Raw genomic sequence first — 57671 nt, 5'->3', positions numbered from 1 at the left:
TCACCCTCGACCCCGACCTCACCCCGGACTCGCCTCACCAGCAGCGCGCGACCACGCTTCAAGAACACCGCTCTCGGATCGCGCAGGCCGCCAACTCTCGCTCACCGCAGCGCGGCACGCCGCACACCACGTTGCCGTACTCGCCTGGCACAACCACACCAGCGGTCCCGCGTCCGGCGCAGACCACGTCAGCGACCGGACGTGGCAGGTGAGCGCGACGCGCGAGCCCGTCGCCGTCCCGCGCGGCGAGCCCCACACCCGCTGACCTCTGCGGCGCCGACAGGTCGCCCAGCCTGCGGCGCCGCGCCGCACCGCTCCTGTATGACACCGACGGAAAGCCCTCCCCCTGTTGCCCCTGACCGATCACCCGCCCGTCCCGCAGCCGCGCGCCACCTACGGTGCGGTACTGGGCAGTCGGCACGTTGCCCGCCTGCTCGGTGGCACCCTCATCGGGCGCTTGCCCAACGGCATGGTTCCCGTCGGAATCATCATGTGGATTACGGGCGTTGGCGGTTCACTGGCCTTCGCCGGGATGCTCAGCGCCCTGTACGGGCTGGCGTCCGGGCTGAGCCAGCCTGTCAAGGGCAGGCTGATGGACCGCTTCGGCCAGACCCGTGTCTCTGGACCGGCAGTGATCCTCAATTCCGCCAGCCTGCTGGCCCTTCCGGTGATCGGTGCAAGTGGACACCCCGCCGCCGTCACTGCGGTGGTGGGTGTGGCCGGGCTCTTCACCCCGCCGTTGGAAGCCGGAATGCGGGCGCTGTGGCCAGCCGTCCTCCCCGATCCGGGCCAGCGGCGCATCGCTCTCAGCCTCGACACCGGCACGCAGGGGCTGCTCTACATCGTCGGCCCCCTCCTGGTGACCACAATCTCCGCTGCCCGCGGCCCCGGGCTCGCTCTGATCACCACTGCCGTACTCGGCCTGCTGGGCACCGTGATCGTCCTGACCGCGTCGCCGTCCCGGCTCTGGCGCCCTGCGACCGCCCCCGACGGCGAGCCGGACGGACGCCTGCTGTCCCCCGGGCTGCTGATGCTGTACGTGGCCCTCGCCGGCACCGGCTGCGCCATCGGCGCCATGAACGTGTGGTCCGTCTCGATGTCAGCGAGCCACCGCATGGAGCTGCTGTCCGGCGCGATCCCCGCCTCGTTCTCCACCGGTAGCTTCCTCGGGGGCTTGCTCTACGGGCGGCGTGTGTGGCCCGGCTCGAGTGCGGCGCAGCTCCTCGTCGGCGCCGCGTGCTTCCTCACCGGCTGGCTGCCGCTGCTCACCCTGCCCGGCCCGCGCGCTGCCATCGCAGCCGTCGCGGTACCAGGGCTGTTCCTCACGGTGGTCATCAGCTGCGCCTTCCTGACCGTGGACTCGCTCGCCCCGCCGACACGCACCACGGAGGCGTACGCGTGGCTGATCCTCTCCGTCGGCATCGGCCAGGCCACGGGCACCGCGCTCGCCGGAGCGCTCTCAGCCCACCCGCTCGCCGGAGCCGCGCTTCCCGCCGTCGGCGCCGCGGTGTCCCTGGCCGTTCTCGCCGCTGCCCGCCGTCGTCTCACCCCCGCCGGTGCCTCCCACCGCCGGGGTCGGCACCGGCGCCCCCGGGCCCGCGCCGCCCACAACTGACCGAATTCTCAAAAGGAGAAGCACCTCTTCATGGCCGTACGCACCACCTGGACCGTCATCCATACCTGTGGACATTCGGTCGAGCACAACCTTTCCGACCGCCCCGCTGACCGGCGCGCGGGATTCGCCCGCTGGCTCTCCGGCCGCGACTGCACCGACTGCTGGAAGGCCAGCCGGACCGGCGACAACCTCAGCCGCGACGAGTGGCTCGCCGCCCGGCGGGCAGCGGAGCAGGCCGCCGCGAAGGAGTGGGCCGAGCAGTTCGACATGCCGCCGCTCGACGGGCCCGATCGTGCCCTGGACTGGGGCGAACGCAGCCGGCACCAGCTGGTCACCACCGCCTACACCGCTCTGGTCGTCGAAGGGACCTGGGACGACGCCGACTGGGCGGCCCTGGAGGGGAAGATCCGGGCCGTCACTCGGGCCGGCTGGTGGATTGACCAGCGTGATGCCGCCGGTGTGGATGTTCCGGAACTCCTGGATGCTGCTGGTGACGGCGACCGCGGTACCGAGAATCCGTTCCGGTGAGGAACTGCGAGCCAGCTATCACGGCATCCGTGAATTCGTAAATCACGGATTCTCCGGACCATTGAAGTCATCCCCACCGCCGTCTCTGCCGCGTTCACGTGGAAGGAATCCTCCGTGCCCGAAGCCGCTCCTCGCCCCGCTGTTCCGGCCGACACCCTCACCCCTGACCGGGACATCACCCACCGGCACTTCGCCCCGGGCGACCGCGTCGTGGTCCTCAAGGGGATCGCGGGCGACGAGCTCTGGGGGGACTCCATGACCGTCGTCACCCCGTCCTGGCACACCCCCACCGACGAGGACGGCTGGCGGCTACGTGACCCCAACGGCGGGCAGCACACGTTCGTCACGGCGCACCCCCGCTATCTCGTCCATCTCGACCGCCGCTGCGCCGACTGCCTCATCTACCTGCGCGCCCTGGAAAGGCTCATGGTGCGCATGGCCAGCACGGACAGCACCGCCGTCGACTGTGGTTGGTACACGCTGACCGCCCTCGACCAGCTCGTCCACGTCGCGGACGCATCAGGCCGGAAGTAGCCAGCACCATGCCCCTGACCGCACGCATCGTCCCTATGGGACGCGATCCGCACTCCGACAAAATCCTCGCCCGCGGAGGCGACGCCGAAGCCGAGTTCATCCTTCAGCGAAGCGGATTTTTCCCCGGCATCGCCCTGCTCAGCGCTGTCGGCTACGCCGCGCAGCACGATCCCGACTTCGCCCCCGACGTCCATGCCCCCCACCACTGCCGACCCTCGCCCGGCGCACCCGATGACCCCCTGCCGCTGAAACGGAGCACCCACTGATGGCCATCGACGTCAGCGAAGACAGCGCCCCCGCAGGGCGGGTCCTCGGCGAAGACCACGCCGCGGCACGAATCAGCCTCGAACGCAGACGCCGCAGGTGGAGCACGACCAGCCTGTCCGACCGCCTTAACCACAACGGCTACCGGATGAACCAATCGGCGGTGTGGCGGATCGAGAACGGCCACCGACGCATCAACCTCGACGACGCCCTCGGTTTCGCCCAGGTCTTCGAGATCACCCTCACCGGCCTCGTCAGCCCGCCCGAGCTGGCAGCCGAGGCCGCAGAGCTGATCGAGGACGTGGCCCGCGCCGAACGCGCCGTCCAGCAGGCCCAGCGCACACACCAGCAGGCAAGCGATCATCTGGCCGCCTATCGCGCCGAACACCCCGGCACCCACGAGTGGCCCGGCGCCCCGACCAACCGATAGGGCCCGCTGCCCCACCTCCACCGCCTGCCCTGTGTGAACCTCCGTCCCTCCACCCTCCCGAGACCCCCATGCCTTCCAACCCGCCCCGCACCGACCTCGCCGCCTTCGCCCACGCTCTTGCCGCCCGACTTCCCGGCGGCGCCTGGATCACCACCTACGCCCGCCATGGCGACTACCCCGGCCAGATCCGCACGACAGAAGCTCTATGGGATGTCGGAGCCGTCGGATACGCCGCGACGAACTTCGTCCTAGGCCACGAGGCGGTCCTCGCCCGCGCCGACGGAGCCCGCCTGCTGATCTTCGACCGGCCTCTACACTCGCGCCAGTTCATGGTGGGCGCCCTGCAGCCGGACGCCCACCACGACGCCTTCCACCTGGTGGCCGAACCCAACGGCATCACCGTCCCCGCCGACCCCGGACGGGCCACCGCGCAAGTCGTCCGCCGACTGCTGCCCCGCTACGAGGCGGCGCTGCGCCAGGTCCGGCACAACACGACCCACCCCGTGCCCCGTCGGCCCGCACCTCCGGTGATCGCCGGGAACGTCAGCATGGCTTGGTATCCGGACGGTGCTGTCGGCGCCGTCACTGGCATCCGCGATGCCACCGGGCTCCTCTTCAGCCACGGCTTCCAGTACGACCCCTACCACCGCATGTTTCTGCTGCCCGCGTCCTACGGCGACCGGGAGCAGCTCGCCCGTGTCCAGGCCGTCTCACAGGGGCTGGCCCGGATCGGCGTCGGCGTCACGGTGCGCCCCGCCCCGACAGCACCGATGCCGGCATCACTGCCCGCACGCCCACCGGTCCCGGCCGTGGCGTCCCCCAGCCGCTGACCCACCACCCCCAGGAGCACCCCCGTGGGCAATCTCGCAGATGACTCCGGGACCGATGTCGAGATCTACCGTCGGGCCTTCAACCCGGACACGATCCACGTCGTCAGTCGCACCGGAGCCCCCGAAGAACTGCTTGTCCTCCTCGACGGCGCCGGCCTCGAACGCAAGACCGAGGAGACCGCAGGCCCTGTCTACGTCTGGCACGAAACACCCGAAGGCCTGAGCGAAAAGGCCCAGCAGCAGCTCGTCACCCGCTCGATGCTCCCGCTGCTCGTCGCCGGCTTCGGCGTCAACTACGACCAGGACGTGTACGACGTGACCGCATGGGCGCAGGCGATGTCCGAACACCGCGCGCGCCAGGCCCAGGCTGCCGGACCTCCAGCCGTTCCTCCCGCCGGACCTGCCAGCCCCAAAGCCCCCCGATCTCGCTGACCTCCCTCCCCACCCGGCTGTCCCCGGCATTTCCAGCCGGGGGCAGCCCCCGCCACCAACCGGAGCACCACGATCCCGACGCCCCCGCCCAACCCGCCGCCGATCTCCCCCACCCGCCGACCGCGCGTTGCCGTCTTCCTGCTCCGCCGGTACCTGCGCGCCGTGACCACCTCATCCGCCGGGCGTCACAACCCGCTCGCCACTGGACCCTTCAGCGTGCTGGACGAGTCCCGCCGACGCGGCACCGGCCCCACCCGTACCGGAGGAACGTGACCCTCTACGACCCGCCGTCGCCCGTACGCCACATAGCCCAGGAGATCAGTCGGCTGACCGCCCACCTGGCCTCCGCCCCGCCGGCCGAGGCCGCCCAGGTGCTCGCACACGTCCTGGCGCCCGAGGGCATCCTCGACAAACTCACCGGCCTGATGGCCGCTGGCTCCCGGTTCGCCCAGGACCGCGCCACAGCTGGCGTACTTCCCGCGGAAGTATGGCTGGCGCTCGGCCGAGCCTCGAACGAACTCGATGCAGTGCACGCCGATCTCGCCGAGCACACCGAAGACCTGAGCCGCCTCGCCCGTCCGTCGGTCGTCACCGGCATCCCGCCGGTCGCCTCCGCGCTCATTGCCAGGAGGCACCGGTGAAGAAGCAGTGGACGGGCTGGGGGCCGACTGCGGACCAGCCCGAGCAGCACTACCTCGTCGAGCCCCGTCACCTCGCCGGCGGTGGCGACCTCCGGTACGTGGCCGAGTACCTGCGCGCGTCAGGTTGGAAGGACCGCTCTCGCACGGGCGGACCGATCGTCTTCGACAGCCCTGACCGAACCGTACGGATCGGCTTCGACCCGAACGGTATGCCCGGCGGCTGGACCGTCTCCGGCCATGCCGTCGGCCACCAGCCGGCCTGGCACGCCACCCTCACCACCGCGGTACCGGTAGAGGTCGTTGCCGGACTCACCGACACCCTGACCAAGCCGCGGTCCGCCCACGCCCCCAACCCGTGGGCTCCGCTGGAGGAACACGGTTGGGAGACCGAGCGCGGCCAGCACTTCACCGCTGTATCCCCGGACCGGAACGCCTGGCTGCAGTACCACCAGAACGAACCCGGCCAGGCGCATTGGTGGGCCGGTGCCCGCACCGAACACGGCCGGACCTGGGACGCCGTGTTCACTCCCACCACCCCGATGCATCTCATCCAGGGGTTCTCGGCCGCGCTGGCCGACCCCACCCCGGTCATGCGCCCGCGCGGGCACATCCCCGCGACGAAGTGGGTCCGCACCACCTCCGTCTCCGCACGGCCCTCCCAGCTCGGGAACTGGCAGCAGGCACGGATCACCGCCGCCCGCGCCACCACCTGGGCCCGCAACTCCTGGGCAGCAGCCCGCCCGAGCAAGCACGCCCCGGCCGCCAGCCCCTATACGTCCGCCAGCGGCACACAGCAGAAGCGGTAGCACCGGAGCCACGGCTCCTCCCCCCTTCCGTAAGGACTTTCATGCCCGGATCCGACTATGCCGACTTCACGCCCAACGATGTCCAGGAGGCCACCCGCACCCTGGTCCGCCTCACCCGGTACATACGCAGCAACCCGGACGCGAACGACTTGCTGCCCTATCTCGTACCGCTCGTTGACAAGTACGACGGCGCCGTGGTTCGCCTCTCCCAGACGCTGGCCGAAGTCAACGACTACTTCTACGGCAAGCCCGAACTCGCTGGTGGCGACGAGCTTGACTACTTCTGGGGCGTGTACAGCGATGCCTCCGAGTTCCTCCTGAAATACAACGTGCTCGACTGGCAACTGAACGCCGTCCACTCCGAACTCGAACGGCTGGCCGCCGCTCCCAGCCAGCAGGTGGGAAACACTCCGTGACGGTGACCGACCGTCACCTCGCAGCCTTCGCCGCCGACCACGACAAGCTCGGCTCGGCAGTCAGCCCCCGCTACCTGGCCGGGCCCGGCGACCCCCGGCACATCACCCACGCCCTGCGCGCCGCCGGGTGGACGAACACCTCCGACCCTCTCCACCCGGCGATCACGATGGCCAGCCCCGATCTTGGCCACCACCTCGACCTCAACCCAGCCAGGCGCCACTACGGCTGGAAGATCAGCACCGAGTTCGTCCCCGGCTACTGGTCCGCAACGTTCAGCGTCTCCACCCCAGTGGAAATTGTGGCCGGCCTGACCGACGCCCTGATCCGTCCAGTGCCGGACGAAGCCGCGCCCACGGTTGTGGAGATCCTGACCGCGCGCGGCTGGGCGCACACCACCGACGACACCGGCTCCCAGACCCTGGCTTCACCGGACGGCATCGTCCAGGCAGAGCTGCGCGTCTCCACCTTCCTCGGAGTCCGCGGATGGGAGTTCGAGGCCGCGCACCATCACGGCGAGTACGGCCCCGAGAGGCCGCTGTGGCGGGCCTACTTCGACGAGGACACCCCCGCACACCTCCTGGCCTCCGTCACCGACGCCGTCTCCACTCCGACAACCGTTCTGCGTGGCCGATTCAAGATCGACGAGAGTCCCCAGCTTGCGGTCGGCGTCGAGTTCGCGATCGGCACCGAGGTGCTCGCCGCGCACAAGGCGCGCTTGGCCCAGGCCCGTCGATGTCGTGCCCGCCCTGCGCCTCCCGCGATCCGTGCCGCCGCCCCAGCTCCTCCCGGCCGGACATCCGCTCGCCCTTCCCGCTGACGTCGCCGACGCCCTCGACCCCAGAAGGATCTGTCTCCTTGCCCATGCCCCCCGACGAAGCCCACCAGCACGCACTTCGGCGGCTCGGCGTGTTCCTGCGGGAAGCCGAGGACGCCCTCGTCTCCTGGGACGCCTACTCCGACCGGCACACCGACCCGGACGGCTGGCCACACGACGACACCGCCTACGGACTTCGGCAGCGCCGTCGCGATGCGGACACCTGGCGGGCGTTCACCACCGTGCGCTCCACCGCGGCGGCCATGCTCGACACCGCCGAAGCGCAGCTGAGCCGCCTGCCCGCCGGCAGCACGTCGCTGCGGCGGGGGTGGCACCTGAAGGTCCTGCGCACCGCGCTGAAGGAGATCAACGCCCTGCAGTCCGAGTGGCTCGGCGTCCGCGACAACCTCCCGACAAGTGCCCGGCCGGGCACCGAGGGGTACGACGAGCCGCTCGCCGAGCGCAACGCAGAGGCCTGGGCCTACCTCGACGCCTGGGCACTCCACGGCCAGTCCGTGATCGACATCGACAGCGCCACCCGAGCCAAGCCGTCCCGGCCCGTCACCTCCTCCATGGCGCCGGCCCTGCCCTCGACGGCGGGCTCCACCGCCTGGGCACGGCGGTGAGCGAGATACACGAGACACATGTCGAGCAGGCCTTCGTCGGGCCTCTCTTTCTCGCAGGCCCCGGCGACCCGGCGTGGGTCACCACGGCGCTCCACCGGGCCAGCAGATGGAGTTACGGCCACGACCCGCTCCTCGCGCGAGTCGTGCTGACCAGCCCCGACCAGCAGGCCCTGCTCCACCTCGAACCCGAGCCCGACCAGCCGTGGTGGGTCATCCGCCACACCCGGACTGCCAGCACACCTGCGTGGCAAGCGAGCTTCGGTGCCCGCACCCCTGCCGAGATCATCGCCGCGTTCACCGACGCCCTCACAGACCCGGCACGTCCCGCCGCCAGCGGCAGCCCATACGAACCGCTGCGCAACGCCGGCTGGCAGCCGGCCCGTGACCACAGCGGACTCACCTCACCTGACGGCATCGCGCACGTCGAACACTTCACCGAGACCGGATCCGACACCTGGTTCATCGACGTGGCCATCAGCGGCGACCCCGAAGGACTGATCTGGCGGGCACAGATAGGGACCGGAACCCCGGCACACCTGATCTCGGCGGTCACTCGTGCCCTCGCCAATCCCTCACCGCTCCGGCGCGACCCACAGCGCCTGCCCCGGCTGGGACAGGACCGCATGCACACCAGCGTCCGGCAGCTGCCCGCCGCGCACGTGGCCTTCGCCCTGGAGCGACGCATCGACGCCCTCGCCTCCCGCAGTCCCGGCCCGTGCCGCCCAACGCCCCCACCCGCACCTGCCGTACAGCCCCGGCCGCCTCGCTCCCGCTGACCTCGCCCTCCCCCCTGGAACCGCCCTCTTGTCCAACTCCTCCAAGTCCTCCAACAGCGACGGATACGACATAGCCTTCAAGGCGCTCCTCGGCGCCATGGCCGTCATCGTTCCCCTGTCCACGCTGGCCTGGCTCGGCGGGAACACGCTCGCCCGGGTCACCGGCACCGGCGCCTGGATCCCCTATCAGCCGGCCAATGCCCTCCTCCATCCCGGCCGCCTGTGGCCGGACAGCGGGGAGACAGCGCTCCTGATCGCCACCCGCATCCTGCCCTCGGCGATCCTCCTCGCGCTCGTCCTCACGGCCTTCGTCTGGTGGAGGCGCCACAACACGGGCGCGGGGAAGCGGAAGCGCGTCGCCGGAATGGCGAAACGTTCCGACATCGAGCCGCTGCTCGCCAAGGCGATTACCGCCAAGGCTCGTGCCCTGCGTCCGAGCCTGAAGGACGCGAAGGTCATCGCCGCGAAGGACACCGGCATCCTGCTCGGCAATCTCCAGGGCAGCCGGCATGAAGTCCGCATGGGCTACGAGGACGTCGCCGTGGCAATTATGGCGCCGCGCTCTGGCAAGACGACAGCCTTGGCGATCCCCGCGATCCTCGCCGCACCCGGCCCCGTCCTGCTCACCTCGAACAAGGCGGCCGGCGACGCGTTCACCGCGACGTACGACGCACGCGGCCAGGTCGGCCGGGTCTGGTCCATGGATCCGCAGCAAATCGCCCACACCGAGCGGGCCATGTGGTGGAACCCGCTCGCAGGCGCCAAATCCCTTGAAGGGGCAGGCAGGTTGGCCGGACACTTCCTCGCCGCCTCCGTGGACGCCTCCCAGCAGGGTGACTTCTGGTCCAAGGCCGGCAGCAACATCCTGTCGCAGCTCTTCCTCGCCGCTGCCCTCGATGAGCGGCCGATTACCGACGTGATGCAGTGGCTCGCCTTCCCCGCCGACCGCACCCCCCTCGACATCCTTCGCGACCATCGCTTTACCGCAGTCGCCTCCCAGCTCAAGGGCACCGTGGAGGGACCGCCCGAGACGCGGGACGGCATCTACGAGACCGCACGCCAGTACGCCGCCGCCCTCTTGAACAGCGAGATCGCCGCCTGGGTCACCCCCCAGAAGGGCATCGCCGAGTTCCGGCCGTCGGACTTCGTCACCGGCACCGACACCCTCTTCCTGCTCTCGAAGGATGGCGGTGGCAGCGCGAGCGCGCTGATCGCGGCGTGCGCGGACTCAGTCATGCGGGCGGCAACCGCCCAGGCAGAGCGGGCCGGTGGACGCTTGGACCCGCCGATGCTGGCGATCCTCGACGAGGCCGCCAACGTGTGCAAGATCAGTGACCTCCCCGACCTGTACTCCCACCTGGGAAGCCGCGGGATCATCCCGATCACCATCCTGCAGTCCTACAGGCAGGGCCAGAAAGTCTGGGGAGACGCGGGCATGGACGCCATGTGGAGCGCGAGCACGGTGAAGGTGATCGGCTCCGGCATCGACGACCCCGACTTCGCCGACAAGCTGTCCCGGCTCATCGGCGACCACGACGTCGAGACGAGGTCCACCTCCGTCTCCGACTCCGGCAAGTCGACCAGCATCAGCATGCGGCAGGAACGGATCCTGCCCGCCGACGCGATCCGCGCCCTCCCCAAGGGCACGGCCTTGTGCTTCGCCACCGGCATGCGCGCCGCCATGCTCGACCTGAGGCCCTGGTACACCGAGTCCGGAGCCGAAGAACTGTCCGCGGCCTCTGCAGCCGCATCCAGGGCGATCACCGCCCGCGCGGTAGCCAAGCACGCGCCGCGTCAGTCCGATTTCGGGCCCGCGGCCTAACCATTCAGCCTTGGCTGCATGGTCGCGCGCCACACCCTTGTCTCGGAGATCGATGACTTTCCCCGCCACCCACGCCCACCCCAGCGCAACCTCCCGGCCGTTGGCCGTGGCCCTCCCGGACGGCGCCAGAGTATCCGCGCACATCGACGGTCCGGACGACGGATCCGCAACCGTGGTCCTCGTCCACGGTCTCTCTGTCACCTCAGCGCTCTGGCGGCGCCATGTGCCGCTGCTGGCCCGGCAGAACCTGCGTGTCGTGCGCTACGACCAGCGTGGTCACGGCCACTCCACCCGCGGCACCGCCCCGCTGACCCTGAACCAGCTCGCCGATGATCTCGCACACCTCCTCGACGCCGCCGCACCACACGGGCCCATCGCGCTGGCCGGGCACTCCATGGGGGCCATGACGCTCATGCGGCTGACTGCACGCCACCCCCACCTCGCACCACGGATCACACGCCTCGTCCTGATCTCCCCGCCACACGCCGGGCTGAGCACCCGTACCGGAACCGGCGCCGGACACGCCCTTCTCACCCGCAGCCGCAACCTCCTCGCGCGTGCATGCGCCAGGACCCCCCGGCTGCTGGACGCGGTCCGGCGACTGCTTCCCGCCACCAGCCGCTGGGCACTTTGCCCGCCGGCACCCGTGGAAGTACCGGCCCAGCCCCTCCCCTGCCGGCATGGGCTTCGCACCCTGCCGACGGCCGATATCGCCGCCCTGTGGCACGACCTCACCGAACAGCACCACGACCTCGACCCCCTGAGGGCGCTGGGACAGCGCGTCCGGATCCTGGCCGGCGACCGGGACGCCCACATCCCCGCAGACCAGGCCCGCCGCCTCGCACAGCGCCTGCCCCAGGCGGAGCTCCAGGTTTTGCCGGAAGCAACCCATGCCCTCCCCCTGCGTCACCCGCTCCTCGTCACCGAGCACATCGCCGCCACCCTGCCGGACCTGCCCCGCATCCCCGAGGCGAAGGCTGCCCGAACCACCGGTCCCCGCACCCGCTGACATCCCCTGGAGCCCAAACTCGCATGCACCGACTCGACTTCGATCCGATCGACCATCTATGGGAGCTGCCCGCCTCCTTTGGTCAGCTCTACGGCGACATCATCGACCTCGACTACACCTTGGGTACCGATGCACAGCTGAAGATCGCCCCCTTGATCCTGAGGACACACAGCCTGACGGCCGGAACGATCAGCCTGCTGAAGGCGCTTGACCAGGACCCGTTCGCGGAGGTTCCCGGCTGGACCACCATCCTGGAGACGACCACGAAGCTCGTGGGCTCAACTGCCAGGGCTAGCACCGAGCTTGCTCTCGCCCTCAGCACCAACCCGTACCGCGACGTCCCGATCCTCCCGTCCCACCAGGACGTCATGCCGACGGAGAGCCGGTACTCCGCGGAGGAGTACGAGATGGCCGGGCACCAGTTGGAGGCAGCAAACCACCTCGAAGACAGTACCGACACCTGCTACGAACTCATCGGCATTGTCACCCGGGCACTGCGGGAACACGCTATCGCGACCGTCGCTGGACGGCCCCTCACCGAACGGCTCGCCAAGGCGTCGGATACCACCGGCCCGGCACCGGCACCGCCAGCACCCCGAAGCACCAGGCGCCGGTGACCGACTTCGCTCTCCTGGACCGCGTCCTCCTCTCTCCCCAAGTCCGTGGACTCGCTGACGGTTCCCCGCCTCCGGCGCCGTCCCCTCCGGCGCCCGCACCACCCTGGAACCCCCTCCTGGAAAACCCTCGCCACCGACTCCTCTCCCCTCTACCGCGCCGGGCCAGCGCCGCTGAACCCGACCACCCCTGACGAAGGAACCGCATGCCCGCCCGTTCTGATCTGCCCCGCCCGGGGATTCCGTACGAGCCCCAGCACCTGGAGTACCTCACTGTCCGCGAGGCGACCGACGCTGTCGTCGCCGACATTCGCGCCCACCAGCCGCTGCCCCTCGACAAGCACGGACACTTCACCGCCACCCGCCACGTCTCCTTGCTCACCAGCCTGCTCAACCAGGTAGCAAACGACGCCCATTACAACCGCTTCGAATGGCCCACCCCCAGGGGTCAGCGCAGCAGCGCCCAGCTCGCCGAGGCAGCCGTGCCCATCGCGCAGGCCTTGACTCACTACGTTCAGGCGCTGGAACCGATTGCCCGCCTCGCCCTTTCCATCCGTCCAGAGGACTCGGCAGCGGACCGCGCCGAAGTCCACCGCCACTTCCTCCCCCTCGACACGCTCCTCGACCACGCCCAGGCTGCGGTCCGCCGCCGGCCGCCCACCCCCGCTCCCGCTCCCGTACCCGCCTCCCCGGCTGCGGGCACGGCGCGGCAGCGGTAGGCGTATGCGACACGAACCCCGAACGAACAGCAGCTCCGCACACAAAGAGCGTCTCGCCCGTCCACGTGAAGAACGCTTCGACCGGTACGACTGGGAGCGAGCCCGCGGCCCGATCACGGCGTTCGGTGAGGACAAGCCGTTGGCCGACTGGGCCACGGATCCACGCTGCGTCGTCAAGCGCGAGGCCCTGCGGACCCGGCTCGCTCTCGGGTGGGATCCCGAGGACGCCATCACACGGAAACGCCACGACAAGCCCACCCTGGAACACACCTACAAGGGACGCACCTTGACCCTGCGGGGCTGGGCCGAGCAGTCGGGAATCAAGTACCACACCCTGTACAACCGCCTCACGAAGTCGCGGATGACCTTCGAGGAGGCACTCCTCAAGGGGTCCGAGGGCGCCGACTTCGTACTGCCGATCACCGCGTTCGGCGAGACGAAGCCTCTGTCGCACTGGGCGGTCGATCCCCGCGCCGGCTGCACCGTCACCACCATGAGGCGCCGTCTTGCCCATGGGTGGGATCCCGAGCAGGCCATAGCCGAAGAACCCCACAACCGCAGCACCCTGGGCACGGGCGTACCGCACCGGGCTCACGGGCTGAGTATGGGACTGGAGGACTGGGCCCGACACACCCAGATCCCCGTCGGCCTCCTGCGCTACACGATGACACGCTACGACCTTCCCCTTCACTCCACCCTCCACGCCCTGGGCTGGACCCCGAACTCCGCAGCCGGCCAAGTACATGACCTGATCGAAATCCCGGCCGCGCAGCTCCGCTCCGGCGACAGCGTCCTGAGCGCCGCAACCCGGACAGGACAAGACCCTCTGCTCACCGTCCGGCGCCCCCTCTCTGAGGCCCGCACCCGGCTGAGCAGCACTGTCCCTGTACCGGCGCCACGTGCGACGACCTCGCCGAGGACCGCCACGCCGCGCCGCTGATCGACGCGCGGCCGTCTCGGCCTTCCTCACCCGCGCCAACAGCCGCGCTGCCTCCCATACCCGCCACCGAGGCGGCCCCCCTTCCCCTCACTGCACGAAAGATCATTCCTTGGAAAACCCCCGCTACCGCCTACTTTCTCTCGGTGCCGGAGTCCAGTCATCGTGCCTTCTCGCGCTTTCCGCCGAGGGCATTCTTCCGAAAATAGATTTCGCGGTCTTCGCCGATACAGGGTGGGAACCTCAGGCTGTTTATGATCACCTCGATCGACTGGAACGGGAGGTAGCCGAACCGGCAGGCATACCCATCCTTCGAGTTTCGTCGGGAAACATTCGCGATGACGCCCTAGACCCGAATCACCGATTCGCGTCCATGCCGCTCTACATCCTCAACAAAGACGGCCGACCTGGAATGACCCGACGGCAATGTACTGGCGAGTACAAGATTAAGCCGATAAAACGACAGGTGCGCGAGCTGCTCGGATACCCCCACCCTAAGCCCGTCCCGAAGGGTCTTTTCGTCGAGCAGTGGGTCGGCATCTCCACCGACGAGTTCCATCGCGCCAAGGACTCCGATGTCCAGTACATGCGCAACAGGCACCCCTTGATAACCGATATGGACTGGTCACGCTCCGACTGCATCCGCTACCTCTCCGAGCTCGGACTAGCAAATACACCCAAGTCAAGCTGCCTGGGTTGTCCGTTTCATGGAAATGCGCAGTGGCGAAGCATCAGGGACGCTTCTCCGGCCGAGTGGGACGACGTGGTGGCATTCGATGCAGCGATACGCAAGGGAAACGCGCGAGCCAACGCATCGGGTAACCCACTGCTGGGACAGGCATTTCTCCACCGTTCGCGTGTCCCCCTCGACGTGGCGCCGATCGACCACGTCACCCGTGCGGAGCGCGCCGCCGCCGAGCTGGACGAGCTGGAACACGGCGTAGTCAACGGCTGCTCGCCGTGGGCCTGCCGCGGCGGGGAAACCGAGCCGGAGCAGGACGACTTCGGGCTGGCCTCTTGACGGGCAGGCTCGTGCTGGACCTCTTCGCCGGCCCTGGAGGCTGGAGTCATGCCTTGACGGTCCTCGGCGTCCGCGACGTCGGTCTGGAGTGGGACGCGTGGGCCTGCCGCACGCGGGCCGCGGCTGGCCAGCTGACCATTCGCACCGACGTGGCGATGTACCCGACCTGGCCGCTGGTGGGCCGTACCGCCGGACTGATTGCGAGTCCGCCATGCCAGGCCTGGTCGATGGCAGGCAAGCGGCTCGGCCTCGTAGACCAACCGCTCGTGCACCAGGCCGTCGCGGACCTCGCCGTCGGCCGTGACACGAGGGCGGAGCTGCTCGCCGCGTGCAAGGACGTCCGCTCGTTGCTCGCGGCCGAGCCGATGCGCTACCTCCACGCGCTCCACGCTGCCGGCGAGCCGGAGTGGATCGTCATGGAGGAGGTCCCGGACGTCCTGCCGCTGTGGCGGCAGTACGCCGTGATCCTCAGGGGCTGGGGCTTCTCCGTCTGGACGGGGGTCCTCAATTGCGCCGACTACGGCGTGCCTCAGACCCGGCGGCGGGCGATCCTGCTCGCCTCCCGCACACGAACCGCCGCACCGCCGCAGCCGACCCACGCCCAGGCCGCAGAGCCTGAGAGCCTGTTCGGACCAGGCCGCGAGCGGTGGGTATCCATGGCCGAGGCCCTCGGCTGGGGTGCCACCGACCGGCCCGTCCCGACCGTCTGCGCCGGTGGCGGTCCGGGGGGCGGCCCCGAACCGTTCCCGTCCGGGGCACGCAAGGCGCTCACCGACGCCCGCGACCGCGGTAGCTGGAAGGCTCCCTCACCTCAGCGGGCTGCCGTCCGGACAACACGCCGGACCGGAGCCCCCATCGACGCAGACCCGGAAACGGGCTGGGCTTGGTCGCTGCGCAGCAACAACCAAACGAACGCCACCACCAGGGGACTGGACGAGCCGGCGGGAACGCTCTTCTTCGGACACCGGGCCAACGAGTGCATGTGGGTCGCCGCTCCCGCGGCCGACAGCAGCGGCCAGGCCCCAGACCCGATTCGGATCACCGCTGCCGAAGCCGGCGCCCTGCAGACCTTCCCCGCCGACTACCCCTGGACCGGAACCAAGGGCTCCCAGTTCTCCCAGATCGGCAACGCCGTCCCACCCCTCTTGGCCGCGCACCTGCTCGCCCCACACCTCGGCAAGACCTTCACCCGCGACGACTTCACCCTGGCAGCCTGATGCCCAACCAACCGGTCCGAGAGCCGGACTTCGACCCGTACGACACCCCGCCGGATCCGCCGATCCACTACGCCGAGCAGGCCCTCCTCGGCTCCCTGCTCCTCGAGCCCCACCGGCGCGAAGCCATCGGCCCTCTCAGCCCGGAACACTTCGCGCGCCCTCTGCACGGTGCAGTGTTCGCGGCCGTAGCCGCGCTCACCCCGCCCGATCCGGCCGTCCACGCCAGGGAGCCGGTGTGGCTGGCATCCGTCCTCGGCCACGCCGGCCCCACGACCCCGGCTCTGACACCGAGCCTTCTCCATACCTTGATCGCGGGCGCCGGGAGGTCCGAGCACGCGGCCGAGTACGCGGGGATGATCCGGGCCGACCACGCCCGTCGTGCCGTCCGCGTTCACGCCGAACTCCTCGTCCAGGCGGCCGGCGATGCCACCCTGCCGGAGCCTGCCGCCGTCGCCCTGGCCCGCGCCGACATCCTCGCCGCCCTGCTTGACGACCTTGGCCGCCGATTCTCGCCACACCCCGGCTCCCTGCCCCGCACCCCTTCCCCGGAACCACCGAGCCGGGACACCGACGAGGAAGCATCCAGCGAGGAACAGGTCCTGCTGTCGACCGCCACCGCGCGTCCCGACTCCCTGCCGATGATGCGCTGGCTACAGGCGGAGGACTTCACCGTGCCCGTGCACGGACAGCTCTTCCGGTGCCTGACCTCGCTGGCCTACCGCAGCGCCCCTGTCGACCAGGTAACGGTGCTCTGGGAAGCCCAGCACCAAGGGATCCTCACCGAAGCCCTCACCGCCCGCGACGTGCTCGACATACTCGCTACCCCCGCCGGATCAGCACACCACTGGGGTGAGCAGGTCCTTCGCCGCTCGCTGCTCCACAGCGCACACACCGCCGGCCTACGGATCCAGGCCTACGCCGAGGACCAGACAAACACGCCCCACCAGCTGATCACCGGCAGCCGCCGCGCCCTCGCCGAGCTCACCGCCGTCCGGGTCCGCTGGCACCGCGCCACCAGTCCCACACCAGCCGCTCCGCCGAGGGCACGTGCCCCGGCGACCACCCGCGCTGGGCCCCGAACGCCCAGCATCCCCTCCGCGACCGCGCGCGCATCCCGCTGACCACCTCCGGGTCCGGCCAGCCACCACTGGCCGGACCCCGCAACCCGAGAGCACCCGATGCACAGACCCGACGCCCTCATCCACCTCGCCCTCCATCCCGACCACGCCTCCGCGGTCACCGCCACCCTCAGCGGGTCGGCAGCACCTTCAGCCCGCGTTGTCCTCCTCAATCACGGATTCCGCGACACAGCTGAGAACACCATGGTGCTCGCCCGCATCGACCACGACGAACCGTTCTACGCCGCGAGGGCCACCGAAGTCCTCGCCCACCACGGCTACAGCCCGCACATCGACCCCGCCCTCCAGGAGGAGATCGATACCGAATGGACTTACGGCAACTACCCGATGCATTGGCTGACCCGGGAGGAGATCCGCGAGGTCAGCGCCGAGGCCCAGCGCATCCACGACGACATCGCCTGTGACCGACTCACCATCCACCTTCACGCCCGTCACGGCTGGACCACCGTCGCCGTCGGCACATATCAAGCCGGCAAGAGCGTCCATCTCCACGGCGAGGACTACCTCCGCCAGGAAACGACGGACTACGAATCCGAGGCGGAAGCGGTAGCGGATTTCCACCGCCAGTACACCGTTGCCGTACGCCCCGGACCCGCCCCCCTCACAGACACGGAGCGCGCGGCCGCGGAGGCCCTCACCGCCTCGCCCCCGGCAGCCGACCAACGGCCCGAGACGACCTCGCCCGCCTCGGAAACCGTTGCCCCAGCGGCAGCCACCCCGCAGGAGCACGAAGCCCTGCTCGAGTCCTTCCTGGCGGCCAACGGCGAATGGGAGAAGTACAGGACCTGGATGGATGGCACCATCGCCAACCACGAGAGCCTGACCCTCCGGGCCGAGTTCGACCACGACGCCCGACACCGCAGCGACATCGCGTGGACGATCGCGGCGTACGAGAGCCCCGTCGGTGAGCGGCTCTGGCATGCAACGGCCAGCCCAACCACGCCCACCCTATTGGTTCGGGCCCTCCTGGAGAGCTTGACCACCAACGACCCTTGGATGCAGCCTGCCACCGAGGGCCTCGAGGAGGCCGGATGGTCACCGACCGCCTCCACCCGGCAGGTCTACTGGCAGGCTCCCGATGGCAGCGCCAGTTTGGAGCACGACCCCTACGCAGCCAACCGCCCACACAGCGGTCTCCCTGCGTGGACGGCCTACGGAGGCACAGACCGAAACAGGCCGGTCTGGGTCATCCAGCTCTCGCCCGCAACTCCCCCCGACGTTCTCGGCGCACTCGCTTTCGAATTGGCTTCCGGTGGCGCTCGGTCCGCCGCCGCGCATCTTCCCGCCCGCCCTCAGGCCTCGTTGGCGACACCTGTAATGCCGACAGCTGCGGCGCACGCAGCCCCTCGGAGACGGTGAGGAGCCGCCACTAGCACGAAGGCAACCAGTGGCTCCTGATAGCGGCCTCGCAACGATAGATTTCGCCGCCGACAGGTTACGTCCACGGACTCCGCGCCGAGATCGCAGCGGGACTGGGTTCCTTGAATCACAGAGCGAGTGGGAGAAGGTGCGCACCTTCTCCGTCAACACCACCATCGCCAACCACCAATCGCTGGCCCTGCAGGTCCAGTTCATGCACCAGACCCCGACCCAAGGGATACAGCAGCAGTGACACGAACTCCTATCCGAGCGATTCGCCCGCAGTAGCGCTGATCCCGCATCGATCTTCCGGCGCGATTGCGGAGACACATCCGCTGGTCGAGGCCGGGGTTCCACTCCCAATCCTCGCCACTCGGGAGTGGGGGCACATCGTGTGAGGCCGGCCAGGCACTGGTCCCTGGCTGCTAGAGGAGTTGCAGTGAACTGTTCACTGCGTTTTGCTAGTGGCATGACGCAGTTCCTCTCTCCCCACGCTCTGGCACGTCAGCGACTGTTCAGGGACATGAGCATGGAGGAGCTGGCTGAGGCCGTCGGTGTCACGCCACGTGCTGTGCGGCACTGGGAGGCGGGAACACGGACAGTCGGTGACCGGACCTTCGGACGACTGCTGAAAGTGCTGCGCTGTGATGCACAGGAACTGACGGCGCGTGAGCGAGGAACCGAGACCCTGGCGGACCTACGCCGTATCGCGGGCGTAAGCACGGAAGAGACCGCCTCTATGCTGCGGCGCAAGCGGGGCGCGCAGGGCCTGCATATCAGCGCGGAGAAAATCCGCGATCTGGAACGCGGCAGACGCGTACGCGGCTGGATGTGGCGGTCTCCCGAAACGCTGGGGCAAGTGGCACGCATGCTGGCCCAGGTCTACAAGGTTCCCGACCGGGTAGTGATGGATGCCTGGCACCGCAGCCGCCCAGAAGACCCTCTCCTGGTGCTCCCTGCCCGGCGTGCCCGTCAACCGTCCGAGGAGTCGATGGCTGCCTGGCACGCCCTCAACGACCGGCAGCGCAACTATCTGGCCTGCATCTTCCAGCAGGACCAGGAGGCCGAGGATGAACAGCGGCAGAACCGCTATGTGGGGGCGGAACGCCGGCCGGCGGCGGAGTGGCGGCGCATGACTCTGGCACTCTACGCACCGGCCGACGTAGTCGGATACACACGCATTCAGGAAGAGCTGCGCAAGGCGGGGGTTCATGACCCAGGGGCCGGGTCTTCGGTGGCAGCCCTTGAGCGGCGCGGTCTGATCGTCGCTCACCGGGACCGGGTCTACATCGACGGACTAGGGGACGTGCCTCGCACCCGGGTGGAGATGACCCGGCGTGGCCGGGCTGTGGCCCGCGCGGCGCTCGGTGTCGCACGCGCAGCGGCGCCGGCCGCGCCACTGCTGTCGTCGTGGCTGTGGAAGATCGTGGTCCGTGTCGCGCGAGCCGGGACACAGGGGGTGGACGGCAGTCTCGCCGGGCGTGGGCCGCATTACCTCGCGGTGGGACAAAGCCCTGACGGGCGCACCCCGAGTCGGGGCTTCATTGTTCTGCGGCACCCCGATGGGGTGACTCACGGGCCGCACCGATGGTTTCTCACCGACTCCGGACGGCGCCACATCACCGATCACCTCGGCACTTACCACGCCCTGTATCCCACGATCGACATCCAGGGAATCGAAGAAATTTTCGCCTGAACTCCTCTTAAAGTTTCCCGGGGTCCATTGTCAGTACCCTGCCGTAGGGTTCCGGGTCGTGATTCAAGCTGACGACACGACAGACATTCAGCAGACTCATGCCCTGCTGGAAATCGTAAAGGCTTTCGCCGTGTGCGAGCACGCGATGGCCAGCTCGGAACTGGAGGGCCCGAAACGCCTGGAACGTGTTATCGAGGCCCACGGCATCCTCATGGCGGCATGCGGCCCCGGGCATCTGATCCGGTTCGAGGAACTACTGGGCAGGCTCACCGGCGAGCGCGCGGGCTCTCTGGAGGAGCTACTGCCGGACTGGATCAACGCCAAGGCTCTAGCCGGCGTACGGCTCATGGACAGTGAGGGCGTCGCCACCGAGGGCGGGTTTGACTTCCGGCACGAAGCCCAGCGCGTCATGCGGGCCGCGCAGAAGGTCGGCAAGTTCACCGGCCAGGTGACGAAACCCCAGCTAGATGACGAGTACAGCCAGGAAGCCGTCTTCAGCGCAATCAAGGGCCCCTTCTACGAGAGGCACCGCACCACGCTGGTGGAGAACCCGACGGTCCACTCCGGCGACCTCCCGGACCTCAAGCTGCCGTCCCGTGCCAACGACTTCTACAAGCCGATCGCCCAGTACGCGCAGTACAACGGCTGGTGGTGGCCCTGCCCTGCCTGCAAGTGGCCGATGAAGGTGGCAGCCACCAGATCCGGCGGACGCACCCGGGGCACGGTGCGGTGCCTGTACCCCTGGCACGAGGAGACGGGCGCGTCATACGAGTTCGTCGTGACCACCCAGAGGAAGACGGCACCTTCCCTGAGCCCGACGTTTGAGTGCCGGGTCCCGTCCGGCCGGTTCGCGGCACTGTGGACCGGGGCACGGCCCCAGACGCCGCAGGCCAAGCCCGCCGAGGAGTGTGCGGCGCTGGTGCGGCCGGTCTGGCGCTACACCGTCGTTCCCGGCCTCCCGGAGCTGAGCCTTCACCGGGCCCTCACGGCAGCCCTGGCGGGAACGGCCTGGACGTCGCATCTGTGGCCCAACGGAGACCAGTGCGATCACTGGATCACCCACCAGGACAGCGAGAAACCTTGGTTCCTCGCGGACTTCAAGGACTACACGTGGAGCAACCACCTGGTCAGCAAGCTCCACCTGGACGGCGGCGACAAGGGCGGCGCGGAGTATCTGGTGGTGCCTGATTACCGCCAAGACCAGGTGGCTCAACTCGACATGGTCTGCCGCATGTACGGGATGAAGGCGGCGATGACCGCGACCGCCTACCTGGAGATGGTCATCATTGGGATCAAGGAGGGCCGGGCGTGAGCGGGGAGATGACGAGGGGAGAAGCCGGCCTGGCGGGGGCGCTCGCACTCGCGGCTCACTATTTTCCCCGCAAGGACGATGAGGGCCGAGTCCTAGCCGGCTTCGAAGAGGCCACGTTCTTCGCACACCGCAAGCCGCGGGCGTGGTCAGAATGGGCGAGGCTGCCGGTGGCCGAGCGGAACGTCATCCGTCAAGTGATGGCCCTGATGTCACCTGAATTGACGGACCCGAGGAAACTGAAGACGGCAGTCCTCGCACTCCTCGGCGCCCACGTCTCCGATCCCGACCTGGCGGACAGGTCGGGTGGTTCGCTGCGGCTGCCGGCCGGAGAGTCGCATCTGGCCGATGCGGTGATCCCCCGGGTGGGAGGGGACTGCCTCGCCTACGCGCAGCGCATCACCGGCCCCTTCTTCACCTTCGGCAAGCGCCCCAGGGCACAGGCGTTCGCGGGCCCGGGAACGCACAAGACGAGGACCGCCTACCTGGGACAGGAGTACGGCACGACGAGCCGGGATATCCACATCCAGGAAACCCCCGGATTCCGTGAAGCACCTGGCCATGAGGACCTTCCCCAGGTCAGGACCCGCCCACAGCGCGACCGGGTGGCACCGACGGTGAAGGAACTCCTGAAGGTCGCCAAGACCCTCAGCGGCCGGGACAAGAGTGTCGCCTACCTGCACAAGACCCTGAAGCGCTTCTTCAAGGGCATGAAGACAACAGGCGGCCGGCTGACGGAGCTTGACCTGACTTCCGGGGACCTTCAGGTCCTCAACGCCCCTACGGGAAGCGGCAAGACAGTCCTGCTTCGGGTCATGGCGTCCTGGGCGGCGCTCAACGACGTCCGGATCGCCCTCGCCGTGACTGACGTCCGCGCAACCTTGGACATGGCCTGGGACATCAACAACGACCTGGCCTACCTGCACGACAACGACCACCTCACCCACCACCTCCCCGAGCCCACCCATTGCACTGCGCTGATGTCGCCGGCGAGCATGCACCGGCGGGCCATGGACTACGCCGCCCTCAGCCCCTCCACCCAGATCGACCAATGGGATCTCCGCGCCAAGACCGACATCGGGCTTCTGTCGGCCGGCTGCGCCCAGCGAGCCTTGATGGACCCGCCCACCCTGTACCCGTACGGCGAGGAGAACTGCACTTCGCTGACCTCTGCCGCCACCGGCTCTACCCGGCATACCTGCTCCTTCGCCCCGGTGTGCGGGAAGTTCCAGCAGTTCTACCAGGCAGCCGACGCGGCCGTGATCGTCACCAACCACGCCAACCTGCTGGAAGGCCGCACCCGTATCGGCGTCGTCCTGGACGGGCAGGAGTTCCGCGGCAAGGCGCGCGGCACCAGGGGCATGAGCGTCCTGGAGATGGCGCTGCGGGCCTGCGATGTGATCCTCATCGATGAGATCGACGCCTTCCAGACGGCCGCCATCAGCCGCTGTACCTCGGAAATCACCCTGGCGTCCCGGAAGCGGACGAGCGCGCTGAGGGAGATCGATCAAGACGCCAAGAACCTCCCCATCGTCCATGAGATGGACCTGGTCTCCCCGGTCAGCCACGCCCGGCTCATGGCCGAGATGCTGCTGTTGTGGCTCTGCTCCGGCAGCGGGTTGAAGCTGAACCCGGGCAACGAGACGGACAGCCCAGATGGGGCCAGCCGCGACAACACCGGCTGGCGCCTGGCCCGCTCCCGGGACCGGGAAATCCTCCAGCTCCTCTTCCCCGACCAGACCGTAGCCGACGACATTGCCCCGGAATTCTTCACGCTCCTCGAAAAGATCATGCCCGCCCACCGGTACGACTCCGACCCGCCCGAGGAGCCCGAACATCCCGAAGGAGCCGACTGGGAAGCCATCGAGACGGCCCTGACAGCCCTCACCGCGCAGCGCGGCCAGGACTACCTCACGGACACCCGCGAGGAGATGCGCAAACTCCTGGCAGGCCTTGTGCCGGATGCGCATAAGCGGTCTGCAGTGGTGAATCTGCTGGTCACCCGTACCGTGCTGCGGGAACTCGACACCGCGCTGGACAGTCTGCGCTAGCAGGCGCAGACCCTGCGTTACCTCGATCTGGGGTCAGTGCGCAAAATCCTCGAGACCATGCGCAACAGCACGGTCGTCACTCTTTATCCGCTGGCGATGCTGGGCCGCTCCATCCACGGCTACCAGGTAAAGGGCATGGATAAAAAGGAGACGGAAGCGGAACTCCTCTCCCGGTCCTTCGGCGGCGACCCGCACACCTTCGTCTCCGAACTCGGCGGCCTGACCTCTCTGCTGACTGCCGGAGTGCAGCGCCCAGTCATGGGCCTGTCCGCCACCGCTTACCTTCCCCAGGCCGTACAGGAGCACATTCACGCCCCTGTGCGTTGGTGGCTGCCTGACACTCGCCCCGAGTCCATCGTCACCGTCCCCACCCCGGTCCGCGGCGATAGCGGCGACGCCATGAGAATCGGAGGGCTTCCGCCAGAGCGGAAACCCAAGGCCCTGCGCGACCTCGGCAAGGGTCTGTACGAGCAGCAGCTCGCCAGGCGTCTGGCCCGCCTCAAACAGCAGGAACCGGACCGGGCCCGCGTCATCCTCGCCGTCAACTCCTATGAGCAGGCCGCCCACCTCGCCTCCGGAGTGGCGCAGGCCGACGGACTCAACCACCGGGTCTGCCTGCTGGTGAAGAGAGCGGAGAAGCAGAACTACGAGGAACACCTGCCCGCCCACGTGGACAGAATGGTCCGCGAAGAGCTGAAGGAGTTCCCCGGCCGTGGGGAGATCCTGATCGCCCCCCTGGCCGTCATCGGCCGGGGCCTGAACATCGTTGTCGGTACCCGCTCGGCAGTCCGCGATATCTACCTGTGCGTCCGCCCCGTCCTCAGCATCGAGGAGACCGACTGGATGCACGCAAGTGTCAACGCCGCCGGCGTCAACACCTTTCCCACAGGTGGAAGCGATGAGCCCCTGACCGTCCTACGGAAGGCCGGCGAAGCCTCCTGGAAGCAGCTCTCCAAAATCCTGCGCTCTCCGGCCCGGTTCTCCAATATGGACCACGACCTCCGCAAGGAACTCGTGGCGGGCATGCTCGTCCTGCTCATCCAGCTCGCCGGCCGAGCCCGCCGGGGTGAGACTGACATGACTCTCCACATCGTGGACTACTCCATCCACGACAAGAAGTTCAGCTCGGACCTGGCCACGATCATCAGGCAGATCCACGACGACTGGGACCCGGAGCAGCGTCAGATCATGAACGAGCTCTACGGTCAAGCGCTTCAGGCATTCCTGACCTACGCGGGCCTCGACCGCGACATGCTCTGAACCACCAATACCCGCCTCCGTCTTCCTGGGACGGAGGCGGGCTCGCTTCCCCCTCCCCGGGGGAGAACCCGAGAGACGAGGTAAGTCCGCCCATGGGGCGAAGCAGCACGCAGCGGGATCTCACCGCGCACACCACATCGATCAGGTGCACGAAGGAACTCCTGGACGGCATGACCGCCCTGGTCTGGGACTTCGGCGACTACAACTCGCTGACGCGCAGAGCCTGGAGGGACCTGGGGAGCACGGCCACGAAGAACAGCAAATGGATCAAGGACGTTCAGGAAGCCGACCCCTTCCTCGTCCCCTACTCCATCGCTGTCACTGTTCTCCAGCAGATCACCGACGGTTACGTCTACCTGGACAAGTACCTGGCGTTCATGGTGACGCTCAACCCCGTGGAGCCCGCGACCCTCAGGGCTGTCTTCACCTACCTGGAAGGCATCGTCCGCAAGGTCCCCCTTGACGAGGTCCCCTTCATGGACCCGCCCGACCTCGCCAACCGGATCGCGGACACCACCCCCCGACGCCTTAGCCTCGCCGACAACATCCTCCACAGGGAAGACGGCAAGCCCGCCAGCCCTGACAGCTGGGCCTACCAGGCAGTGAAGTGGCACATCGCCAAGAAGCTGGCTTCCGCATCGTTCCTGGACCGGGAGATGGAGCCGATCCTTCAGGAGTACGAGGGCAAGAACGGCGAGACCAAGTACAAGACCACCGGCTGGCAGCCCTCCGACAACATCGCAGCGGTGGACTACCGGCCGATCAGCAACGGCGACCTGATCGCCTGGGACAATCCCATCGGCCCGGCCTTCGCCTCTCTCGCCCACCCAGTCAAGCTCAGCGATGCGGCCAAAGCTCGCCCCAAGGACCCCACCCGGGCACAAGTCCAGTACGCGCTGTCCCGCCTGTCGGTCAAAATGGCCACCTACACGGCCGAGCCCAGCCCCGTCCTGAACCTGGACGCCCACATCCGCCGTGTCAACAACACCGTGATCCATGCCAGCACCGTCCTCGTGGACCAGGGGACGGACCGGCCGTTGCTCTCCCTGTCTCTCGACGGGCGGGGTCTGCGTCAGACGAACAGGCACGCGCTGGAGATCCTGGCGAAGATGGACGCCGACAGGTCTTCACTCAACGCCATCGAGGAGCGCGTCGAGTACGAGCGCAAGCAGCTCAACGTCAGGGACGACAAGGGCAAGAAGATCGACATCCTGACGCCGCCGCCCGACTCGATCAGGCCGACCATGCCGAAGACGGACTCCTTCGCTGTCGGCACCGGTGCGGGGATTCACCACCTGGCGCTACTTAGGGAGCATCTCGGGCGGGCTTTCGGCGAGAAGGTCTCCCCATTCGACCTGAAGTCGAATGGAAATGTCTTCGGCAAGAGGGTGCACGAGCCGGCCAGTTCCGCCCAGGGCAAGGAAAAGACACGAAAGAAGGAGGGCGGGGAGTACGTCGATCTTGTAGGCAAACCCTCCCCCGAGAGTATCCGCCGTTCGATCGAGGCGGCCGGGTACAAGATGCTCCGCATCCTGTGCCTGTGGTACCGGGACGAAACCCGGATGCGGATGATCCACGGTCTTGCCCACCCCTACGGCCTCGCCCCGGATGATCTCGACCCGGTAGAGGGGGAAACCCTCCCACTCGCGCCGGGGATCGAGGCCGTCTTCTACAACGCCCAGGACCTTCTGGAGCACGGCCCTGGAACCCAGCGGGCCTCGAACACCGAGAAGATCACCGCCCGGTTCGCGGAACCCGGTGTCCTTCTCGCCGCCTGGTGCGAAACCGAGATCCCCGTGCGAGGCGAAGAGCACGAGGGAATGAAGCCCGCTGAGGCAAAGAAGGCTCTTGAGGAGAGTGACGCCAAGCACCAGGTCGTGCGCGAACTGGCCAAGGCGACGGTGCCGTCCCAGTTCCTCGTCGGCCGCGAGTACGACCCTTTCACCAAGACTTTCAGCATCGTCAAGAGGCCCAAGAAGGCTTTCGAGGACCACCGCGTCTACATGGGCCTGCTGGACCTCTACCGCTCGTGCGGTGTCGTGGACGACCGCTTCGAACGCGCTCTCTACCCCGATGACGACCCTTACCCGCTGCCGCGTATGGCATTCTGCGGCATCCACATCCGCAAGCAGGCCACCGACCACAAGTACAAGGGACAGCCCAAGAGGATCATCTGCGCCAGCGCGATCATCCCCTCTCGCGAACCCGGCGGCCCCTGGCGCATGCTCGGTTGGAGCAACATCCACCCGCAGTGGGAGCACTACGCCCTGGCACAGAGCAACTTCCACGCCGCCAACTACCCCCTTCACACCGAGAACGGGAACAACGACATCCAGCGCTGGGCACAGGCCGGCGAAGACGTCCGCGCCGCTCTCCAGGACCTTCACGACGAACTCGACGGTCTCCCCTACGCACTGATGATCGACGGGCACGCGTGCCGCCGCGTCTGGCCCGGCCTCCACAACAACAAGCAGGGCCTCAGCGAGAGCGCCGACGACCCACGGCTCTGGCTCCCAGGAAGCGGGCTCCCCCCTTCCTGGAACCCCGTCAGCATCCTCCGTATGAACTGCATGCAGGCGGAGATGCCGCGGCTGGTCTCCGTCACCGAGAAGCAGAAGAACGGCAAGAGCGTCACGGTCAAGACCTCCAGCGACCTGTACTACCCGGGCGACCAGCCCGAAGGCCACCCCTGGTTCCTGTTCACCGAACCCCGCAACTACGGCAAGAAACGTCACGGACAATGGAAGACCCGCTGGCGCGCCGACCCGGGCAAGGCTTCGAAGAACGCCGACGAGCGCAAGGAAAACGAGCTGAACTCGCCGTGGTACAGCATGACCACACGTGAGATCACCCCCATGCATACACGCGACGGCTACGACCGCGAAACTCTCGCCGTCGCTGCGGCCCGGCTCAGCCACCAGGCCCTCTCCTGGTCAGACCGAACCCGATACCCCGCCCCGCTCCACGCCGCGCTCCAAATGGACCTCGGCCACCCCCAGTACCGGCGCTCCGCGCCGAAGGACGACGAGAGCATCGAGATCCTGAAGGAAGCCAACGGCGCCGACGTGTAGAGCGCCGAGCATCGACACACAGTGGTCCGTGTCCCACCCCGGGGCACGGACCACTCCCGTACATGGACGCGAAATGCCGGTGGTCACGCCTACGCCGAGGCGGCCGCCCAGCCACGCCGCTCTGTACAACGACAGCGTGGGCCTCGTCGGCCGCCGAAAATCGCAGTGATCACTTCGTCATATCCCCTACCCTGCCGGCACCACCAGCCCCGCAGGACGAGGACTCCCCGATGACGAGCAACCCCGATGTACGCCCGGAGATCATCGACTTCTACACCCGCTCCGACGAGGCCGCACGACTGCACACCACCGCCACGGGTGCCTTGGAACTTGCACGCACCTGCGAGTTACTCCGTCGCCACCTCCCGCCTGCGCCGGCCCGCGTGCTTGACGTCGGTGGCGGCCCCGGAACCCACGCCCGCTGGCTCGCCGCAGACGGATACGCTGTGCACGTCGTGGACCCCGTACCCAAGCACGTCAGTCAGGCCGACGCCCTCGACGGCGTCACAGCCGAGCTCGGCGACGCCCGCCACCTCACCGCCGCAGCCGGCACGTACGACGTAGTGCTGCTCCTCGGTCCCCTCTACCACCTCCATGACAAGGCTGACCGGCTATCCGCACTGACGGAAGCAGCCCGCGTGGCACGGCCGGGCGGTCTCGTCGCCGCGGCCGCGATCTCCCGTTACTCCCCCCTCCTCGACTACATCGCCACCACCGGCATCACCGAGCCCGCTGTCCAGGACGGAGTACGCGACACCCTGGACCAGGGCCGCTATGCCGGACAGCGCGGCTTCACCGTCGCCTACTTCCAGACCTCGGACGAGCTTCGCGGGGAGGTCACCGAAGCAGGCCTCCCCGCCCCGACCGTGTACGGCGTCGAAGGTCCTGGCTGGGTAGCGGTCAAAGCCATCGAGAAATACACCGACACCAACCTCTTGGGCACGGCGATGTACGACGCAGCCCTCGCCGCAGCGCGCCTCGCAGAATCTCACGCTGCGCTCACCGACGCCTCTGCCCATGTTCTTGCCATCACCCGCACCCGACGGGTCTAGGCTGTTTCCTCGTGACCGTCTTAATCGTGGGTGGTTCCGGATTCTTGGGTGCCGAACTGGTTCGGCAATCGGTAGCTGCTGGGCAGACGACGGCCGCGACCTTCGCGACGAGGCCCGGGAGCGCCCGGGCCGTCGCGTGGCACGCACTCGACCTTCGGAATCCCGGAAGCGTGGACGCGGTCGTGGCCGAGGTCAGCCCGCGTATCATCGTCAACGCCTCGAGCGGCAAGGCGGACTGGAAAGTCACCGCCGAGGGTCCCATCCGCTTGGCGATAGCTGCAGCGAATTCCGGCAGCCGTCTGATTCACGTCTCCACTGACGCCGTGTTCTCCGGCACCCGTGCCAACTACGACGAGTGCTGTCTGCCAGATCCCATCACCCCGTACGGGGCCGCGAAGGCCGCTGCTGAGACGGGGGTTCTTCTCGTGCATCCAGAAGCCGTGGTTGCCCGCACCTCGCTGATCATCGGCGACGGGCAGTCCGAACACGAACGTGCTGTCCACGACCTTGCCGCCGGTACCCGAGCCGGCGTCCTTTTCACGGACGACATCCGTTGCCCAGTACACATGGCCGACTTGGCCTCAGCTCTGTTGGAACTCGCCTCGGGAGATGCGACCGGCATCGCCCACCTCGGTGGCAACGAGGCCCTGAGCCGTCACGAACTCGGCATCCTCATCGCCAGGCGCGCCGGACTCGACGACTCCAAACTGCCCACAGGGCTACGGGCTGACAGCAAACTCCCCGGTGCCCTTGATATCCGTCTCGACAGCCGCGCGACACAGCGCACGCTGCGAACCACGCTGCGCGGCGCCTCCCAGTTCCTCGCCCGAGCGACCTAGATAATCCATTCCAAGGGATGCCTACGGAGGGTGGGTGGGCGGCGGCCGAAGCCACCGCGAGACGGCCAGGCGGCGGGTTGCCGGCCCTGGTTTGTTGAGGTGGCAGCGGGCGGTCAGGCGTCAGGGTCGACTTCGGGGTGGGTGAACCGCACGGGCTTGCCCAGCGATCGGGCGTAGGCGATTTCGGCTCGGGTGCTGTCTCCGATGTAGTCGCCGACTACGAGCACCTCGTCAGCGAGCCGAATCTTCGCCCGGTGTAGATGGCCGAGTTGGACCTTCAGCGCCTCGGCCTCGACGGGATCGGACCAGAGTGCGTGCGGCGACTTCATGTCAATGCCCGGTTTGACGACAATCTTTCCGGCTTTGGTCTCCCGCAGATCGGCCTCGTTCATCTCGGTCACGAAGCGGGTGGAGCCGCAGATCACGACGATACGTGGGAGGCTCAACAGCCTTTTCGCGTTGGCGAGCTTCTCCTCGGGAGTGAGCAGTTGCGGGTACGACACTGGATCCTCCTGGTGGTGCGGTCCAAGGGTTGCCTGCGGAGACGAGAACGCACGACGAGGTCCCGCAGACCGGGCACGTCGAGCCGCTTGCCGATGCGCCGATCCGTGGCCCGGTTCGCCCGTCAGGCCAGTTCGTCGACGCGGGCTGCGCACGCGGTCAGGATGACGCGGAGGTCGTCGTAAGCCGGTGCGGCTTCGAGGAAGTCGGCACTATCGATCGCAGTCAGCACCTTGCCTTCCAGGTCGGTGATCGTGCAGGCGGGCAGGAAGGGCATGGCCAGCGGTCGGTAGCCGCTGTCGATAGTGGTACGGAGAGCGCGCTTGAGGGAATCCCAGTTCCGCCGTGCCGTCATCTGCTTGTCGGTCAGCTTGCCCGAATCTTCGGCGGGGTCTGGTGCGCCGTGCAAAGCTTCCATGTCCCGCAGCAGAGTGTCGATGTCTGTGTGGACCTGCGTGCACAACTTCCGGGTGCGGGCGTAGGTCTTGTGTGTGACCACGGTCATGGTGACCAGGAGTGTCAGCACAGCGGAGATCAGCGGCGCGGGGTAGGTCTCGCCGAACCGCGCGGCCAGCAACGCGGCGACAGCACTGATGCCAGCACCGTTCGCGACCGTTCGCGACAAGGCTGCGCGCCGGATACGGCCGTGAAGACGGCGCAGGATCAGGTCTGATGGCTCAATCGGGCGCAGCAGGAGTGTCAGAACGCAGATCACAGCCAGGAACATGGCGGTGATCCAGTAGTCACGCGGCTGTGCCGTGCCCCAGAGGGCCTTGACCGCGGTGCCGGCCGGTTGCGTTGCGATGAGGATCAGGAACATTCCCACTCCGACCACGTTCCAACTTCCGGGCCGCAGCGGGTTCGCCCCCAGGAACCGGCGCAGGGCCTTCGCCCCGTCGCAGGTCATAAGGACAGACCCGACGTAGATGAGGGGCATGCCGAAACTCTGATGCAGCTCAACGAAGAGACGACCGACGACGATGGCCAGAAACCCGAGGACAGCTCCGCTGAGCCTCCAGTGAATGCGGACGGGGTCAAGGACCCGCTGCCGGAGCACCAGGAATGTCATGACCCCACTGTGCGGCGCCCGTCGAGGGCATAGGGCGGCATTTGATACAGATCAGAGGGTTCACGAGGGCGAAGGCATCGGAATCAGGGGCCGTTGACCGGCTGCGGGCGGCGGTGCCGTTCCTACTCATCCACGACGCGCCCTTCTGTTGCCTCTTTCAGCTGCACTCCGGCTGGCTCCCCCAAGGGCCCCGGGGTGCGCCAGGATCGACTCGGCACGGGCCTCTGACCGGCACGCTCAAACCTCGGTGACACAAACTCGCGTCCGTCAAGTTCAATGACATTCGCTCGAGGCTCGATGGCACAGGGCAACTATCGGCGGCCGGGGAGCCAGTGCCACTCGCGACACAGAATAGAACACATGCCCGACTACCCGACCGACCTGCCGCGCCTGGAGACCATCGCGATCTTCCTGCGGGTGCAGCTCAAAGCGGTCGAGCGGCTGATAGCGGCCGAGGAAAAACGCCTCGCCACCGAGACCACGCGCCATCCCCCGACTCTCCAGCCGGACTGGGAGCTGGAGGTCGACCTGGGCAAGCACCCTGCCCGGGTCCACGTCGGCGGTTGCTCCATGGGCGGCAAGGGCGGGCGCATGCGCGCCTTGACCAGGGAGGCCGCTCTCCGTGCGCTCGCAGTTGACCGGGTCCCGGCCTGCCCGTACTGCAGCCCCGACGCAGTGCTCGGCGTGCTGGACTAACCAACCACCCGCAGGCTGGAGGCATGGACCGTGCGCCGATCCTCGTACACCGGATCTCGACGACGGGCGGCCGGCGGGTCGTCATCCGCATACGCGGTGTCGACACCCTCCTCGGCGTTGCCCACAGCGATGCGGATCTGATCGAGTTCCTGCGGCGTATCGAGGTCCCCGACCCGGACGAGCTGGTCCTCGGCGACTCCGAGGCCATTGCCTGGCAGGGAGGAAGGCCGCACGTGTACGAGGAGACGGACGAGCCCTGAGCGCGCGGCAGCCCTCCCGTGGGGAGGGCCGGGAGGGTGCTGGCCCGGGGGGATCCGGAGCGCGACCATACGCACGGCCAGGCAACCGCCGATAGGCATATGACAGGGGATTCCGGATCGGCGTCGCGTTACGGAACAGCCAAGAGTGGGATCAAGGCGGTCCAACTTCATTGCGTTGGCAGCCAGCCCAAGTCCCCTGTCGCTGGACACCGTGCTCGCGATACCGAGCCCCACCCGCTACCAGTCATCCCGTGAATTCGGAAATCACGGATTCGCCGCATCATGGAAGGACACCGCCAGCCCCTGCCCCTCAAGCCGCAAGGACGATGCCTCACACCCAAGCCGAAAACTTCAAAGAGGCGGCCCCAGAACTGCCTGGTGCGGGCTCTGCTTCACGCAGCGTCGTAGCTCATCCGCAGGAGAGGCTCGGCCCGGCGCAGGTCCCGCTCGGTGCGCAGCCGGACTTCAACATCGCCAGTGCCGTGGTGCCCAATCTGGCTGACGTCCCGGGTGAAGCCTGGCACCAGGTCTACGTCCTTCGGGCTGATCCGAAGCGTCACCACGACCTCCTGCTGATGGGCGTGGCTTACGCACGCGAAGTTCCGAAGTCGCCTGTACGCCCTGTACTGCTTGCGGTCGATGCGACTCACGTCGTCACCGAACCCCAGCAGCAGCTCCTCCAGCACGGTCCGCAGGTCCAAGACGCCGGCACTCTCCGTCGGCCTGCCTGCGGGCGTTGCGCCCCGCTGCCCACGGTCCCTTCGGACCGCTCCGTCAGCTACGACGGAGGCCACCGGCTCAAGGGCCAGCAGGTCGTTGCCAAAGTAGCTGTAGCGGACCAGGTCGATGCTGCGGCGGATCTCGCGCACGGCATGGACGTCGTATCGCGTGAAGTCCTCCGCCACGCAGATCAGCCGGGGCGCGCTCCAAAGGACCTGGGCCGCGGCCGCGTCCCCGAGCCGGTCGCGGACCAGGTGCTGGAACTCAGCCTTGTGGTCGACCAGCCACGAGAGGTAGAAGAGCCCCTGTGTGATGACGCCGGCGTCCCGACCCCGCTTGTATTCGACCACAACCGGCGAGCCATTCTCGTCCAGGCCCAGCGAGTCGATACGGCCGCGATGAACCGGCCCAGTGCTGTACTCGGTGGCCAGGAACCTGACCCCCAGCATGGCCTCCATGTTCGCCTCGACCACGTCCTGCAGGTGACGCTCTACCTCTGCCGGCCGCGCAGCGATCTCTACAACGCTCCCCCCGGCCACGTCGAACAACCTCAGCTCCGACACCCCCCGCAACTCGCGTGCTCCGCAAGACTTAACCGCGATAGAGCCCGAATTGTTTCCGGCGGGGCACCCGAGTTGTGGTGGTCCCGTGTGAGTGGCACCCATGCCTCAGCCAGTGCGTCCTTGGCCGCGCCATGGCGCCTCTAGAACAAAGGGCAAGGATCGCGCTGCGAGCCGATTCACCCCCGCGCTCACCATGCATGACGCCGGGGTGAGCAAGCCTCGACGGCGCGAGGCTTCCGGATCCTTCACCAGCCAAGCGCAGGCAGGGCATCCCCTGGGCTCACACGGCTGGCCGTCACCCTCGCAGCGGAGCCAGGCAGAAGGGGTCGAACGGCGGCCCCGAGCCGCCTATCGATACGCGGTCCGAGGCCTGCGAACCGCCTCTTCAAGTCACTGACACACCGTCAGAACGAGCGTCAAATGAGCGTCACGAGCGTCATTTCAGCGTCAAGATATCGCCCGTAACGCCCACAGTGCACATAATGCACATCGGTAAACCTGCAGGTCAGGAGCTCTTCGCGACGGGTTCAAGGATCGCGACGCACTCCACGTGGTGGGTCATCGGGAAGAGGTCGAAGACGCGGAGGGTGCGGACACGGTAACCCGCGTCCTTGAAGTAGCCCAGGTCGCGGGCCAGGGCCGCCGGGTCGCAGGCGACGTAGGCGATGCGGCGGGCCGAGAGGCTTGCGATGTGGCGGACCGTCTGCTTGCCTGCGCCGGCGCGGGGCGGGTCCAGGACCACCAGGTCGCACTCGGTGATGCCGGTGCGCGGGAGGGCGGTGTCGACCTTGCCCTGTTCGATGCGGACCCGGGGGAAGTCCGCCAGGTTGTGGCGGGCGTCCTCCACCGCGCGCTTGCCCGACTCGATGCCGAGGACCGCGCCCGTCTCGCCGAGGCGCTCCGCGAGCGCGCCCGCGAAGATGCCGACGCCGCAGTAGAGGTCGAGGGCCATCTCGCCCTTGCGCGGCATCAGGCCCTGCATGACGGCCTTGATCAGGGTGTCGGCGGCCTGCGGGTGGACCTGCCAGAAGCCGCCCATGCCGACGCGGTACGTACGGCCGTCCGCGCGCTCGCGGACGAAGGGGCGGCCGTGGACGCGGTGCACACCGCCGTCCTTCTCCTCGACGCGGAGGACGGAGACCGGCTTGTCAAGCTCGACGAGCGGGAGGCGGCCGCCGGGGCGGGGGGTGAGGACTACCTGGCGGTCCTGGGAGCCGGTCGCGGCGATGGCCTCGACCGTGGCCATCTGGGGCCAGTCCTGCTTCTCGATGCCCAGCTCCGACACCCCCGGGGCGGCGATCATGCAGTGGTCGACGGGCTCGATGTCGTGCGAGCGGTGCTTGCGCAGGCCCGCCCGGCCCGTCTCGTCGATGGCGTACTGGACGCGGGTGCGCCACTGCGGGACCTGCCCGGCCGGGAGCTTGTCGCCCTCGGCCGGCATGACGGTGCCGTCCCAGCCGGCCTCCTCCGGGGTGAGCCCGGCGAGCCGCTTCAGCTGCTCGGCGACGACCTCGCCCTTGAGCCGGCGCTGGGCGCCCGGCTTGGCGTGCTGCCAGTCGCAGCCGCCGCACTTGCCGGGGCCGGCGTACGGGCAGGGGGCCTCGACGCGGTCCTTGGAGGCGGTCAGGACGGTGATGGCGTCGGCGCGCAGGAAGCGGGAGTCCGACTCGCCTTCGGTGACCCTGGCGATGACCTTTTCGCCCGGCAGGGTGTGGCGGACGAACAGGACGCGGCCGTCCGAGGTGCGGGCGATGCAGTGGCCGCCGTGCGCGACGGGGCCGACCTCGACCTCGTACTCCTCCCCGACCAGTGACTGCTTCTCGTTCTGCTCGGTCATGGTGAGGAGGCTCCAAGGGAAGTGGATCAAAAGGGGACGGCCGGAGGACCGACCCACCAGTTTACGTGGGTCTCCTCCGGCCGTTCACCATCGGCTGCGCGGCTACTTGCCCGCCGGGTCCTTCTGGCGCGGCCTCGGCGTGTCGACGGGGCCTCGGCGCACCGCGCCCGGGGCGTTCCACTCCTGGCGCTTCTTCGCCCGCCGCTTGGCGAGCTCCGAGGACTCCAGCTGGTAGGGCACCGAGGTGACCATCACGCCGGGCGTGAACAGCAGCCGGCCCTTGAGGCGCAGCGCGCTCTGGTTGTGCAGGAGGTGCTCGTACCAGCGTCCGACGACGTACTCGGGGATGTAGACGCTGACCGCGTCGCGCGGGTTCTCGCTGCGCAGCCCCTTCACGTACTCGACCACCGGCCGGGTGATCTCGCGGTAGGGCGAGTCGAGGATCTTCAGCGGGACGTTGATCCCGCGCCGCTCCCACTCGGCCCGCAGCGCCTTGGTCTCGGCCTGGTCGACGCTGATGCTGAGCGCCTCCAGGGTGTCCGAGCGGGTCAGCTTGGCGAAGGCCAGGGCGCGCAGGGTCGGCTTGTGGACCTTGGAGACCAGGACGATCGAGTGGACCCGGGAGGGGCGCACGCTGTCGTCGCTGGGGCCCTCGTCGGCGGCGATCTCGGCGGCGACGCGGTCGTAGTGCTTACGGATCGCGGTCATGGTGCCGTAGAAGATCAGCATGCCCAGCAGGGCGACCCAGGCGCCGTGGGTGAACTTGGTGGCGAGGACGACGACCAGCACCATGCCGGTGAAGAAGGCGCCGAAGGTGTTGATCGCCCGGGAGCGGATCATCCGGCGGCGTGCGGACTGGTCGCGCTCGGTCTTCAGGTGGCGGTTCCAGTGCCGCACCATGCCGATCTGGCTCAGCGTGAAGGAGACGAACACGCCGACGATGTAGAGCTGGATCAGCTTGGTGGAGTCGGCGTCGTAGATCCACACCAGCAGTATGGCCGCGCCGGCGAGCAGCACGATGCCGTTGGAGAAGGCGAGGCGGTCGCCGCGGGTGTGCAGCTGGCGCGGCAGGTAGCGGTCCTGGGCGAGGATCGAGCCGAGCAGCGGGAAGCCGTTGTAGGCGGTGTTCGCGGCCAGGAAGAGGACGAGCGCGGTGGCCGCGGCGAGCAGCACGAACAGGAAGCTGCCGCTGCCGAAGACGGCCTCGGCGACCTGGGAGATCACCGGGTGCTGGACGAAGCCGTCGCCGACCGGTACGCCGTTCTCCAGCAGGTTGGTGGCGGGCGCCTCGGCCATCTTCACGTCGGTGGCCATGGCCAGGCCGATGATGCCGCAGAACATGGTCACGGCGAGGCCGCCCATGAGGGCGAGGGTGGTGGCGGCGTTCTTGCTCTTGGGCTTGCGGAAGGCGGGTACGCCGTTGCTGATCGCCTCGACACCGGTCAGGGCGGCACAGCCGGAGGAGAAGGCGCGCAGCAGCAGGAAGACCAGCGCGAAGCCGGCCAGCCCCTGGTGCTCCGCCTTGATTTCCAGGTTGGCGGTCGGGGCTTCCATCGTGTCGCCCATCACGATGCCGCGCCAGGCACCCCACGCGATCATCACGAACACGGCGCCGACGAACACGTACGTCGGGATGGCGAAGAGCTTCCCGGATTCCTTCACTCCGCGCAGATTCATCAGCGTGAGCAGCAGAATCATGACGATCGCCGAGAGCACCTTGTGCTCGATGACGAAATCGACGGCGGAGCCGAGATTCTCGACGCCGGAGGAAATGGAGACGGCGACGGTGAGGACGTAGTCGACGAGCAGGGCGCTCGCCACGGTGAGGCCGGCCTGGGGTCCGAGGTTGGTGTTGGCCACCTCGTAGTCGCCGCCGCCGCTGGGGTACGCGTGGACGTTCTGCCGGTAGGAGGCGACCACGGTGAACATCAGCACGACGACCGCGACCGCGATCCAGGGGCTGAAGTGGTACGCCGACACACCCGCGATCGACAGGACCAGCAGTACCTCGCCCGGGGCATATGCCACCGAGGAGAGCGGGTCGGATGCGAACACAGGAAGGGCGATCCGCTTGGGGAGGAGCGTTTCCCCGAGGCGGTCGCTGCGCAGCGCCCGGCCGATCAGGATCCGTTTGGGCACGTCGGTCAGTTTGGACACGCAGAGGATCGTAAGCGTTCGAAATGTGGCTGACGAACCCCCTGCCCCCGATCCGCACCAATGCGCCGCCAATGAAGCACCTGTCGGACCCCAAACGGCCACACTGGTGACCACCCGTGTGTAGCTTGGGCCATGGTCTGAGACCCTGATTAGCCAGAGCATGCAATGAGGCTGGAAACCAGCGAGCAGCTGTCAGCCGGAAGGACGGCCGTGCACATCGTCATTATGGGCTGCGGAAGGGTGGGCTCCGCCCTCGCGCAGACCCTGGAACAGCAGGGGCATACGGTCGCCGTGGTCGACCAGGACCCCACCGCATTCCGCCGGCTCGGGGCCTCCTTCGGCGGCCGCCGCGTCACCGGTGTCGGCTTCGACCAGGACACGCTGCGGGAGGCCGGGATCGAGGAGGCGGGCGCTTTCGCCGCCGTCAGCAGTGGTGACAATTCCAACATCATCGCGGCCCGCGTGGCCCGCGAGATGTTCGGCGTGGAGAACGTCGCCGCACGAATCTACGACCCCAAGCGCGCCGAGGTGTACCAGCGCCTCGGGATCCCCACCGTCGCGACAGTGCGGTGGACCGCCGACCAGATGCTGCGCCGGCTGCTCCCCTCGGGCGCGGAGCCGCTGTGGCGTGACCCGAGCGGCGGCGTGCAGCTCGCGGAGGTGCACACCTCCGCGGCCTGGATCGGTCACAAGGTCAGCAAACTGCAGGAGGAGACCGGCGTCCGTGTCGCGTTCCTCACCCGCCTGGGCGAGGCGATGCTGCCGACTTCGCAGACCGTCCTCCAGGAGGGCGACCTCGTCCACGTGATGATGCGCACGGACGAGATCGACAAGGTCGAGGCGGCCTTCGCCGAGGGCCCCGAGGAGGCACACGCATGAGGGTCGCGATCGCCGGAGCCGGGGCCGTGGGCCGCTCCATCGCGGGCGAGCTGCTGGAGAACGGCCACGAGGTGCTCCTCGTGGACAAGGCGCCGACCGCCATCTCGGTGGAGCGGGTGCCGCAGGCGGAGTGGCTGCTGGCCGACGCCTGCGAGATCACCTCGCTCGACGAGGCGGCGCTGCAGCGCTGCAACGTGGTCATCGCCGCGACGGGCGACGACAAGGTGAACCTGGTCGTCTCGCTGCTCGCGAAGACCGAGTACGGGGTGCCGCGCGTGGTGGCCCGCGTGAACAACCCGAAGAACGAGTGGCTCTTCAACGAGTCCTGGGGCGTCGACGTCGCGGTGTCCACGCCGCGCCTGATGTCGGCCCTGGTCGAGGAGGCCGTCAGCGTCGGCGACCTGGTGCGCCTGCTGCGCTTCAGCCACGGCGACGCCAACCTTGTGGAGCTGACCCTGTCGGCCGACTCCTCGGTCGCGGGCACCCAGATCAGCGAGATCTCCTGGCCGGAGGACACCTCCCTGGTCACGATCATCCGCGGCAACCGGGTGCTCACCCCGCACGGCGAGGAGACCCTGGAGCCGGGCGACGAGCTCCTCTTCGTGGCCGCCCAGGCCCGCGAGGAGCAGCTGGAGGACCTCCTCCAGGCACGTCACTAGCGGCGCGGCGCGCGAGAAGGGGCGGGGTGACCTGATGGCCACCCCGCCCCTTCTCGCGTCTCAGACCCGCTTGTGGCGGCCGGACTGCCCCGGCTGCGCCGACTGCCCGGCCTCCGCCGCCTTCGCCGCCTTCGCGGCCTCGTGCGCGGCCTCCTCGGCCTCGTACTCGGCGATCACGTCGATCGGCGGCGGCGCCTTCGCCAGGAAGACCCAGGTGAAGTACACCGCCAGCACCATCGGCGGGAGCTTCAGCGCGATCAGCACCCAGCCGAGCTGCGTCGCGTCACCCCACCAGTACAGCGGGAAGATGATCGCGTACTTGGCGAGGAAGATCAGCCCCCACGCGAGGCTGGCCTTCACGTACGCCTTCTTGCGCCCCGGGTTGCGCGTGCGCCAGGACAGGTTCTCCTTGAACACCGGCCCGAGGATCACGCCCAGCAGCGGGAAGCCCGCCAGCGCCGAGAGCGTGAAGGCCAGGCCCAGACAGACCCCGTAGATCATGCCGGGCAGGTAGAAGCCCTTCGGGTCGCCCGTGAACAGGGCGAAGGCCACGCCCAGGCCCACGCCGAAGACCCCGCTGAAGGCGTGCTTCACGGTGTCCTTGCGCAGCAGCCGCACGATCACCAGCAGTACGGCGACCCCGCCCGCGGCGATGGCGGAGGACTTCACGTCCTTGTTGATCGTGTAGATCATCACGAACAGCAGGCCGGGGAGCATCGTCTCCACGGTGCCCCGGACGCCGCCGAAGGCGTCGAAGAGCGCCGCCTGCGTGACCGCGCTCTGGTCGTCGGCGGTCGCGGCGGACGTGGCGGGCGTAGCGGGGCCTGCGCCCGGGTCCGGCGTGGTCGGCTTGTCGAGTGGCGTCACCGGTCAGTGCTCCTGTCCGAGTGGGCGGAGTTCGTACTTCGGGTTGAAGAGCACCCGGCGGCCGTGGCTCATCGAGATGCGGCCCGAAGCGATCATGCGCCGCCCGGGTTCGATTCCCACGATCGAGCGACGCCCGAGCCAGACCACGTCCAGCGCGGCGGAGCCGTCGAACAGCTCGGCCTCCAGGGCGGGGACCCCCGCCCGCGGCCGGAGGGTGACGGTGCGCAGCGTGCCGGTCACCTTCACTATCTGACGGTCGTGGCAGTCGCAGATCCGCGTGCACCCCGCGGCTTCTGCGTCCTCCTGCAGTTCCGCCGAATGCAGCTCCTCCTGGGAGGTGGACAGCCGCTCTATCATCCGGCGGAACCGGCCCGCCGGCCTGGCCGGTTTCGCGGGCTTCTCGGGACGCGGTTCAGCACTCATACCGGAAGCGTACCGGCGCCCCCGCCGCCTCTCGAAGCCCCCGCTACTTCTCGAAGCGGTACCCCATGCCCGGTTCGGTGATGAAGTGCCGGGGGTGCGAGGGGTCCGCCTCCAGCTTGCGGCGCAGCTGGGCCATGTAGACCCTCAGGTAGTTGGACTCGGTGCCGTAGGAGGGCCCCCAGACCTCCTGGAGCAGCTGCTTCTGGCTGACCAGCTTCCCGCCGTTGCGCACGAGCACCTCCAGCAGGTGCCACTCGGTGGGGGTGAGGCGTACGTCGTGCCCCTCGCGCACCGCCTTCTTGGCCGCGAGGTCCACCGTGAAGCCCTCGGTGGAGACGACCACCTCGTCCTCGCCGTTCCCGGCGGCCGGCTCGGCCCGGCGGACGGCGGCGCGCAGCCGGGCCAGCAGCTCGTCCATGCCGAAGGGCTTGGTGACGTAGTCGTCGGCGCCCGCGTCGAGGGCCTCGACCTTCTCGTCGGAGCTGTGCCGGGCGGAGAGCACCAGGATCGGCACCCGCGTCCAGCCACGCAGGCCCCTGATGACCTCGACGCCGTCCATGTCGGGCAGGCCGAGGTCGAGGACGACCACGTCGGGGTGGCGGGCGGCCGCGAGTTCCAGGGCGCCCGCCCCGTCGGCGGCCGCGTCGACCTCGTACTTGCGCGCCTTGAGGTTGATCACGAGGGCTCGGACGATCTGCGGCTCGTCGTCCACCACGAGCACCCGGGTCATCGGGGACCTGCTTTCTGTCGTTCGGCGGGGAGGTCCCCGGCTTCGTTCGGTTCGGTCGGTTCGGTCGCGGCGGTCGCGGCGGTCCCGGCGGTCGCGGCGGCGTCCGGCGGGCCGCCGGGGGCCGCCGCCTTCAGTGTGAGCACCATGGTCAGCCCGCCCCCGGGAGTGTCCTCGGCGGCGAGCGTGCCGTCCATGGCCTCGGCGAAGCCCCTGGCCACCGCGAGCCCCAGGCCCACGCCGGCGCCGCGCGGGGCGTCGCCGTGCCGCTGGAAGGGGGCGAATATCCGGTCCTTGGCCTCGTCCGGGACCCCGGGCCCGCGGTCGACCACGCGCACCTCGACCCGGTCTCCGAGGAAGCTGGCCGCGACCAGGACCCGCTCTCCGGCGGGGCTGTACTTGACGGCGTTCTCCACCACGTTGGCCACGGACCGCTCCAGCAGCCCCGGGTCCACCGCCACCATCGGCAGGGACTCCGGCACGTCGAGCAGCACGCTGTCCTCCGGTACGCCGCCCAGCGCCATCGGGACCACCTCGTCGAGGTCGATCTCCCGGATCAGCGGGGTCACGGTGCCGGTCTGGAGCCGGGACATGTCCAGCAGGTTGCCGACCAGGTGGTCGAGCCGGTCGGCGCCCTCCTCGATCCCGGCCAGCAGCTCGGCCCGGTCCTCCTCGGACCACTCCACGTCGTCGGAGCGCAGGGAGCTGACGGAGGCCTTGATGGAGGCCAGGGGCGTACGCAGGTCATGGCTGACGGCGGCCAGCAGGGCGGTCCGGATCCGGTTGCCCTCGGCCAGCCGGCGCGCCTCCTCGGCCTCCCCCACGAGCCGCTGCCGGTCCAGCACCACGGCGGCCTGGGCGGCGAAGGCGCCGAGCACGCGGCGGTCCTCGGCGGGCAGCACCCGCCCGGACAGGGCCAGGGCCATGTGGTCGCCGATCGGCATGTCGACGTCGGCGTCCTCGGGCCGGGCGGCCGGGCGGGGCCCGACGCTGCCTGCCGGGGTCCAGGGCTCCACCTCGCCGTCCCGTTCCAGCAGGGCCACCGACTCCATCGCGAAGGTCTCCCGCACCCGCTCCAGCAGCGCGTCCAGGGCGGTCTCGCCGCGCAGCACGCTCCCGGCCAGGGTGGACAGGATCTCGGACTCGGCCCGCAGCCGGGCGGCCTGGTGGGTGCGCCGGGCGGCGAGGTCGACCACCGAGGCCACCGAGACGGCCACCCCGAAGAACACGGCGATGGCCATGATGTTCCTGGGGTCGGAGATGGTGAACCGGTGCACCGGCGGCGCGAAGAAGTAGTTCAGCAGCAGCGACCCGAAGGCCGCCGAGGCCAGTGCCGGCCAGAGCCCGCCCAGCAGGGCGGCCGCGACCGTCAGCGCCAGGAAGAGCAGCATGTCGTTGGCGAGGCCGGGGTCGGCGTCGATGTTGGTCAGCAGTGTGCACAGCAGCGCGGGGAAGACGACGCCGACCACCCAGCCCGCCACGATCCGGGGCCGGCCGAGCCGGGCCGCCGAGCGGGCCACGGGCAGCCCCCGACCCCGGGCCACCTCCTCGTGGGTGACGATGTGCACGTCGAGGTCGGGCCCGGAGTCGCGGGCGACGGTGGCGCCCACCCCGGGCCCCAGCACGTACTGCCAGGCCTTGCGGCGGCTGGAGCCGAGCACGATCTGGGTGGCGTCGACGCCGCGGGCGAAGGCGAGGAGGGACTCGGGGACGTTGTCGCCGATCACATGGTGAAACGTTCCGCCAAGGTCCTCGACCAGGGTCCGCTGCACCGCGAGCTCCTTGGGCGAGGCCGAGGTCAGCCCGTCGCTGCGGGCGATGTAGACGGCGAGGACCTCGCTGCCGGAGCCCTTGGCCGCCATCCGGGCGGCCCTGCGGATGAGGGTGCGGCCCTCGGGGCCGCCGGTGAGGCCCACCACGATCCGCTCACGGGCCTGCCAGGCCGAGCGGATGCCGTGGTCGCCCCGGTACTGCTGGAGGTACTCGTCGGCCCGGTCGGCGACCCACAGCAGCGCGAGCTCGCGCAGCGCGGTCAGGTTGCCCGGCCGGAAGTAGTTGGACAGGGCCGCGTCCACCTTGTCCGGCTGGTAGATGTTGCCGTGCGCCATGCGCCTGCGCAGCGCCTGCGGGGACATGTCGACCAGCTCTATCTGGTCGGCCCGCCGCACCACCTCGTCCGGCACGGTCTCGCGCTGCCGCACCCCGGTGATCTTCTCCACCACGTCCCCGAGGGACTCCAGGTGCTGGATGTTGACGGTGGTCACCACGTCGATCCCGGCGCGCAGCAGCTCCTCCACGTCCTGCCAGCGCTTCGCGTTGCGCGAGCCGGGGACGTTCGTGTGCGCGAGCTCGTCCACCAGGGCCACGGCGGGGCGCCGGGCGAGCAGCGCGTCCACGTCCATCTCGGTGAAGCCGGCCCCGCGGTGGGAGAGCTCCCGCCTGGGCACCTGTTCGAGGCCGTGCAGCATCACCTCGGTGCGCGGCCGCCCGTGGTGCTCGACGAAGCCGACGACGCAGTCGGTGCCCCGTTCCACCCGGCGGTGGCCCTCCGAGAGCATGGCGTACGTCTTGCCCACTCCGGGTGCCGCGCCGAGATGGATCCTTAGCCTTCCGCGTCCCATGCGCTCATTCTCGGGGACGTTCCCGCTGTTCACGCACCGAAAGGGTGTCGTCCGGACATCCTGACGCATTCCTGACGCACGCGCAGGAGTGCCCGGGCGCGCGAAGGCCCGCGGGCCCTCCCCCAGGGGGGACGGGGCCCGCGGGCCGGTGAGAACCCTTCGCGGGGTCCGGGTCAGCGGACCTCGGTGATCTCCGGGCCGCGCTCCAGCTGGCCCATGCCGCCGGAGAAGCGCGAGCCCTCCTGCTCCTCGGCCGTCTGCACGCCGTCCGGCACCATCTGGGCGTCGTTCGGCAGCTTCAGGACGATCGGGTCGCGCGGGGCCATCGGGCCGTCGCCGCGCACGACGACGGTCTCCCGGAAGATCTGCTCCAGCACGCCGGCCGACTCGGGGCGCACCGCGCCCTGGCCGGAGATGACGCCGCGCAGGAACCAGCGCGGGCCGTCGACGCCGACGAAGCGCACCAGCTGGGCGCCGGTCTGGCCGTCGGGCAGCGGGACGGGGACCTGCGCGCGCAGCTCCCAGCCCAGCGGGCCGTCGACCTCGTCGATGATGCCGCCCTGCTGGGTGATGCCCGAGGCGATCTCGTCGCGGACCTCGCCCCAGATGCCCTCCTTCTTGGGGGCGGCGAAGGCCTGCAGCTGCACGGCGCTGTCGTTCAGGACGACCGTGGCGGCCACGATCGCGTCACCCGCGACCTCGACGCGCAGCTCCATGCCCTCGACGCCGGGCACGAGGATGCCGCCCAGGTCGACCCGGCCGTCGGCCGGGTTGCCGAGCACCTCGGAGACGTCCCACGGGCCGTCGGGCCGCGGGGCGGGGGGCAGGTTGAGCCTGCGGGGCGCGGCGGAGTCGTCGCCGGCCTGCTCGTCGGCAGCCACGCCGTTCACGACCTGCTCGGCCGCGCCGCCGTCATGGGCGGAGTCGTTCTTCTTGCGACGTCCGAACACGTCACTGTCCTTCCCGGTCGGATACGACCGAAGCGTAGCCATTCCCACCCTGCTGCTGACCAGCCCCGGATCCGGCCACGGCCGCATGGCCGCCGGTGGAGCCGAACCCCCCGTCGGCCCGGGCCGAGCCGGGAAGCTCCGCCACCTCGTGGAAGCGCACCTTCTCGACCCGCTGGACAACCAGCTGGGCAATGCGGTCGAATCGCTCGAACCGGACGCTCTCGCGCGGGTCGAGATTGACCACGATCACCTTGATCTCCCCACGGTACCCGGCATCCACCGTCCCCGGGGCATTCACGAGCGCGAGCCCGCAGCGGGCCGCCAGGCCCGAGCGCGGGTGCACGAAGGCCGCGTACCCGTCGGGCAGCGCGATGGAGACGCCGGTGGGCAGCACGGCCCGCTCCCCGGGCTCCAGCTCGGCGGCCACCGTGGTCACCAGGTCGCAGCCGGCGTCGCCGGGGTGGCCGTAGGCCGGGATGGGCACCTCGGGGTCGACGCGGCGGATCAGCACGTCGACGGGCGCATGGGTGTTCTGGGACATCAGGGGTTCACCTCGAAGGCGCGTGCGCGCCTGACCTGGTCCGGGTCGGACATCGCCGCCCGGATCTCCTCGGGCCGACCGTTGTCGATGAAGTGGTCGACCTTCACCTCGATGAAGAGCGCGTCCGCGCGGACGGCGACGGGGCCGTCCGGGCCGCCTATCCGGCCCACGGCGGTGGAGTAGATCTTCCGGCCGGCGACGGCGGTGACCTCGGCCTCCAGGTACAGCACGGTGTCCACGGGCACGGGCCGCACGAAGTCGGTCTCCAGCCGGCCGGTCACCGCGATGACGCGCAGCAGCCAGTTCAGGGAGCCCAGCGTCTCGTCGAGCGCGGTGGCCAGGACGCCGCCGTGCGCGAGACCGGGTGCGCCCTGGTGGGCGGGCTTGACGGTGAACTCGGCCGTGACGCGTACGCCCTCGCCCGCGCGAGCCTCCAGATGGAGCCCGTGCGGCTGGCCCCCGCCGCACCCGAAACAGTGTTCGTAGTGCGCGCCGAGGAGCTCCCCGGGCGCGGGGGCATCGGGGTGCCGGACCGGTGCGGAGGCATCTGCCGGGGGCGTCAACGCCGTGTTTCGTCCACTCACAGGCGCTGACCTTACCCGCGCGGCTACCCGCCGGTCGCCCCGTGGGAGGCTAGGTCCCATGCAGCCCTCCCCCGCGCACCACGACGAACGACTCTCCGCGCCCCGCTCCTGGTGGGGCATAGCGGCCCTGACCGGTCTGGCGTGCGCGCTGATGCTGCTGCCGCTCGGCACCCTGCCGCTGCTGGCGGGGCTGGTCGGCGGCGCCGCGCTGACGGGGATGCTGGTGAGTTCGTACGGCTCCGCGCGCGTGCGCGTGGTGAACGGCGCGCTCGCGGCCGGCGACGCCCGGATCCCGGTGGCGGCCCTGGGCGAACCGGAGGTGCTGGAGGCGGAGGAGGCGCGCGCCTGGCGCACGTACAAGGCCGACACCCGCGCCTTCATGCTGATGCGCAGCTACGTCCCGACGGCGGTCCGGATCGAGGTCACCGACCCGGCGGACCCGACCCCGTACGTGTACGTCTCCACGCGCGAGCCGCAGGCCCTAGCGGCGGCCGTCCGCGCGGCGAAGGCCGCCGCTGCGCAGGTCTGATCCGGCGGGGGCTCAGCCCCCGTCCGGGCGGCGCCCCTCAAGCGCGGCCCTGGTGGCCTCGGGAAGGGGCCCGGAGGGGCGCTCCAGGGGCGGCAGGGCGGTGAGGGCGTCCCAGGGCACGGCGCGGCCGCGCAGGTCCCCACGGACCTTCTCGGCGAGTTTCCTGGTGTCGCGGCGGTTCATGACGGCTCCGACGGCGGCGCCGACCATGAACGGCATGAGGTTCGGCAGGTTGCGGAACATCCGCTTCATGATCTGCTGGCGCAGTTCGCGCTTCATCTGCCCGCCGAGCGCCGCGTTCAGCGTGGTCGGTTTGGTCAGGTCGATACCGCGCTCCTGGGTCCAGGAGGTCAGGTAGGCGAGGCTGCGGTCCTTCAGGCCGCCCGGCGGGCGCTGCCCGTAGACCTCGTGCAGCTCGGCGATGAGCTTCAGCTCGATCGCGGCGACCCCGGTGATCTCCGCGGCCAGCTCCGCCGGCATCGCGGGCGGGACCGGCAGCATGGCCGCGGCGCCGATGCCGGCGCCCACGGTCGAGGTGCCGTTGGCGGCCCCGGCTATCAGCTTGTCGGCCAGCTGGTCGGGACCGAGGTCCGGGAACTGCGCCCGCAGGGTCGCGAGGTCCCGCACCGGAACGCGCGGGGCGTTCTCGATGATCAGGTCGGTGATGTACAGGGCGGCGGCCTTCGCGCTTTCGCCGCCCTTGCGCACACCGTTCTTGACGGCTTGCATCCGACGCGTCCCGGGCCTGCCCCGGGACTCCTCGTCCGCCACTGCGGCCGACGGCACCGCCGCGGCGGTGTCGGACGGCACCACAGTCGCCCCGAAGGCCTGGCCGCCGGCGTCCGCGGGGCCCGTTTCCGGGCCCGTGGTCACCGCGCGAACCTGCGCCTCCGGATCGGCAGATTTCCGGAAGCGTCGCTTCCGAAAGGGCGTCGAGCCGGTCACGGCCGTCCTCAGTCGCAGTCGCGGCAGATCGGCTGGCCGTTCTTCTCGCGCGCCAGCTGGCTGCGGTGGTGCACCAGGAAGCAGCTCATGCAGGTGAACTCGTCGGCCTGCTTGGGCAGCACCCGGACGGCCAGCTCCTCGTTGGAGAGGTCGGCACCCGGGAGCTCCAGGCTCTCGGCGCCGTCGAAGTCCTCGATGTCGACGCTGGACGTGACCTTGTCACTGCGCCGTGCCTTGAGCTCTTCGATGCTGTCGTTGTCGACGTCGTCGTCGGTCTTGCGTGGGGTGTCGTAGTCCGTTGCCATTTTTTCGCTCTCCCCCTCTGGGATTTAGCGGTGTCTCAGCGCACGTAACGCGCGAGAGGCCGGACTTGTGCCCGACCTGAGGCGGAGATTTTGCCTCACATCAAGGTCTGTTACTCAATCGACACCCAGCCGCGTACCCGAAGGACTCCGTGGCCGGGATGTCGAGCGGGACCGTACACGGTCGGGGGGCCGTCATGCACGAACGCCACCCCGTGTATTTCCCGCCATCCGGGGGGCCGGAAACCCGGACTTCCCGGGCTTTCCGGCCACCTTGGGGTCACAGAACGCGCATGACCCGACACTCGGCACTGTGATCGATCACACAGGTGGGGCCCTCCGCGGCCGCCGCCGCGTTCCGCTGACGGCGAACAGGACCCGGGCGGATCAAAGGGGCAACGTGACACGCATCACGAGGCCACCGCCCTCGCGGGGCGTCGCGAGGATGCGGCCGCCGTGTGCGCGCGCCACGGAGCGCGCGATCGACAGGCCGAGCCCCACACCCTTGTCGCTGCCCGTTCGCTCGGTACGCAGCCGTCTGAAGGGCTCGAAGAGGCTGTCCACCTCGTACGCGGGAACCACGGGACCCGTGTTCGAGACGACGAGCACCGCCTGGCCGTGCTGCGCCTCCGTCGTGACCTCCACCCAGCCGCCCTCCGGCACGTTGTACCGGACGGCGTTCTGCACCAGGTTGAGGGCGATCCGCTCCAGCAGGACGCCGTTGCCCTGGATCACGGCCAGCGCGCGCTCGCCGCGGATCTCCACGCCCTTGGCGAGGGCCTCGCCGCGAGCCTGGTCGATGGCGCGGGAGGCGACCTCGGCGAGGTCGACCGGTTTGCGCTCGACGATCTGGTTCTCGCTGCGGGCCAGCAGCAGCAGTCCCTCGACCAGCTGCTCGCTGCGCTCGTTGGTGGCCAGCAGCGTCTTGCCCAGCTGCTGGAGCTCCACCGGCGCTCCGGGGTCCGAGAGGTGGACCTCCAACAGCGTCCGGTTGATCGCCAGGGGGGTCCGCAGCTCGTGCGAGGCGTTGGCCACGAAGCGCTGCTGGGCCGTGAAGGCCCGCTCCAGGCGGTCGAGCATCTCGTCGAAGGTGTCGGCGAGCTCCTTCAGCTCGTCGTCCGGCCCGTCCAGCTCGATCCGCCGGGTCAGGTCGGAGCCCACCACCCGGCGGGCGGTACGGGTGATCTTGCCCAGCGGCGAGAGCACCCGGCCGGCCATCGCGTAGCCGAAGGCGAAGGCGATGACGCTGAGGCCCAGCAGGGCCATCAGCGACCGGCTGAGCAGGTCGTCCAGGGCGTGCTTGCGCTGGTCGAGGATGCACTGCGCGATCGCGGCGTTGAACTGGTCGATCGACTGGTCGATGCCCACGCCGGAGCAGGTGGTGCTGGAGACCTCGACCTTCTGGCCGCCGACGATCTTGAAGGGGAGCGCGTTGCCCTCCCTCAGGGCCTGGGCGGCCAGCAGGTAGATGATCGACAGCAGCAGGATCCCCGCGATCAGGAACATGCCGCCGTACAGCAGCGTGAGCCTTATCCGGATGGTCGGCCGCAGCCAAGGGAAGGGACCCTCTGGCTGGCCGCCGGGGTCCCAGGTCGGTTTCGGTGGCGCCGCGGGCGGCGCCGGGGTCGAGGCCACCGGATCAGATCCGGTAGCCGGAGCCGGGCACGGTCACGATGACGGGCGGCTCCCCGAGCTTGCGGCGCAGGGTCATGACGGTCACCCGGACCACGTTGGTGAACGGGTCGGTGTTCTCGTCCCAGGCCTTCTCCAGCAGCTGCTCGGCGGAGACCACGGTCCCCTCGCTGCGCATGAGCACCTCCAGCACCGCGAACTCCTTCGGCGCCAGCTGCACCTCGCGGCCCTCCCGGAACACCTCGCGGCGGTTCGGGTCCAGCTTGATGCCGGCCCGCTCCAGCACGGGCGGGAGCGCGACGGTGGTGCGCCGCCCGAGGGCGCGCACGCGGGCGGTCAGCTCGGTGAAGGCGAAGGGCTTGGGCAGGTAGTCGTCGGCCCCGAGCTCCAGGCCCTCGACGCGGTCGCTGACGTCGCCGGAGGCGGTGAGCATGAGCACGCGCGTGGGCATGCCCAGCTCGATGATCTTCCGGCAGACGTCGTCGCCGTGCACCAGCGGAAGGTCCCGGTCGAGCACGACCACGTCGTAGTCGTTCACCCCGACGCGCTCCAGCGCCGCGGCGCCGTCGTACACGACGTCCACGGCCATGGCCTCCCGGCGCAGGCCCGTGGCCACCGCATCGGCGAGCAGCTGCTCGTCCTCGACGACGAGTACGCGCACGTCGTTTCCTTCCTTCGAGCCCTTCAGGGCACACGTGTATTGCGCCTCCATCCTGCCGGTTTCGGCCGTAAACCGGCTGTAAGGCGCCCCTGGGGGCCTCCGGGGGCGTGCGTACGGCGTGGAAGCGGCGTGTGGACGCGGTGGAAGTGAGGATTCCCTCGCCTTACGAGGTTTCTGGGCCCAGGGTGCCGGGGAGGACGAGGAGCACACCCCAACCACACCCTGAAGCGGCGGACTGCCCCGTGCTCTCCGCCGTCGACCCACGCAGAGGGGGCGCACCCACCATGGACGCATTCACCGCGGGTCTCCTGCAGCGCATCAAGGCCACGCAGTCGGACCTCAGCAAGGCCCGTGAGACGGGCGACGACTACCTCGCGGATGTGGAACAGGCCGAGCTGGAAGACCTCCAGCGGCTCGCCGCGGAACACGGCGTGGCGGTTTCGGCCGCCTGACCCGAAGACATCTCCGAGCTCACAGCGCACCCACCGGGCCCCGGCCGCCGAAAGGCGGCCGGGGCCCGGTGCCGTCCGCCGCCCCGGGGGCGCGCCCGGTCAGTCGTGCCAGGCCCCGGCTTCCTCCAGCAGCTGCTGGAGCGGTGCGAAGACCGCCGGGGTGGCCGCCAGCGCCAGCTCCCCCGAGGCCGGCTCCGAGGGCCGGCCGCCCGTCAGGGCGCCCGCCTCGCGGGCGATCAGCTCGCCCGCCGCCAGGTCCCAGGGGTTCAGCCCGCGCTCCCAGTACCCGTCGAGGCGCCCCGCGGCGACGTCGCACAGGTCGAGCGCCGCCGAGCCGCCGCGCCGGATGTCGCGCACCACGGGGATGATCCGCGCGGCGACCCCGGCCTGGTGGGCCCGCCGCGCCTGGAGGTACCCGAAGCCGGTGGCGATCAGCGCCCGGTCCAGCGGCGCGTCCGGCCGGCAGGCCAGCCGGGAGGTGCCCGACCAGGCCCCGCCGCCCAGCACCGCGTGGTACGTCTCCCCGCGCATCGGCGCCGCCACGACGCCCGCCACGGTCTCGCCGCCGTACTCGGCCGCGATGGACACGCCCCAGCTCGGGAGCCCGTAGAGGTAGTTCACGGTGCCGTCCAGCGGGTCGACGACCCAGCGGACGCCGCTCGTGCCGGGGCTGTCCGCGCCCTCCTCGCCCAGCAGCCCGTCCGCGGGCCGGCGCTCGGCGAGGATGCCGGTGATCAGCTTCTCGGCGGCGATGTCCATCTCGGTCACCACGTCGATCGGGCTGCTCTTGGTCGCGGCCACCGCCAGATCGGCCGGCCGGCCGTCGCGCAGCAGCGCTCCGGCCCGCCGGGCGGCCTCCAGGGCCACGTCCAGCAGCTCGGCCTTCAGGTCTTCCGGGATCACGCTTCCCCCTATGCGTACGGGCTGTCCGTGCCGGCGGCGGCCGGCCGGGGCGCGCGGGCCGGGCAGCAGCCCACCGCGCACAGGTCGTGGCTCTGCCCCAGCGTGCCCACCCAGCACTCCTGCGGCCGCTCCCCGCGCTCGCGGGCGGCGCGCTCCAGCACGAGTTCGCGTACCGCGGCGGCGAAGCGGGGGTCGGCGCCGACGGTCGCGGAGCGCTCGGCGGGCAGGCCCAGCTCGGCCGCCTTCGCCTTCGCCTCGGTGTCGAGGTCGTACAGGACCTCCATGTGGTCGGAGACGAAGCCGATCGGCACCATGACCACGGCGGGCGCGCCGTCGGCGTGCAGGGCCTCCAGGTGGTCGCAGATGTCCGGCTCCAGCCACGGGATGTGCGGGGCGCCGCTGCGGGACTGGTAGACGAGCTGCCAGGGGTGCGCGGTGCCGGTCTCCGCCGCGACGGCGTCGGCGATGACGCGGGCCACGTCGAGGTGCTGCTTGACGTAGGCCCCGCCCCCGCCGCCCTCGGTGTGGTCCTCGACCGGGCCGGAGGTGTCGGCCGCGGAGTCGGGGATGGAGTGGGTGGTGAAGGCCAGCCGGGCCCCGTCCCGGACCCCGGCGGGCAGTGCCGCGAGCGAGGCCAGCACCCCGTCGGTCATGGGCCGCACGAAGCCGGGGTGGTTGAAGTAGTGCCGCAGCTTGTCCACGCGCGGCAGCTCCAGGCCCTCCTCCTCCAGGGTGGCCAGGGCGTCGGCGAGGTTCTCGCGGTACTGGCGGCAGCCCGAGTACGAGGCGTACGCGCTGGTGGCGAGGACCGCGATGCGGCGGCGGCCGTCACGCACCATCTCCCGCATCACGTCGGTCAGGTACGGGGCCCAGTTCCGGTTGCCCCAGTAGACCGGCAGGTCCAGCCCGTGCTCGGCGAAGTCCTTGCGCAGGGCGTCCAGCAGCTCCCGGTTCTGCGCGTTGATCGGGCTGACCCCGCCGAAGCCGAAGTAGTGCTGCCCGACCTCCTTGAGCCGCTCGCGCGGGATGCCCCGGCCGCGCGTGACGTTCTCCAGGAACGGCACGACGTCGTCGGGTCCCTCGGGGCCGCCGAAGGACAGCAGCAGCAGGGCGTCGTAGGGGGCGGCGAGGCCTTCGGCCGCGGGCGCGGAGGGGGCACGGAGCTGGTCTGACATGCCTCGAATCCTGCCACTCGGGGTCCGCCGGGGAGAACCGGCCGGTCCGCATCCCGGACGCGGCGTAGGTAAGGTGACCCTAAGTTGAAGCGTTGATTTTTCCCCATGCGGGCGCCTTGTCGGCAGTCGTAACCTGTATGGGCCTCTGACGTCCCTTACGGAGCGACCTTGCCCAGTCCCTACCGCGCGATCTTCGCGGCCCCCGGCACCAAGGGGTTCAGCGCCGCCGGCCTCATAGGCCGGCTGCCGATATCCATGGTCGGCGTCGGCATCCTCACGATGATCTCGGAGATGACCGGCCGCTACGCGATGGCGAGCGCCCTCACCGGCACCCTGGCCCTCGCCGCCGCGTTCATCGGCCCCCTGGTCTCCCGCCTGGTGGACCAGTACGGGCAGCGGCGGGTCCTGCGCCCCGCGACCCTGATCTCCACCGCGGCCGTCACCGGCCTGGTACTGGCCGCCGCCAACGGCCTTCCCGACTGGACGCTCTTCGTCTTCGCCGCCGTCGCCGGCTGCGTGCCGAGCGTCGGCTCGATGGTCCGCGCCCGCTGGACCGAGCTCTACCGCGACTCCCCGCGCGAGCTGCACACCGCGTACTCCTTCGAGTCCGTGATCGACGAGGTGTGCTTCATCTTCGGCCCGATCCTCGCCATCGGCCTGTCCACCACATGGTTCCCCGAGGCCGGACCGGTGATCGCGGCCGGCTGCCTGCTCGTCGGGGTCTGGCTGCTCACCGCCCAGCGCTCCACCGAGCCCGCCCCGCACCCCCGCAGCCCCGACGCCGACCGCGCCTCGGCCCTGCGATCCCCCGGCCTCCAGGTGCTGACCGCCACCTTCGTGGCGACCGGCGCGATCTTCGGATCCATCGACGTGTCCACTCTGGCCTTCGCCGAGGAGCAGGGCAGCAAGTCGTCCGCCAGCTTCATCCTGGCGATCTGGGCGGCGGGGTCCTGTATCGCCGGAATCGTGTTCGGCCTGCTGCACCTGAAGGGCAAGGCCGAACGCCGCTGGGTACTGGGCATATGTGCGATGGCCGTGAGTATGATCCCCCTCCTACTGGCCGGGAACCTTCCGTTTCTGGCCGTGGCGCTCTTCGTCTCGGGCCTCGCCATCGCTCCCACGATGATCACCACGATGGCCCTGATCGAGGCGCACGTACCACGCGCGAAGCTCACCGAGGGCATGACCTGGATCAGCACCGGCCTGGCGGTCGGGGTCGCGGCCGGCTCCTCGGTGACCGGTCTGGTCATCGACGCGGCCGGGGCCCAGCGCGGGTTCGTGGTCTCGATCTCCTCGGGAGTGGCCGCGGCGGCGGTGGCGTTCGCGGGTTACCGCCGGCTGACGAGGCCGGCGCAAGGGGAGGAGCCTGCCAGCGATGGCGACGTCGGGGACAGCAGCAGCAGCGAAGAACGCACCGGGCACGTGGCGTAACTGGGCGGGCAACGTCCGCGCCACGCCCGCGCGCGTGGTGACTCCGGCCTCGGTCGGGGAGCTCCAGGAGGCGGTCCGCCGGGCCGCCGAGGAAGGGCTGCGGGTGAAGGCGGTCGGCACCGGCCACTCCTTCACCGCGGCGGCCGCGACCGACGGGGTGCTCGTACGGCCGCAGGCGCTCAGCGGGATCCTGTCGGTCGACCGGACGGCCGGCACCGTCACCGTGGCGGCGGGCACCGCCCTCAAGGACCTGAACCGGGACCTGGCCCGGCAGGGCCTCTCGCTCGCCAACATGGGCGACATCATGGAGCAGACGGTCTCCGGCGCCACCGGCACCGGCACGCACGGCACCGGCCGCGACTCGGCCTCCATCTCCGCCCAGATCCGCGCGCTGGAGCTGGTCACGGCGGACGGCCGACTGATGACCTGCTCGGAGAAGGAGAACCCCGAGGTCTTCGCGGCCGCCCGGATCGGCATCGGCGCCCTGGGCGTCGTCACCTCGATCACCTTCGCGGTGGAGCCGCTCTTCCTCCTGACCGCCCGTGAGGAGCCGATGCGCTTCGACCGGGTGACCGCCGAGTTCGACCAGCACGTCGCGGAGAACGAGCACTTCGAGTTCTACTGGTTCCCGCACACCGGCAACTGCAACACCAAGCGCAACAACCGCAGCCAGGGCCCCGCCGCCCCGCCCGGCGCGGTCAGCGCCTGGATCGAGGACGAGCTGCTCTCCAACGGCCTCTTCCAGGCCGTCAACTCCCTGGGCCGCGCCGTCCCGGCGGCCATCCCCTCGATCGCCCGCGTCGCCAGCCGCGCCCTGTCGGCGCGCACCTACACGGACATCCCCTACAAGGTGTTCACCAGTCCGCGCCGGGTGCGGTTCGTGGAGATGGAGTACGCCCTTCCGCGCGAGCGGGCGGTCGGGGCGCTGCGGGAGCTCAAGGCCATGGTCGACCGCTCCGGCCTGCGGATCAGCTTCCCGGTGGAGGTGCGCACGGCTCCGGCGGACGACATCACGCTGTCCACCGCCTCGGGGCGGGAGACGGCGTACGTCGCGGTGCACATGTACCGGGGCACGCCGTACCAGGCCTACTTCACGGCGGCCGAGCGGATCTTCACCGCCCACGGGGGACGGCCGCACTGGGGCAAGGTGCACAGCCGGGACGCGGAGCAGCTCGCCGCGGTCTACCCGCGCTTCGCCGAGTTCACCGCGGTACGGGACCGGCTGGACCCGGACCGGCTGTTCGGCAACGACTACCTGCGTCGGGTCCTCGGGGACTGACCCCCGCTCAAGGGGCGCTGGGCGAGGGCTCGGGGCCGCCTCCCGCGCCGCCGGAGCCCGGGGTCGGGCCGTCGGGGCCGGGGATTTGCCGCGAGGGGGTCGGGGCGGGCGTCGGCCCCCCGGACCCGGAGGGGGTGGGGCCGGGGGACGGGACCTGGCCGCCGGGCGAGCGGGAGGGGCTCGGGGAGGTCCCGGATCCGGGGGTCTTCCCGTCCGTCCCCGGCGTGCCGCCGCGGTCCTGCCCGCCGCCGGGTCCGCCCCGCCGGCCCGTGCCGCCGCCCCCGCCGGCCCCCTCCCGGTCCGGCTTCGGCGGGGCGGGCGTGTGGTCGGGGGCGGTGCGGGAGCCGCCCGACCAGATGGTGCGGCCGTCGCTGCTGACGGAGGTGCCCGCGAAGGCCTCGTACGTCCCGAGGCCGCCGAGGGCGAGGGCGAAGGCGGCCCCGGAGGCCACCGCCGTGCGCTTCCAGCCCCGTACGCGGGTGCCGTGCACGGTGGCCTCCCCGAACTCCCCCGGCGCCGGGGCCGGGACCGCGGTGCCCTGCTCCCCGTCGGGCGGCGGGACCTGACGGGCCCTGGGGCGGGCGCTCTCGCGGAGCTGGTCGCCGGTGCGGCGGAACAGGTGCTGGATGACGGGCCCGCCGGCGGTGGCGACCACGCTGACCACGCCCGCGCCGAGGATGGTCCCGTAGACGCCCATCTTCGAGGCGAGCAGGGCGGCCGCGACGGTGGCGAGGGAGCTGCCCGCGACCTGGGTCACGCTCAGGTCGAGCTTCCTGCGCCCCTGTTCCTCCGGGTTCGCCGTGTCCGCCGCCTTCTGACCCATCGCCATCCCCTGTGTGTCCCGCCTCTCGCGCCTCTCCTCTTCCAGCAGTTACTGACCGCTGAGCGAAATGGAAAGTTCCGTTTCTGCGGATTCTGTGAAGCAGGACACCCCGAAACGGCCGCGTCCGCAGGTGGACCGGGATGCCGACCCGATTCCGGGCAGGCCAACTCCCGCCGCCGGGGACAAGTTCGGCGGCGCGGCGGTCCACCCGGGTGGCCCGAATGGAGTACTGTGGCGAGCCCTGGGACCGTCCTTCCTTCCGGATGTCCGGACCCGGGAGAGGGGGCCGGCTGATGGAGAAGCGGCACTCAAGACCGGTGATGCCGCGGTATCGCACGGGTTCCTGCTGCGCACAGTAACCACTTGGTCACTGTGCGTGCCCAACAGGTAACCGTGCCATAACGTCGATCAAGGGCGCATGCCCGACACGCCGGTTTAACTCGGCAAGGTTGTGGCAGGCTGCACCCGGGCAGGCCACACTCGACTAGCGGAAGCAGCGACGCACGTGACGTCGGCAGGCACCACCCGGGAGGTCCCCATGCCCGAACTGCGTGTCGTGGCCGTCTCGAATGACGGAACACGACTGGTGCTCAAGGCTGCGGACAGCACGGAGTACACGCTTCCGATCGACGAGCGGCTGCGGGCTGCCGTGCGCAATGACCGCGCGCGCCTGAACCAGATCGAGATCGAGGTGGAGAGCCACCTCCGCCCCCGCGACATCCAGGCCCGCATACGGGCCGGTGCCTCCGCTGAGGAGGTCGCCCAGCTCGCCGGCATCCCGGTCGACCGGGTACGCCGCTTCGAGGGCCCGGTGCTGGCCGAGCGCGCCTTCATGGCCGAGCGGGCCCGCAAGACCCCCGTGCGCCGCCCCGGCGAGAACACCGGACCGCAGCTCGGCGAGGCCGTGCAGGAGCGCCTCACGCTGCGCGGGGCCGACAAGGACTCCGTGCTGTGGGACTCCTGGCGCCGCGACGACGGCACCTGGGAGGTGCTGCTGGTCTACCGGGTGGCGGGCGAACCGCACTCGGCGAGCTGGTCGTACGACCCGCCGCGCCGGCTGGTCGTCGCCGTGGACGACGAGGCCCGCTCCCTGATCGGCGAGGCCGACGACCTGCCGTCCACCCCGGAGCCGAGCTTCCCGTTCGTTCCCCGGATCGCCCGGCTGCCCCGGGACCGGCCGCTGGACCGCGCCCTGGACCGGCAGATCGAACGGCCCGACAGCCGGCCCGCCCCGCCGCCCCCGCCGGAGCCGGAGGAGGAGCGGGACACGCTGACCAGCCTGCTGGAGGCGGTCCCGAGCTTCCGGGGCGACCTGGTGGTGCCGGACCGTACGGAGGCTCCCGCCGAGGAGCAGGAGTCCGAGGAGCCCCCGGCCGCGGCGGCGTCGGCGGGTGCCGGCGCGGCGTACGCGGACGTGCTGATGCCGCGAACGGTGGCGGGCCACCGCGAGCGGCTGACCGGGACCACCGACCGGCAGGCCGAGGCCGACGGGGTCCGGCCGGGACGCCGGGCGGCCGTGCCCAGCTGGGACGAGATCGTCTTCGGGACCCGGCGCAAGAAGCAGGAGTAGCGCGCGGGGGGGGGGGGGGGGGGGGGGGGGGGGCGGGGGGGGGGGGGGGGGGGGGGGGGGGCGTGGCCATTGCAGTCGTCACTGCCC

General features: G+C 69.8%; 57 protein-coding genes. 38 read left to right on the top strand and 19 right to left on the bottom strand.

All coding sequences use genetic code 11. The annotated features are described in order from the left end of the window. Window positions 1–349 precede the first annotated feature (349 nt). The 29 genes from AC07A6_RS00720 to AC07A6_RS00580 all read left to right on the top strand — a co-directional run bounded on the left by AC07A6_RS00720 (window position 350) and on the right by AC07A6_RS00580 (window position 29828). Complete coding sequence (locus tag AC07A6_RS00720; protein WP_478775479.1) at window positions 350–1615, top strand: MFS transporter; 1266 nt, start codon at window positions 350–352, stop codon at window positions 1613–1615. Between the two features lie 30 nt (window positions 1616–1645). Then, window positions 1646–2143: a hypothetical protein gene (locus AC07A6_RS00715; RefSeq protein WP_478775478.1), complete on the top strand. Its 498-nt coding sequence runs from the start codon at window positions 1646–1648 to the stop codon at window positions 2141–2143. Window positions 2144–2257: 114 nt separating this feature from the next. Beyond that, window positions 2258–2677 carry a hypothetical protein gene (locus AC07A6_RS00710; protein ID WP_478775477.1) on the top strand — a complete coding sequence of 140 codons (420 nt, stop codon included), beginning with the start codon at window positions 2258–2260 and terminating at the stop codon, window positions 2675–2677. 8 nt (window positions 2678–2685) lie between these two features. Then, window positions 2686–2943 carry a hypothetical protein gene (locus tag AC07A6_RS00705; protein WP_478775476.1) on the top strand — a complete coding sequence of 86 codons (258 nt, stop codon included), beginning with the start codon at window positions 2686–2688 and terminating at the stop codon, window positions 2941–2943. Beyond that, on the top strand, window positions 2943–3371 hold the full coding sequence (locus AC07A6_RS00700; RefSeq protein WP_478775475.1) for a F0F1 ATP synthase subunit epsilon: 429 nt from the start codon (window positions 2943–2945) through the stop codon (window positions 3369–3371). The genes AC07A6_RS00705 and AC07A6_RS00700 overlap by 1 nt, the downstream gene beginning before the upstream one ends. A gap of 68 nt (window positions 3372–3439) precedes the next feature. Next, window positions 3440–4201 carry a hypothetical protein gene (locus tag AC07A6_RS00695; RefSeq protein WP_478775474.1) on the top strand — a complete coding sequence of 254 codons (762 nt, stop codon included), beginning with the start codon at window positions 3440–3442 and terminating at the stop codon, window positions 4199–4201. 24 nt (window positions 4202–4225) lie between these two features. Next, on the top strand, window positions 4226–4633 hold the full coding sequence (locus tag AC07A6_RS00690) for a hypothetical protein (protein WP_478775473.1): 408 nt from the start codon (window positions 4226–4228) through the stop codon (window positions 4631–4633). A 269-nt stretch (window positions 4634–4902) separates the two neighbouring features. Next, entirely contained in the window at window positions 4903–5274 is a 372-nt protein-coding gene (locus tag AC07A6_RS00685) for a hypothetical protein (protein WP_478775472.1), read from the top strand. After that, on the top strand, window positions 5271–6080 hold the full coding sequence (locus tag AC07A6_RS00680) for an SPDY domain-containing protein (protein ID WP_478775471.1): 810 nt from the start codon (window positions 5271–5273) through the stop codon (window positions 6078–6080). Before AC07A6_RS00685 ends, AC07A6_RS00680 begins: the two co-directional genes overlap by 4 nt. Before the next feature lie 41 nt (window positions 6081–6121). Next, window positions 6122–6496, top strand: coding sequence for a hypothetical protein (locus tag AC07A6_RS00675; RefSeq protein ID WP_478775470.1), 375 nt, complete (start codon window positions 6122–6124; stop codon window positions 6494–6496). Window positions 6497–6498: 2 nt separating this feature from the next. Next, window positions 6499–7314, top strand: coding sequence for an SPDY domain-containing protein (locus tag AC07A6_RS00670; RefSeq protein WP_478775469.1), 816 nt, complete (start codon window positions 6499–6501; stop codon window positions 7312–7314). Between the two features lie 44 nt (window positions 7315–7358). Beyond that, on the top strand, window positions 7359–7937 hold the full coding sequence (locus AC07A6_RS00665) for a hypothetical protein (protein ID WP_478775468.1): 579 nt from the start codon (window positions 7359–7361) through the stop codon (window positions 7935–7937). Next, entirely contained in the window at window positions 7934–8713 is a 780-nt protein-coding gene (locus AC07A6_RS00660) for an SPDY domain-containing protein (RefSeq protein WP_478775467.1), read from the top strand. Before AC07A6_RS00665 ends, AC07A6_RS00660 begins: the two co-directional genes overlap by 4 nt. Window positions 8714–8741: 28 nt before the next feature. Next, window positions 8742–10535 carry a type IV secretory system conjugative DNA transfer family protein gene (locus tag AC07A6_RS00655; protein ID WP_478775466.1) on the top strand — a complete coding sequence of 598 codons (1794 nt, stop codon included), beginning with the start codon at window positions 8742–8744 and terminating at the stop codon, window positions 10533–10535. Window positions 10536–10587: 52 nt separating this feature from the next. Further along, window positions 10588–11544: an alpha/beta fold hydrolase gene (locus AC07A6_RS00650; RefSeq protein ID WP_478775465.1), complete on the top strand. Its 957-nt coding sequence runs from the start codon at window positions 10588–10590 to the stop codon at window positions 11542–11544. 23 nt (window positions 11545–11567) lie between these two features. Then, on the top strand, window positions 11568–12161 hold the full coding sequence (locus AC07A6_RS00645) for a hypothetical protein (protein WP_478775464.1): 594 nt from the start codon (window positions 11568–11570) through the stop codon (window positions 12159–12161). Window positions 12162–12364: 203 nt separating this feature from the next. Then, window positions 12365–12877 carry a hypothetical protein gene (locus tag AC07A6_RS00640; protein WP_478775463.1) on the top strand — a complete coding sequence of 171 codons (513 nt, stop codon included), beginning with the start codon at window positions 12365–12367 and terminating at the stop codon, window positions 12875–12877. 4 nt (window positions 12878–12881) lie between these two features. Then, window positions 12882–13817 carry a hypothetical protein gene (locus tag AC07A6_RS00635; protein WP_478775462.1) on the top strand — a complete coding sequence of 312 codons (936 nt, stop codon included), beginning with the start codon at window positions 12882–12884 and terminating at the stop codon, window positions 13815–13817. Window positions 13818–13926: 109 nt separating this feature from the next. Beyond that, window positions 13927–14835: an adenine nucleotide alpha hydrolase family protein gene (locus AC07A6_RS00630; protein ID WP_478775461.1), complete on the top strand. Its 909-nt coding sequence runs from the start codon at window positions 13927–13929 to the stop codon at window positions 14833–14835. Continuing rightward, a complete protein-coding gene (locus AC07A6_RS00625; RefSeq protein WP_478775460.1) occupies window positions 14832–16052 on the top strand; it encodes a DNA cytosine methyltransferase in 1221 nt (406 codons plus the stop codon). The genes AC07A6_RS00630 and AC07A6_RS00625 overlap by 4 nt, the downstream gene beginning before the upstream one ends. After that, on the top strand, window positions 16052–17173 hold the full coding sequence (locus AC07A6_RS00620; RefSeq protein ID WP_478775459.1) for a DnaB-like helicase N-terminal domain-containing protein: 1122 nt from the start codon (window positions 16052–16054) through the stop codon (window positions 17171–17173). Before AC07A6_RS00625 ends, AC07A6_RS00620 begins: the two co-directional genes overlap by 1 nt. A gap of 57 nt (window positions 17174–17230) precedes the next feature. Further along, on the top strand, window positions 17231–18550 hold the full coding sequence (locus AC07A6_RS00615) for an SPDY domain-containing protein (RefSeq protein WP_478775458.1): 1320 nt from the start codon (window positions 17231–17233) through the stop codon (window positions 18548–18550). A 469-nt stretch (window positions 18551–19019) separates the two neighbouring features. Further along, entirely contained in the window at window positions 19020–20246 is a 1227-nt protein-coding gene (locus AC07A6_RS00610) for a helix-turn-helix domain-containing protein (protein WP_478775457.1), read from the top strand. Between the two features lie 130 nt (window positions 20247–20376). Beyond that, the gene (locus tag AC07A6_RS00605; protein WP_478775456.1) at window positions 20377–21558 is read left to right on the top strand and encodes a restriction endonuclease-related protein; all 1182 of its coding nucleotides are present in this window, start codon (window positions 20377–20379) and stop codon (window positions 21556–21558) included. Beyond that, window positions 21555–23606 (top strand): hypothetical protein, encoded by a 2052-nt coding sequence (locus AC07A6_RS00600; protein ID WP_478775455.1) that lies wholly within the window; start codon window positions 21555–21557, stop codon window positions 23604–23606. Before AC07A6_RS00605 ends, AC07A6_RS00600 begins: the two co-directional genes overlap by 4 nt. Before the next feature lie 57 nt (window positions 23607–23663). Continuing rightward, on the top strand, window positions 23664–24866 hold the full coding sequence (locus tag AC07A6_RS00595; protein WP_478775454.1) for a hypothetical protein: 1203 nt from the start codon (window positions 23664–23666) through the stop codon (window positions 24864–24866). 170 nt (window positions 24867–25036) lie between these two features. Beyond that, window positions 25037–27937, top strand: a complete 2901-nt coding sequence (locus tag AC07A6_RS00590; RefSeq protein ID WP_478775453.1) for an RNaseH domain-containing protein — start codon at window positions 25037–25039, stop codon at window positions 27935–27937. A gap of 230 nt (window positions 27938–28167) precedes the next feature. Continuing rightward, the gene (locus AC07A6_RS00585) at window positions 28168–28989 is read left to right on the top strand and encodes a class I SAM-dependent methyltransferase (RefSeq protein WP_478775452.1); all 822 of its coding nucleotides are present in this window, start codon (window positions 28168–28170) and stop codon (window positions 28987–28989) included. Window positions 28990–29000: 11 nt separating this feature from the next. Further along, the gene (locus AC07A6_RS00580; protein WP_478775451.1) at window positions 29001–29828 is read left to right on the top strand and encodes an SDR family oxidoreductase; all 828 of its coding nucleotides are present in this window, start codon (window positions 29001–29003) and stop codon (window positions 29826–29828) included. 113 nt (window positions 29829–29941) lie between these two features. Here the strand turns inward: AC07A6_RS00580 and AC07A6_RS00575 are convergent, their stop codons facing one another. Both AC07A6_RS00575 and AC07A6_RS00570 read right to left on the bottom strand, forming a co-directional pair. Further along, on the bottom strand, window positions 29942–30331 hold the full coding sequence (locus AC07A6_RS00575) for a hypothetical protein (RefSeq protein WP_478775450.1): 390 nt from the start codon (window positions 30329–30331) through the stop codon (window positions 29942–29944). A gap of 122 nt (window positions 30332–30453) precedes the next feature. Further along, window positions 30454–31398: a hypothetical protein gene (locus AC07A6_RS00570; protein ID WP_478775449.1), complete on the bottom strand. Its 945-nt coding sequence runs from the start codon at window positions 31396–31398 to the stop codon at window positions 30454–30456. 360 nt (window positions 31399–31758) lie between these two features. Between AC07A6_RS00570 and AC07A6_RS00565 the strand changes: the two genes are divergently transcribed. Further along, window positions 31759–32094, top strand: a complete 336-nt coding sequence (locus AC07A6_RS00565) for a DUF6233 domain-containing protein (RefSeq protein ID WP_478775448.1) — start codon at window positions 31759–31761, stop codon at window positions 32092–32094. 23 nt (window positions 32095–32117) lie between these two features. Then, window positions 32118–32354 (top strand): hypothetical protein, encoded by a 237-nt coding sequence (locus AC07A6_RS00560; protein WP_478775447.1) that lies wholly within the window; start codon window positions 32118–32120, stop codon window positions 32352–32354. Window positions 32355–32746: 392 nt separating this feature from the next. Here the strand turns inward: AC07A6_RS00560 and AC07A6_RS00555 are convergent, their stop codons facing one another. The 3 genes from AC07A6_RS00555 to AC07A6_RS00545 form a co-directional block, all read right to left on the bottom strand. Further along, entirely contained in the window at window positions 32747–33637 is an 891-nt protein-coding gene (locus AC07A6_RS00555; RefSeq protein ID WP_478775446.1) for a DUF5655 domain-containing protein, read from the bottom strand. Between the two features lie 505 nt (window positions 33638–34142). Next, window positions 34143–35474 carry a class I SAM-dependent RNA methyltransferase gene (locus AC07A6_RS00550; protein ID WP_478775445.1) on the bottom strand — a complete coding sequence of 444 codons (1332 nt, stop codon included), beginning with the start codon at window positions 35472–35474 and terminating at the stop codon, window positions 34143–34145. A 102-nt stretch (window positions 35475–35576) separates the two neighbouring features. Then, window positions 35577–37631 carry an APC family permease gene (locus AC07A6_RS00545; RefSeq protein WP_478775444.1) on the bottom strand — a complete coding sequence of 685 codons (2055 nt, stop codon included), beginning with the start codon at window positions 37629–37631 and terminating at the stop codon, window positions 35577–35579. A 210-nt stretch (window positions 37632–37841) separates the two neighbouring features. Between AC07A6_RS00545 and AC07A6_RS00540 the strand changes: the two genes are divergently transcribed. Both AC07A6_RS00540 and AC07A6_RS00535 read left to right on the top strand, forming a co-directional pair. Then, complete coding sequence (locus AC07A6_RS00540; RefSeq protein WP_358891940.1) at window positions 37842–38510, top strand: potassium channel family protein; 669 nt, start codon at window positions 37842–37844, stop codon at window positions 38508–38510. Continuing rightward, window positions 38507–39169 (top strand): potassium channel family protein, encoded by a 663-nt coding sequence (locus AC07A6_RS00535; protein ID WP_007267059.1) that lies wholly within the window; start codon window positions 38507–38509, stop codon window positions 39167–39169. Before AC07A6_RS00540 ends, AC07A6_RS00535 begins: the two co-directional genes overlap by 4 nt. Window positions 39170–39229: 60 nt before the next feature. Here AC07A6_RS00535 and AC07A6_RS00530 read toward each other — a convergent pair whose 3' ends face one another. From AC07A6_RS00530 to AC07A6_RS00500, 7 genes are all read right to left on the bottom strand, one after another. After that, complete coding sequence (locus tag AC07A6_RS00530) at window positions 39230–40036, bottom strand: DUF3159 domain-containing protein (protein ID WP_478775443.1); 807 nt, start codon at window positions 40034–40036, stop codon at window positions 39230–39232. 3 nt (window positions 40037–40039) lie between these two features. Then, complete coding sequence (locus AC07A6_RS00525) at window positions 40040–40459, bottom strand: OB-fold nucleic acid binding domain-containing protein (RefSeq protein ID WP_125816976.1); 420 nt, start codon at window positions 40457–40459, stop codon at window positions 40040–40042. 43 nt (window positions 40460–40502) lie between these two features. Then, on the bottom strand, window positions 40503–41189 hold the full coding sequence (locus AC07A6_RS00520) for a response regulator (RefSeq protein ID WP_362473809.1): 687 nt from the start codon (window positions 41187–41189) through the stop codon (window positions 40503–40505). Continuing rightward, entirely contained in the window at window positions 41186–43807 is a 2622-nt protein-coding gene (locus tag AC07A6_RS00515; protein ID WP_478775442.1) for a DUF4118 domain-containing protein, read from the bottom strand. The genes AC07A6_RS00520 and AC07A6_RS00515 overlap by 4 nt, the downstream gene beginning before the upstream one ends. Before the next feature lie 173 nt (window positions 43808–43980). Next, complete coding sequence (locus tag AC07A6_RS00510; RefSeq protein WP_007267053.1) at window positions 43981–44757, bottom strand: DUF3710 domain-containing protein; 777 nt, start codon at window positions 44755–44757, stop codon at window positions 43981–43983. Window position 44758: 1 nt separating this feature from the next. After that, window positions 44759–45298: a dUTP diphosphatase gene (gene dut, locus AC07A6_RS00505; RefSeq protein ID WP_125816974.1), complete on the bottom strand. Its 540-nt coding sequence runs from the start codon at window positions 45296–45298 to the stop codon at window positions 44759–44761. Beyond that, window positions 45298–45882 carry a PaaI family thioesterase gene (locus tag AC07A6_RS00500; protein WP_125594768.1) on the bottom strand — a complete coding sequence of 195 codons (585 nt, stop codon included), beginning with the start codon at window positions 45880–45882 and terminating at the stop codon, window positions 45298–45300. The genes dut and AC07A6_RS00500 overlap by 1 nt, the downstream gene beginning before the upstream one ends. A 58-nt stretch (window positions 45883–45940) precedes the next feature. Between AC07A6_RS00500 and AC07A6_RS00495 the strand changes: the two genes are divergently transcribed. Then, window positions 45941–46411 (top strand): DUF3093 domain-containing protein, encoded by a 471-nt coding sequence (locus AC07A6_RS00495; RefSeq protein ID WP_478775441.1) that lies wholly within the window; start codon window positions 45941–45943, stop codon window positions 46409–46411. A 12-nt stretch (window positions 46412–46423) separates the two neighbouring features. Here AC07A6_RS00495 and AC07A6_RS00490 read toward each other — a convergent pair whose 3' ends face one another. From AC07A6_RS00490 to AC07A6_RS00475, 4 genes are all read right to left on the bottom strand, one after another. Next, window positions 46424–47356 (bottom strand): hypothetical protein, encoded by a 933-nt coding sequence (locus AC07A6_RS00490; RefSeq protein ID WP_478775440.1) that lies wholly within the window; start codon window positions 47354–47356, stop codon window positions 46424–46426. 8 nt (window positions 47357–47364) lie between these two features. Further along, window positions 47365–47661, bottom strand: a complete 297-nt coding sequence (locus tag AC07A6_RS00485) for a DUF4193 domain-containing protein (RefSeq protein WP_007267048.1) — start codon at window positions 47659–47661, stop codon at window positions 47365–47367. 384 nt (window positions 47662–48045) lie between these two features. Further along, window positions 48046–49293 carry a sensor histidine kinase gene (locus AC07A6_RS00480; protein ID WP_362473791.1) on the bottom strand — a complete coding sequence of 416 codons (1248 nt, stop codon included), beginning with the start codon at window positions 49291–49293 and terminating at the stop codon, window positions 48046–48048. 4 nt (window positions 49294–49297) lie between these two features. Beyond that, window positions 49298–49951, bottom strand: a complete 654-nt coding sequence (locus tag AC07A6_RS00475) for a response regulator transcription factor (protein WP_007267046.1) — start codon at window positions 49949–49951, stop codon at window positions 49298–49300. Window positions 49952–50235: 284 nt separating this feature from the next. Here AC07A6_RS00475 and AC07A6_RS00470 point away from each other — a divergent pair, with 284 nt between their 5' ends. Continuing rightward, window positions 50236–50403 carry a hypothetical protein gene (locus AC07A6_RS00470; RefSeq protein ID WP_266842923.1) on the top strand — a complete coding sequence of 56 codons (168 nt, stop codon included), beginning with the start codon at window positions 50236–50238 and terminating at the stop codon, window positions 50401–50403. Window positions 50404–50502: 99 nt separating this feature from the next. Here AC07A6_RS00470 and AC07A6_RS00465 read toward each other — a convergent pair whose 3' ends face one another. Both AC07A6_RS00465 and AC07A6_RS00460 read right to left on the bottom strand, forming a co-directional pair. After that, entirely contained in the window at window positions 50503–51306 is an 804-nt protein-coding gene (locus AC07A6_RS00465) for an inositol monophosphatase family protein (protein ID WP_478775439.1), read from the bottom strand. Between the two features lie 8 nt (window positions 51307–51314). After that, window positions 51315–52481 (bottom strand): ferrochelatase, encoded by a 1167-nt coding sequence (locus tag AC07A6_RS00460; protein WP_386272409.1) that lies wholly within the window; start codon window positions 52479–52481, stop codon window positions 51315–51317. 168 nt (window positions 52482–52649) lie between these two features. Here AC07A6_RS00460 and AC07A6_RS00455 point away from each other — a divergent pair, with 168 nt between their 5' ends. Then, window positions 52650–53912: an MFS transporter gene (locus tag AC07A6_RS00455; protein WP_362474506.1), complete on the top strand. Its 1263-nt coding sequence runs from the start codon at window positions 52650–52652 to the stop codon at window positions 53910–53912. Then, complete coding sequence (locus tag AC07A6_RS00450) at window positions 53857–55191, top strand: D-arabinono-1,4-lactone oxidase (protein WP_386272410.1); 1335 nt, start codon at window positions 53857–53859, stop codon at window positions 55189–55191. Before AC07A6_RS00455 ends, AC07A6_RS00450 begins: the two co-directional genes overlap by 56 nt. A 7-nt stretch (window positions 55192–55198) precedes the next feature. Here AC07A6_RS00450 and AC07A6_RS00445 read toward each other — a convergent pair whose 3' ends face one another. Then, complete coding sequence (locus AC07A6_RS00445; RefSeq protein ID WP_478775438.1) at window positions 55199–56020, bottom strand: hypothetical protein; 822 nt, start codon at window positions 56018–56020, stop codon at window positions 55199–55201. Window positions 56021–56552: 532 nt separating this feature from the next. On the opposite strand from AC07A6_RS00445, the gene sepH reads away from it, so the two are divergent. Further along, window positions 56553–57584, top strand: coding sequence for a septation protein SepH (gene sepH, locus AC07A6_RS00440; RefSeq protein ID WP_042804146.1), 1032 nt, complete (start codon window positions 56553–56555; stop codon window positions 57582–57584). The last annotated feature ends 87 nt before the right edge of the window (window positions 57585–57671 follow it).

This window comes from Streptomyces sp. NPDC044002 (assembly GCF_056434525.1).
Note: the sequence above shows the minus strand (reverse complement) of the source record. Positions and strands in the feature narration are given on the sequence as shown.

Bases quoted from the DNA above. Each gene is read 5' to 3' on its own strand.
- AC07A6_RS00715 (WP_478775478.1), top strand. From the start codon at position 1,646: ATGGCCGTACGCACCACCTGGACCGTCATCCATACCTGTGGACATTCG.
- AC07A6_RS00705 (WP_478775476.1), top strand. From the start codon at position 2,686: ATGCCCCTGACCGCACGCATCGTCCCTATGGGACGCGATCCGCACTCC.
- AC07A6_RS00700 (WP_478775475.1), top strand. From the start codon at position 2,943: ATGGCCATCGACGTCAGCGAAGACAGCGCCCCCGCAGGGCGGGTCCTC.
- AC07A6_RS00695 (WP_478775474.1), top strand. From the start codon at position 3,440: ATGCCTTCCAACCCGCCCCGCACCGACCTCGCCGCCTTCGCCCACGCT.
- AC07A6_RS00675 (WP_478775470.1), top strand. From the start codon at position 6,122: ATGCCCGGATCCGACTATGCCGACTTCACGCCCAACGATGTCCAGGAG.
- AC07A6_RS00665 (WP_478775468.1), top strand. From the start codon at position 7,359: ATGCCCCCCGACGAAGCCCACCAGCACGCACTTCGGCGGCTCGGCGTG.
- AC07A6_RS00650 (WP_478775465.1), top strand. From the start codon at position 10,588: ATGACTTTCCCCGCCACCCACGCCCACCCCAGCGCAACCTCCCGGCCG.
- AC07A6_RS00645 (WP_478775464.1), top strand. From the start codon at position 11,568: ATGCACCGACTCGACTTCGATCCGATCGACCATCTATGGGAGCTGCCC.
- AC07A6_RS00640 (WP_478775463.1), top strand. From the start codon at position 12,365: ATGCCCGCCCGTTCTGATCTGCCCCGCCCGGGGATTCCGTACGAGCCC.
- AC07A6_RS00635 (WP_478775462.1), top strand. From the start codon at position 12,882: ATGCGACACGAACCCCGAACGAACAGCAGCTCCGCACACAAAGAGCGT.
- AC07A6_RS00620 (WP_478775459.1), top strand. From the start codon at position 16,052: ATGCCCAACCAACCGGTCCGAGAGCCGGACTTCGACCCGTACGACACC.
- AC07A6_RS00615 (WP_478775458.1), top strand. From the start codon at position 17,231: ATGCACAGACCCGACGCCCTCATCCACCTCGCCCTCCATCCCGACCAC.
- AC07A6_RS00610 (WP_478775457.1), top strand. From the start codon at position 19,020: ATGACGCAGTTCCTCTCTCCCCACGCTCTGGCACGTCAGCGACTGTTC.
- AC07A6_RS00595 (WP_478775454.1), top strand. From the start codon at position 23,664: ATGCGCAACAGCACGGTCGTCACTCTTTATCCGCTGGCGATGCTGGGC.
- AC07A6_RS00590 (WP_478775453.1), top strand. From the start codon at position 25,037: ATGACCGCCCTGGTCTGGGACTTCGGCGACTACAACTCGCTGACGCGC.
- AC07A6_RS00585 (WP_478775452.1), top strand. From the start codon at position 28,168: ATGACGAGCAACCCCGATGTACGCCCGGAGATCATCGACTTCTACACC.
- AC07A6_RS00570 (WP_478775449.1), bottom strand. From the start codon at position 31,398: ATGACATTCCTGGTGCTCCGGCAGCGGGTCCTTGACCCCGTCCGCATT.
- AC07A6_RS00565 (WP_478775448.1), top strand. From the start codon at position 31,759: ATGCCCGACTACCCGACCGACCTGCCGCGCCTGGAGACCATCGCGATC.
- AC07A6_RS00560 (WP_478775447.1), top strand. From the start codon at position 32,118: ATGGACCGTGCGCCGATCCTCGTACACCGGATCTCGACGACGGGCGGC.
- AC07A6_RS00550 (WP_478775445.1), bottom strand. From the start codon at position 35,474: ATGACCGAGCAGAACGAGAAGCAGTCACTGGTCGGGGAGGAGTACGAG.
- AC07A6_RS00535 (WP_007267059.1), top strand. From the start codon at position 38,507: ATGAGGGTCGCGATCGCCGGAGCCGGGGCCGTGGGCCGCTCCATCGCG.
- AC07A6_RS00525 (WP_125816976.1), bottom strand. From the start codon at position 40,459: ATGAGTGCTGAACCGCGTCCCGAGAAGCCCGCGAAACCGGCCAGGCCG.
- AC07A6_RS00520 (WP_362473809.1), bottom strand. From the start codon at position 41,189: ATGACCCGGGTGCTCGTGGTGGACGACGAGCCGCAGATCGTCCGAGCC.
- AC07A6_RS00515 (WP_478775442.1), bottom strand. From the start codon at position 43,807: ATGGGACGCGGAAGGCTAAGGATCCATCTCGGCGCGGCACCCGGAGTG.
- dut (WP_125816974.1), bottom strand. From the start codon at position 45,298: ATGTCCCAGAACACCCATGCGCCCGTCGACGTGCTGATCCGCCGCGTC.
- AC07A6_RS00495 (WP_478775441.1), top strand. From the start codon at position 45,941: ATGCAGCCCTCCCCCGCGCACCACGACGAACGACTCTCCGCGCCCCGC.
- AC07A6_RS00485 (WP_007267048.1), bottom strand. From the start codon at position 47,661: ATGGCAACGGACTACGACACCCCACGCAAGACCGACGACGACGTCGAC.
- AC07A6_RS00470 (WP_266842923.1), top strand. From the start codon at position 50,236: ATGGACGCATTCACCGCGGGTCTCCTGCAGCGCATCAAGGCCACGCAG.
- AC07A6_RS00460 (WP_386272409.1), bottom strand. From the start codon at position 52,481: ATGTCAGACCAGCTCCGTGCCCCCTCCGCGCCCGCGGCCGAAGGCCTC.
- AC07A6_RS00450 (WP_386272410.1), top strand. From the start codon at position 53,857: ATGGCGACGTCGGGGACAGCAGCAGCAGCGAAGAACGCACCGGGCACG.
- AC07A6_RS00445 (WP_478775438.1), bottom strand. From the start codon at position 56,020: ATGGCGATGGGTCAGAAGGCGGCGGACACGGCGAACCCGGAGGAACAG.
- sepH (WP_042804146.1), top strand. From the start codon at position 56,553: ATGCCCGAACTGCGTGTCGTGGCCGTCTCGAATGACGGAACACGACTG.